Genomic DNA, 57,671 nt, shown 5'->3' with positions numbered 1-57,671 from the left:
GTATCCCATCCTGGTACATAAGGTGAATAGAAACCCTTCATTGTTTTATATCTAACTATTATATCCTTTAAAACCTTATTTAGAGTATGACCTAAATGGATGTCGCCATTTGCATATGGAGGTCCATCGTGTAAAATAAAAGACTTATTGTTTTTGTTTTTTTCAAGAGCCTTTTTATAAATATTTTTACTATCCCATTCCTCAAGCATTAATGGTTCTTTTTGTGGTAGATTTGCACGCATTGCAAACTCTGTTTGTGGCAAATTAAGAGTTTTACTATAATCCATTTATAATACCTCCCTTTCTAATTTTATCCAATAAAAAACAGACCTATGCCCCTGGGGCGAAGGTCTGTCCGCGGTACCACCCAAATTTATAACTCATTAAGATAACGGCATTCACCGGCTCAGCCTACTTAATTCAGCCTGCAACTCAAGGGTGATTTTCAACAAAGTTAGTTTATGGGCTCTCACCAACCCCCACTCTCTGTAAAACATCCTTTGCCTACTCGTCCCTGTCATCGTTTTTTATATTTACCCATAAATATACAATAAACTAAAAATTATGTCAAGTAATTATTTTTCATTTGTTATGTATTCCTTGTCAAGATTCTCAAGTTCAGATTGAAGAAGTGCTCTAAATCTGCTCTTAAACATATTGTACTCATTTTTTAATATTTCATATTCTTTATTGATTTCAAGTACCCTTTCTTCTGCCTTCTTCACAAGCTCATTTGCAGCCTCCTGTGCATTCTTTATGATTAGTTCTGCCTCCTTTTTAGAGCTTTCCTTCGCTTGATCTGCTGCAGATTGTGCAAGTAAAAGTGTATTTTGAAGTGTACTTTCTAAGTTTACATAGTGACTCAATTTTTCATTTAATGCTTCTATCTTTTCCTTCAAATTCAAATTCTCCTTATATAACTTTTCATAATCCTCACTTAGCTGTTCTAAAAACTCATCAACTTCATCAATATCGTATCCTCTAAAAGTTTTCTTAAACTCTTTATTTATTATCTCATTTGGTGTTATTGTCATCTTTATTCCTCCTCTATACATATTTTTTTATTGATACAACAAGCCTTTGACTTTTTGTATTTCTAATAACAGAGTTAAAAACGAATCTTCCAAATCCCTTAACCGAAACAATATCTCCAATATCTAATTTGTAACTTTGATCATCATTTGATATATAATTGACCTTTACATTTCCCTGTTTTATTAGGGAAGAAGCTTCACTTCTTGAAAGATTGTAAACTTCAGAAATTACAGCATCCATTCTTAAGGATGCAACATTTATCATAATTTCCTTTAAGGATTGAGCTTTTTCTCTTGATATTTCATAAGGAATCCTTTCAAGCTTAACACCTGTGTGTTTTATCTTATTTAGATTAAATATAATATAATCGCTTAACTCTCGTGCTACATATATTTCTGCTCCATCATCAAAAACATTAATGTCTCCTATTTTCTCCCTTTTTATGCCTAAAGATAATAACGCACCAAGATAATCCCTGTGACTTAGTTTCTCAAACTTAAAATTACCACTCACTTTAATTATATCTACCGGAAAATCCGTATCTACATCAACTCTACTTATAAGAGCAACCGCCCTTTCATAATTACCTTTACCACCGAAATATTTAATATAGATATCCCTTCCATTTGATAATAAATTCAAAAAATACTGTTCATCAGGTGTTAAAAAATCTGTAAATTCCTCCTGCCAAGTTCTTTCTACTCTATTTACCATATCGATTAGTTTAACATATACTTCCTTTTTTTCTTCATTCCTTCTTAAAAAAACATCTATATTCATTTAATCACCATATTATAAAATTATAGTTTTAATAAATTCTAAAAATAATATTGCCAGCATTGGTGAAAAATCAATAGGAGTATTGGGCAAGAGTTTAAATTGAAGCCTATAGAAGGGTTCTTTTATAGGATCTATTATAATTCCTATTATTCTTAAAACTTGATTGTTGTGCCTATTTGGAACAACCCAAGACAAAAGAGCATCTAAAAATATTAGAAACTCTAAAAGATTTACAAACTTAAAAAAGGCATACCTTAATGCATCAGTCATTTTTTACCTCCTGTTACTCCATTGAAAATATATCACTTTTGCTAAATATATTCTTAAGTTCATTTTCTATTTCAACGCCCTTAGGTGTAATGAGATATATACCTCTCTCATTATCAACCTTCTGCAATGAGCATTCTAAAGCATAAACTGCCCCCGATACTGCATCTAAAAGTCTTCGTGCTATATTTTTTTCTGCATCAGCTATGTTCATAATAACAATATTTTTAACCTTAAGTTCATCTATCAAATCTTGAATATCCTCACCTAATGTTTGGGGATTTTTAACAACAATCCTTGGAGTTATTGTTTTGCTTTTTATGCTAACAATTTTACCCTTTGTTTCTCTAATATCCTCAAAATTAAGCTCTTCTTCCATCTCCTCAACTTGTTTTTCTACCTTTTCAGCCTGTTCTTCCTCATCAACAATTCCAATTGTACCAAGTATCTTATTTAACACATTACTCATTGTTAATATCCTCCTTTTTATAATATCTTTCTCCAAATATACCAGTTCCTACACGTATTATATTTGCTCCTTCCTCTATTGCAATATCAAAATCATCTGTCATTCCCATTGAAAGATATTGAATATCGAAGTTATCATATTTTAATTTTTTTACTTCTTCATATAAGAACTTCATTCTTTTAAAATAATACCTTGTTTTATCTATATCTTCATTAGGTGGTATACACATAAGGCCCTTTATTCTTATGTTTTTAAGCCCAGATATTCTTTTACAAAAATCAAATAATTCCTCTTCATACACACCATATTTTGTTTCTTCTTTGCCTATGTTTACTTGTATAAGTACATCCATTATTTTATTAATCTTCTCTGCCCTTTTGTTAACTTCTAATGCAAGTTCATAGTCATCTAATGAATGAATAAGTTCAACTTTATCTATTATATATTTAACCTTGTTTTTTTGTAAATGTCCTATAAAATGCCATCTTACATCCTTTACTTCTTCATATTTTTTTATAAATTCCTGAACCTTACTCTCACCAAAAACATAAAGTCCTGCATTTTTAGCTTCAATTAACTTCTCTACAGGATGTGTTTTAGATACCCCCACCAATATTATGTCGCTACTATCCCTTCCACATAATTCACAGACACTCTTAATTTTTTCATTTATATAACTAATATTATCGGCAATCCCCATAAAATCACCTCTTTATTCTTTGCTTATCCTTTAAATTTTTAGGATTTATAACCACTTCATCGTTATCCTTTAGAGTAGAATCAGAAGTAACACATACTTTATAATCCATATGACTTATTTTAATTGGCTTAAAATATACATATTCACCCTTTTTAATAAAAACTCCCTTTTCACCGTTGTACTCAACAACAGAGTCACGTGGCAAAATATATCCATAATACCTAGATTTTATTATATACCCATCAAAATACCTTTGTAAATTGAATTCTACTAAATCAAACTGAGTAGACAATACTATAAATATATTTTCGTTTTTTATAAAATAATCTTTAATGGTACAACTATATTGTTCTCCATTAACTTCTAATATCATTTCTTTATTCTTCTTTAAAGTTTTAAGCTCATCCTTATTAGTAACAATACACATATACCAAAGAGTGTTATCAACCATTTTAATTCCTTCATTTTTTTTAGAATCCTTAAGAGATAGTATATCTTCTTTGGTAATATTTTTTATATTATTTAATGTGTATTTATTTTCAGCACCATCTATATATAAAAATACTCTTCCCTGTATTGGACTTTTTATATTTTCATACAAAACCTTATCTTTTTTTACGACATCTCCATTTTGAATCTTTAAAGCCTTATTATTTAACTCTCCATTTTTTAAAATTACTTCATTCATTACATATATTCCCTCAAAATAGGATTTATCTTCATACCATTCCTGTTGTATTTTTACTGTTTTATATTCAGTATTTAATGCTACTATACAAAGAACAATTGCTAAAATAATAGATATTATTGCTGTGTATTTTATCAAAAATTGTTTTTTAACCACAATAAAATACCTCCTCTTTTTATATTATTTCTTCAAAAAAGAACAAAATCCTTCACGATTTTTTAATTTTTATATAGATGAACATAATTTAATATAAAACATATAATAATAAAATTCAGACACACTAAAACATAGGAGGAGATTGAAGGAGTATTGAGGAAAAAGGAGGCTATCTAATTTAATACTGGATAAACAAATTTTAAGAATATTTATACCTATATTTCAAATTTGTATTTATTTTTCCCTTATGTTATTATATAATCAAACAAATAATAAACTCAATAATTTGTTGGGAGGTTTTATAATGATTTCCGTAAAGGTGGTAACCTTTGCAAAAGAGGTTTTCCACAAACACGATGAGTCCTTTAACTAGGCCATCCATAATAGCTCATCCAAAATATTAAAGAAAGGAGTGTATATTATGGACATCGGCAACATTAAGATGGTTAAAGAGACTATAATAGACACAAAAAAGACTACTACTAATAGTGATAAGGCAACTTCTAATAAACCAGGTTGCATAAAGATGAACGATTACTTTGCATTTTAATATAATATAAAAAATTAAAGGGACCTTAGGTCCCTTTAATTTTTTATATTATTATACACAAAACTCCACTATTTCCTTCATTTATTATCTTCTGTAGAACTCTCTGTAGTTTTTCCTGTACATCCTCAGGCATCATATAAACCTTGTTTTGTAATCCTTCCTTAACAAGTTCCTCTAAGGATTTTCCAAACATATTAGACTGCCATATTCTTTGAGGATCATTTTCAAACTCTTCCATCATAGACTTAACAAGTTCTTCACTCTGCTTTTCTGTTCCAACAATTGGAGATACCTCTGTTTCAACATTTGCCCTAATAATGTGAAGTGATGGTGCACTTGCTCTTAATTTAACTCCAAATTTGTTACCCTGTCTTACTATTTCAGGTTCTTCAAGCTTTAATTCTTCAAGCTGAGGTGGAACTAAACCATATCCAACATCCCTTGCATCCTTTAGAGCATCCGAAATTTTATCATATTCCTTCTTTGCAAAGGATAGATCCCTCATTATTTCAAGCAAATGATGTTCTCCATTAATATCATATCCAGCTATTTCACCAAGAACTCTAAAGAACAAACCATCCTTAACCTTCATTGAAACTACAGCTGTTCCCTCTCCGAGTCTAATATCATCAAGATTTACATCCCCAACAAATTCATATTGTCTATAATCAAGAACAGTAGGTTTTATATCCTTTATTTTATCCAAACCTGCAATTGAATTCTTAACAGCATTAACAAAATTTCTCTTTAACCAGTGATCATAGGATAGCTTTTCAACCCACTCTGGTATTCTAATGCCTATTTCCTTTATTGGGAATTCATATAAAACTCTTTCTAATATATTCTTAACGTCTTCTATCTTCATATTAAGTGCATCAACTGTATAAACAGGCACCTTATATTTATCCTCTAAATTCTTTCTTAAATTAATTGTATCTGGATTATATGGATGTGTTGTATTTAAAACTACAACAAAGGGTTTGTTTATCTTTTTAAGTTCATTTATAACCTTCTCCTCGGCGTATATATAATTTTCCCTTGGTATATCGGCAATAGAACCATCTGTTGTTACAACAATTCCTATTGTTGAATGTTCATTTATAACTTTTCTTGTTCCTAATTCTGCAGCTTCAACAAAAGGAATTTCCTCTTCGAACCAAGGAGTCTTAACCATTCTTGATTCACCATTTTCAATATGTCCAGAAACCCCATCAATAATGTATCCTACACAGTCTACCATTCTAACACGCATCTTAGCATTATCATTTAACTCAATTTCAACTGCTCCATCACTTGGTATAAACTTTGGTTCAAATGTTGATATAGTTTTTCCTGAACCACTTTGTGGAAGTGTATCCTTTGCCCTATCCCTTACAGATTGATTAGGAATGTTTGGTAAAACTAAAAGCTCCATTACTCTTCTTATGAATGTTGATTTTCCTGTTCTAACAGGACCAACTACACCTAAATAAATATCCCCCTGTGTTCTTTCGGCTATCTCCTTGTATATATCCAATCCTTCCACAATGTTACCTCCTTCTACAAACCTTCTATGTAATAATATTATTTTTAAAATAATTTTAGAACAAAAAAATAATAAAAACTGAAGTGTTTGCAGAAAAAACAACCACTTGCCTTAATATAACTATTAAGGCAAGTGGTTCAGGATGTTGAAAAAGTTATATATTGATTAGCCCCATGAAGGATTTCTTTGGCATCGGTTCATTTCCCTAATCAATTCTAAGCTTTTCTTTGTTTGAAAAAGTCCTACCCTCGCGATGCCATCGTCCTGATGGCCGCTCGGCTCGGCACGTCCTGTGCCGAATTTAGGACTTTTTCAAAGTCGAAAAGCTAAGAATTGCTAAAGCTCATGAAAGAGCCTATTAAAATCCTTTCATGGGGCTTTTTCAGTTCTTAACTAACAATTAGATTTTCTAACAATCTAAAAAGCTCTTATTTAAATTATTATTTCTAATTCGCTCTTTTTATCCCTTGTCATAAGCTCATTAACTGCTTCTCGTGGATTTCTGTTATTAAATAATACATCATAAAGGGCATTTACAATTGGCATCTCTACACCTACATTCTTTGCTAAATTATATACTGCCTCTGTTGCGTGAACACCCTCAACAACCATACCAATACTATCCATAGCAGACTTTAAATCCATACCTTGACCAAGCAGAATTCCACATCTTCTATTTCTTGAATGCATACTTGTACAAGTTACTATTAAATCCCCAATTCCGGCAAGACCTGCAAAGGTCATTGGATTTGCACCAAGCTTTACACCAAGTCTTGTTATTTCTGCAATACCACGTGTCATTAAAGCAGCCTTAGTATTGTCTCCATAGCCTAAACCATCTGATATACCTGCAGCAAGTGCAACTATATTCTTTACAGCTGCACCAATCTCAACTCCAACAACATCAGTGTTTGTATATACTCTAAAATTTGAATCCATAAAAACATCCTGTATGTATAAAGCTGACTCTATATTTTCAGATGCTGCTACAATAGTTGTTGGAATTCCAACCGAAACCTCTTCAGCGTGGGTTGGACCGGATAAAACAACTACTTCATTGTTTGGACATTCTTCCTTTATTATCTCAGACATCCTTTTATATGTGGTATTTTCAAGTCCCTTAACTAAACTTACTATAATCTGTCCCTCTGTTAAAAAGCTACTTGCCTGCTTACATACAATTCTAAGAGCATGCGAAGGAACTGCAAATACAATTATTTCTTTATCATTAATGCATTCACTAAGCTCTAAAACTCCCTTTACACCATCTGGAATTTCTACATTTTTTAAATATTTTGTATTAGTATGATTATTATTTATCTCCTTTAATAAATCCTCATTTTTATCCCAAACTTCAACACTATATCCTTTTTTAGCTAAATGTATAGCTATTGCACTTCCCCAGCTTCCCGCACCTAAAATACCTATCTTCATATTAATCCTCCTGTTTTGATCTATATATAAATCTAATTGGTGTTCCCTCTAATCCAAAATGCTGTCTTAACTGATTTTCAAGATATCTTGCATATGAAAAATGAACTATCTCTGGATCATTAACAAAGAAAACAAATGTAGGAGGTTTTGTTGATACCTGTGTAGCATAATAAATCTTTAATGCCTTACCCTTTTCAATCGGTGGCTGCTTCATCATCACAGCCTCGCTAATTACTTCATTTAAGGCACCTGTTTTTATTCTCATAGCATGCTGGTCTGCAACATATTTTATAAGTTCTATAAGCTTATTTATTCTTTGACCTGTTTTAGCAGATATAAATATTATTGGTGCATAGTCTAAGAAGGCTAAATCCCTTCTAATATTTTTAGTAAATTCATTTATTGTTTTATCATCCTTTTCAATAGTATCCCATTTATTTACAACAATTACTACACCTTTCCCCGCCTCGTGGGCATATCCTGCTATTCTCTCATCCTGTTCTGTTACTCCATCATTGGCATCGATCATAACAAGACAGACATCTGCTCTTTCTATTGCAGTTATTGATCTTAAAACACTATACTTTTCAACATCTTCCTTAACTTTGCTCTTTCTTCTTATACCTGCTGTATCTATAAATAAAAATTTATCCTCACCAATTTCAACATAGCTGTCTATAGCATCTCTTGTTGTTCCTGGTATATCACTTACAATTGATCTTTCTTCTCCAACTATCTTATTTAAAAGGGTTGATTTTCCTGCATTAGGACGTCCAATAATAGCAACCTTAATTTCAGGAGACTCCTCTTCATCATCCCCAGTCTTTTTAAAGTGCTTCACTATTTCATCCAGCATATCCCCAAGTCCTAATCCAAGGGCTGCAGAAATTGAAATAGGTTCTCCTAATCCAAGGTTATAAAAATCGTATTTGTTATTTTCCATTTCTATATTATCTATCTTGTTAACTGCAAGCACTATAGGTTTATTAGTTCTTCTTAGCATATTTGCAACTTCATAGTCATCTGCTGTTATTCCTGTTTTGCCATCAACAATAAAAAGAATAACATCTGCTGTTTCTATTGCAATTTCTGCCTGCTTCCTCATCTGTTTTAATATGATATCTTCACTATCCATCTCAATTCCACCAGTATCTATTAATGTGAATTTATTATTTAACCACTCTACTTCACAATATAATCTATCTCTTGTAACTCCTGGTGTATCCTCAACTATTGCAATTCTTCTACCTGCCAGTCTATTAAACAAGGTAGATTTACCAACATTAGGTCTTCCTATAATTGCTACTATCGGCTTTGACATTCTATCACCTCACGCTCTATATTTTCTATTAAGTCTTCTCCTGTAAACTTGCATTTTATAATTTTAGTATTTAATATTCTACTAAGCTCATCTATACTTATATCATCTAATAATACATCTTCATAGGCCTTAAACATATTAGATGATAATAAAAGCACTGTGCCATCAACTTTACCCTTTAGCTGTTCAATTAAATCCTTTCCTGTTAAAAGACCTGTTACTGTTATTTTTTCTCCAAAGAAATTATTTATAATAGGATAAACCTTTATATATATATTAAATTTGCTATTAATCTTTTCTGAAATGCTTTTTATAAAATTATAGCTTGACACACCTGTTGCTATTGAGAACTTTTTGCCCTTACCGTCAAATTCAAAATATTCAATATCATCCTCAACACATCCTTCAAAAAATCTAATCATACCTATTCCATCCTCAAGCTGCTCAAAATCATCATAGTGTTCATAATTTGGTAATTCTTTGTTAGCCATAATATAGAACTCATCCGCCAATCTAACAAAGGGTATACCAATCTCTCCTTCAATCTCATTTTGTATTTTTTCAACCTGTTCTATTACTTGTTTTGCAGACTCCTCATCGAAGGATTGTAATGGATATAATCCCTCTCTAAACTTTGTTATACCAACAGGTACCACTGCCACATTTGATATATTAGGGTACATAGTATATAAATCCCTTATTGTGCGTTCAAGTTCCTCTCCGTCATTTATACCTTTGCATAAAACTATCTGGCAGTTTACCTTTATACCTGCATTCGTCAGCTTCTTTAAATATTCTAATACCCTTCCAGCCCTTTTGTTATTCAACATTTTAACCCTAAGTTCTGGGTTCGTTGTATGCACTGAAACATTTATTGGACTGATTTTAAACCTAATTATTCTATCTATATCCTCATCCTTCATATTTGTAAGGGTTATAAAATTACCCTGTAAAAAGGAGAGTCTTGAATCATCATCTTTAAAATACAATGTATCCCTCATACCCTTAGGAAGCTGATCTATAAAGCAAAAAATACATTTATTTGAACATCTTCTTGGGTTATTGATATAAGGATCATCAAACTCAATACCTAAATCTTCATAGGGGTCTTTTTTAATTGATACTTCTTTAATATCTCCATTTTTTTTCTTTAGTTTTATATTAATGTTACTATCTGTGGTTATATATCTGTATTCAATAGTATCTAATACATCAACACCATTAATTGAAATAATCTCATCAAAGGGTTCTATACCATATTTTTGTGCTATGCTATTTCTTGCAACGTCTGTAACTACTATATTCTTTCTTTGGTATTCCATACACTTCACTCCATTTGTAATTTCATTATGTAATGATAACATTTATAATAAAAATATGCAATATTAAGGATAAATAAAGCCATGAATAAAATTATTTAAATTTATCCATAAAAATTATTAACAAACCTAATTGTTAGCTAAAGTAAGAAAAAGCCCCATGAAAGGAATGCTTAGGCCGTAGAACGGAGGCCCAAGAAATCCTTCATGGGGCTAATCAATATATAACTTTATCACCAATCTGCTGAATAAAATTGTTTAAATTTATTCATGGCTTTATTTGTAAATTATTTATTCTCGAATAAAGGAAGTATAATAGTAAAGGTTGTGCCTTTGTTTACTTCACTATCAACATATATGTCTCCTTTAAACATTAACACAATATGCTTCACAATAGCAAGCCCAAGTCCAGTACCTCCCATTGACCTTGATCTTGCCTTATCAACTCTATAGAACCTTTCAAAAAGTCTGGGCAGATGTTTTTTGGAAATTCCAATACCTGTATCTCTAACCTCAATCCTTGCATTGTTATTATATTTTTCAAGTTTTAGATAGACTTCACCATTTTGTGGAGTATATTTAATAGCATTATCTACTAAATTTATTATCATCTGCTTAAACTTATCCCTATCTCCATAAATATATAACTGTTCTTCACAACTATCAATAGATAACCTAATATTCTTCTCAAGAGATATTCTTTCCATAATATAATAAACTTCAGTTATACATTCATTCAAACACACCTTTTGAAAGTTAATTGCATAATCCTTGTTTTCAAGCTCTGATAGAGTTAATATATCATTTATCAATCTTGATAGCCTCTCTGATTCAACATATATAATATCTAAGAATTTATCTCTTGTCTCTTTATCCTCAACATATTTTAGAGTCTCAGCAAATCCTTTAATGGATGTAAGAGGTGTTTTTAACTCGTGGGACACGTTTGCCACAAACTCTGACCTCATATTCTCAAGGGCCTTTATTTTTGTCACATCGTGAATAACAAGTAGCACACCAATTATATTTCCTGTTCCATAATCCGATACTGAAATAGACTTAACCTGAAGTATCCTTTCCTTTTCCCCATGCATTATTATTTCAACAGGTGTTTCATCAGGATTATTTATAAGTTCATCTATCCTGCTATCTCTTATTACCTCTAAAATATATCTATTTTTTGTTTCACCCTTAACATTAAATATTTCCTTTGCTGCAGGATTAATTAATACAATATTTTTTTCAGTATCAACAAATATAACTCCATCATCCATACTATTTAAAATAGAATAAAGTTTATTTTTCTTATCATTTAAATCCTTAATTGTTTCTTCTAATCTACTTGCCATTAAATTAAAGGAATGACTTAATTGTCCTATTTCGTCTGCCTCATAAAATTCTATTCTCTTTTCATACTGTCCTAATGCAATCTTTGTTGCTGTATTGGTCAATTTTTTTATTGGATTAATTATAAAATTTAGCTTAAATATAACCATAATACAGGTAAAAATAAATGTAAAAAATATACCTGCAATAGCATATTGAATAAAATCAAATCTAAATTGAAGAGTATCTGAAACATAGGTATATAAATTGTACTTATTTAAAATTATATAGAAGAGATAAAAGTTTAAAATCACACAGAACAATATTATAGGCATTATAAAAAATATCAATTTTTTTCTCATAAAATCACCATTAATCCTTAAACTTATATCCGATTCCCCTTACAGTTTCAATATATCTTGGATTTTTATCATCATCCTCAATCTTTTGTCTTAGGTGCCTAACATGGACATCAACTGTTCTTGTTTCACCATAATATTCATAACCCCATATTCTGTCTAATAGGAAATCACGTGTCATAACCTTTCCCTTATTTAAGACAAGAAGTTTAAGTAGTTCAAACTCCTTTAATGTCAACTCTATTTTCTTTCCATCCTTTATAACTTCGTGTCTTTCTAAATCTATTGTTAAGCTACCTATGTTGATTACATTCTGCTGCTTTTCATCCTTTGAATTTCTTCTTAAAACAACCTTTATTCTCGCTACAAGTTCACGTACAGAAAAGGGCTTAGTTATATAATCATCTGCACCAAGTTCTAATCCTAATATCTTGTCAAATTCCTCTCCCTTTGCAGTCAACATAATTATAGGAATGTTGGACAGTTCATCATCCCTTTTAATTTTTTTACAAACCTCAAATCCATCCATTTCAGGAAGCATTATATCAAGCAATATCAAATCTGGTTTCTTTTCATAGGCAATATTTATTCCTTCAGTTCCATTTAAGGCATAATAAACCTTATATCCATTCATTTCAAGGTTGTACTTTATAAGTTCTACTATATGAAGTTCATCATCAATTATTAGTATCTTTTCTGATGCCATAGGTTTACCTCCTTAGAGTGAAATAAAGGTACCAATTCTACCTGTATTGTTGTTTACTCTATATGAATAGAATAAATCATTATTGCATTTTGTGCAAATATTGGATAAAAAAATATTTTTATCTAATATACCTAAATCTAATGCCTGCTTTTTATTTTCCATAAATAAATCTACGTAATATTTTCCATCTCTTTTTTCTCTATAATGAAATTTATTAAATACATCCTCTCCTACTTCAAAGCAACAAGAAGCAATAGCAGGCCCAAGTATAACATACATATTTCCTGTATCAGAATTAAATTCCTTTACCATTTTTTCTATTGTTTTTCCTAATATTCTTTTATCTGTACCCTTCCATCCTGCGTGTACAACAGCAATAATTTCTTTAATATAATCAACTACAATTATTGGAACACAGTCAGCAGTAAAAATACCTATTGGTATTTCCTTTTCATTGGTAATTAACGCATCTCCAAACTTACCCTTTACCTCTCCATAATTTTCACTATTTACAATGTAGATTTCATCACCGTGAACTTGTCTTAAATAAACAGCTTTATCAATATTCATATTATTGTCAGTTAGAGCCTTAAATAAATTTTTTTGGGCACACTTATCTTCAGTATATATACCTAAATTATGTTGACTAAAGTCTCCTTCACTATATCCTCCGATTCTTGTTGAAAAAAAATGTTTTATTCCTAACGCATCTATTTTATTATTTTTTAAATACAAACTACCATTTATATTAAAATACTTAAATTCCATAAAATCACCACTTTATTTCTACTATTTTATTATTTTCCAATGATTTCTTAACATCTATTATTCTTTGATTAGTTGAGCCTACAAAGGATTTTTTTAAAGTCCTCTGCTCCTGTATAAATGGTCCATCAATTAATATATCTATATTTTTTAAAAGTTCTAATTTATCCTTTTCATTTATAATGTCTTCAAATATATACCCTGTATAGCATATAATATGGATATTTTTCTCCTTTAACATTTTTGCTAAAATTGAAAACTTATCTGCCTGAATTAAAGGATCACCGCCTGAAAAGGTAACACCATCAATAAATTTATTTTTTAGTATATCGTTATATATATATTCTAATTCTACCTCATACCCTCCATCTAATGGGTGAGTATCTTTATTATGACACCCCTTACAATTATGTATACATCCCTGAGAAAATATCACATACCTTATCCCAGGCCCATCTACTAAACTTTCTCTATTAATACCTGCTATTCTTAATTTCACAATATCACCACTTCCATTATAATATAATACTAAAAATTTAGCATGCCCTTATATTAAAAGCATGCTAAATTTATGTTAAATTTTATTTGTATAAAAATTAATTATAATGTCTAACTATAATTTTCAAATATGTTTAACTCTCATCTCAAGTTCCTTTAACTTTGCATCGTTAAATCTATCGGTTGTTGATAAATAACCTGTTATTCTTCTTATTCTTCTAATGTCACTTCCTTGGCATACAGGACATTCATCTTCATTTATTACTCCCCTATATCCACAAATCCTACACTCGTCAATTGGGAAGTTCACTCCTGCATATCCTATGTCACATTCCTTCATCCACTTAATTATCTTTTCAAAGGCATCTAAGTTATGCTCAAATGTGGATGGAAGTTCTACATATGATATGTGTCCCCCGTTACATAGACTGTGGAACTTACCTTCAATTCTTATCTTTTCAAACATACTTATTTCATAATAAACAGGTATATGGTAGGAATTTGTGTAGTAATCCTTATCTGTAACACCCTTTATTAATCCATACTTCTCTCTATCCTTAGGAACAAAACGTCCTGAAGTTCCCTCTGCTGGTGTTGCATATGCAACAAAATTTAGTCCTGTTTCCTCACTTGTTCTGTCACAATAGTCTCTTAGATGTTTAATTATTCTTAATCCTAACTCTAATGCCTCTTCATCTTCTCCATGATGTTTTCCAATAAGTGCTATTAGAGTTTCAGCAAGACCTATAAATCCAATTCCCAATGTACCATTTTTAATTGCTTCCAATATTTCATCATCATCCTTTAGGTTTTCTGAACCCATATAAAGCTTTTGTCCCATTAAGAATGGTAAATCCTTTACTCTAAGCTTTGCTAAAATATTAAATCTATGAAGAAGCTGTTCCTTGCAAAGTTCAAGAATATTATCAAATTCTTCAAAGAAGCCATCTATATTACCATAACCTGCCTTTAGAGCTAATCTTGGAAGATTTATTGTTACAGGTGCAATATTACCTCTACCCGCCGATATTTCAAGACCATTTCTATTTTGAATAGTTCTTGTTCTACATCCCATATAGGATATTTCATCACCATATTTTTTATTAAAGCTTGAATCCATAAAGCTAAAGGTTGGATTCATCCTGTGGGAAGCAACCTTTATTGCCAATTTAAATAAATCATAGTTAGGATCACCTTCATTTAGGTTAACTCCTTCTTTAACTCTAAACACTAAATTAGGAAATATTGGGCTTTCTCCTTTTCCTAATCCTTTATCAAACACCTCTAAAACTGCTCTAATAACCAATCTTCCCTCTTCAGTTGTATCAGTTCCAAGGTTTATTGAGCTAAATGGAACTTGAGCCCCTGCTCTTGAATGCATACTATTTAGGTTATAAATCAGAGCCTCCATAGCCTGAAATATTTCTTCATAGGATGGCTTTTCCTTGAGATTTCTTATAACCTCAGCCATTGATTTGTCAAAATGTGGGAAACTTTGTCCTCCATACATATCATTTTGATTACTTTGAAGAATTATTGCTGCCTGTGCAGTTGCAGATGAAATTCTCTTTGGAGGTCTGATATAGCCGTAACCTGTATTAAATCCATTTAATAAAAGCTTAGTTAAATCTATTTGAAGGCAATTTAAAGTTTTTCCATAGAAGTCTAAATCGTGAATATGTATGTCACAATTCACATGAGCCTTTGCAATGTGGGCCGGAATTACATTGGATAAATAATATTGTTTACTTGCTGCTGATGCTATTTGAAGCATTTTTGCTGATGGCGAATTGCCTATATTTGCATTTTCTCTGCTTGTTTCTACTAATATTTCTCTAACAATATCCATAAGTTCAGTCTTTGCTTCTCTATACCTTGTTCTTTTTGCTCTATATAAAATATATGCCTTTGCGGTCTTGGCATGTCCATCTTCAATTAATACCTTTTCAACACAGTCCTGTACAAATTCAACTGTAGGAATTTCGTCCTGTGGTAAAACAGAAGCCATATAATTTATTACTTTATCTGCAATGCTGTCTGCCATTGCAAAATCTGAACCACCAACCTCTCTTGCAGCCATAAAAATAGCCCTTGAAATCTTTTCTTTACTGAAGTTTACTATTCTTCCGTCTCTTTTTTTAATTTGGCTAAACATTGTAACACCCCTTCTATTTTTCCTGAAGTAATTTTTGAAGCTCTTGTAAAAAAGTATTTATATCTTTAAACTGTCTATAGACAGACGCAAACCTTACATAGGCAACATCATCTAAATTCTTTAATCTCTCCATAACAAGTTCCCCAATAAAGCTACTTTCTATTTCTTGTTCCATTGAATTAAATACTATTCTCTCAATGTCATCAGCAATGGCCTCAATACTTGTTATGGAAACTGGTCTTTTTTCACATGATTTTAATATACCATTTAATATTTTTCTCTTATCAAAGGGTTCTCGTGTTCCATCTCTTTTTACAACATAGATTGGCATATCCTCAATTATTTCATATGTAGTGAATCTTTTTTGACAACTAAGACACTCTCTACGTCTTCTTATAGAGGAATGGTCTTCATTATGTCTTGAATCTAAAACCTTTGTTTCGATATGATTACAGAAGGGACACCTCATCTAATCACTCCAGACATCAATATTTAGTATACCTTGAATATTATATTTACTATATATAGTTTTGTCTACTAGTAAAAAAATTATTATGTTAGATAAGATATATATAAATGCATGTAGCTTATGATATCTTATTTTTTCTCCCTTTCATATAATCACTTATCTATTGAAATTTCATCCTGTCTTTCTATTAGTATAACATCTATGCCTAATGTCTTTATAGAGCTCCAAGGAATGATTATTTCTTCTCTTTTTTTAAATATTGAAAAAATACCTCCTTCAGGCGGAAGTACAATGCTTTCTATTCTGTTAAAGGCATCATCAAATATAATATCACTAATAAAGCCAAGTTTTTTGCCGCTTACTACATCAATAACCTCCATTTGCCTCAATTGTGATAAAGTTATAAACTTATCATCTTTATTTTTCATTAATATCAACCCCCTAAAAAATTATATTCTTTTAATAGATTAATAATTCATTTTAAATTTTTTAGGAATCAAAATAAAAGCTCTATATAGTAAAAAACTATATAGAGCTCAGGCTGTTGAAAAAGTTATATATTGATTAGCCCCATGAAGGATTTCTTAGGCATTCGTTCTACGGCCTAAGCATTCCTTTCATGGGGCTTTTTCATACTTTAGCTAATAATTAGGTTTGTCAATAATTTATCTATATAGTATAAAAACTATATATATTTTCTCATATGGGAAAGTGCTGATTTTTCAAGCCTTGAAACTTGTGCCTGTGATATACCTATTTCATCAGCTACCTCCATTTGTGTCTTGCCTTCAAAAAACCTTAAGGTTAAAATAAGCTTTTCTCTACTTGATAGTTTTTGAAGAGCTTGTTTTATAGATATATTCTCAATCCAACTATCATCTGTATTTTTATTATCACTTATTTGGTCCATAACATATATAGCATCTCCACCATCATGATAAATAGGCTCAAATAAAGAGATTGGATCTTGTATAGCATCCAGTGCAAATACAACTTCTTCCCTTGGAACATCAAGTTCCTTTGCTATTTCTGATACAGTTGGTTCTTTATTATTTTTTGATATAAGGCTATCTCTAACCTGCAGTGCTCTATACGCTATATCCCTTAAGGACCTGCTGACCCTTATTGAATTATTGTCTCTAAGGTACCTTCGTATCTCACCTATCACCATAGGAACTGCATATGTAGAAAACTTAACATTTTGACTCAAATCAAAATTATCTATAGCCTTTATAAGACCAATACAGCCAACTTGAAACAAATCGTCAACATTTTCCCCTCTATTATTAAATCTTTGAATCACACTAAGAACAAGCCTTAAATTACCCTTTATAAACTTTTCCCTTGCCTCTTTATCACCATTTTTCATCTTTATTAAAAGCTCCTGCATTTCTTCATTTGATAGTATTGGCAACTTTGATGTATTTACTCCACATATTTCAACTTTGTTTGTCTGCATAAAACCAACCCCTTCAGAAGTTTGTATTAAAATTATTTCCGAAGGGATTATTATTTATTCATATTATTTTATGTCATTTTTGTTATTTCTTTCCTTAGTCTCTTTATAATTCTTTTTTCCAATCTTGATATATATGATTGAGATATGCCTAAAATATCGGCAACCTCCTTCTGTGTTTTCTCCCCACCACCTGAAAGTCCAAATCTTAGGCTAACAATTTGTTGTTCTCTTTTTGTAAGTTTTCCCATAGCATTTCTTAAAAGCTGTTTTTCAACATCATCTTCTATATAGTTAAAAATCATATCAGAATCGGTTCCAAGTATATCAGACAATAAAAGTTCATTGCCATCCCAATCAACATTTAAAGGCTCATCAAAGGATACTTCAGCTTTAATTCTACTGTTTCGTCTTAAATACATTAATATTTCATTTTCAATGCATCTTGATGCATAGGTTGCAAGCTTAATCTTTTTAACTGGATCAAAGGTATTTACAGCCTTAATTAAACCAATTGTTCCTATTGACACTAAATCCTCAACACCAACTCCTGTATTTTCAAATTTTCTTGCGATATAGACAACAAGTCTAAGGTTTCTTTCTATTAATACGTTTTTTACGCTTTCGTCACCTGCTCTTAATTTATCCACAAGTTCCTTTTCTTCTTCATTTGAAAGTGGAGGCGGAAGAACATCATTTCCACCAACATAATATACCTCATCTAAACCTAATATGCTGCTGTATATTTCCCTTAATTTTTTCAAAATAGTATCGATGACAAGTCGCAGCATTTTCATATTATTTAACCTCCCAACTAATAATATCCGGATATGCAATAGCTTGGTAATCTTCCTTTTTTGAAAGATGCTCCTTTGATAGGGCTATTATTGGATTTTTTATAATACCTATCTTATCCTTTGTGAAAACATAAATATAATCTACCCTAAAGCCTATAAGTATTCCATTTTGCACACCTATTGTTGTATAAGGTATTACCCTTAATCTTTTGTTTATTTCATAATCTTCTATCTGAGTTATTTGTTTTTCATCCTTCAATATTTCTATTATTTCATTTGGTAAAATTCCAGAGATATAATTCAAATCCGCAATAACTATTGGGCAACCCGATAATGGATCCTTAAGGCAATTCCCAGTATCAAGTAGTGCAGTAACCCTAATCTGTTTATCTTCATTAACTATGCTAAGCTCAACTGTTTTACTCTTTAAATAATAATGTCTATCCACTACATCAAATACAATCTTTACTATAAATATAGAAACCGCAACTCCTAATAACAAATACTTTGAAGACATCTTATTCAACACCATTACACCGTTTACAGATGAAAAATCTCCATTGCTTAAATAAAATATAGATAATATTGCACCACCTATAAAAAACGAAACCCCATAAAACAACAAAAGCTGTTTTATAAATGCCTTTAAACTTCTTGGCCAAAAGGCTATAATAATCATTAAAATTGACATACATATTTTCATAATTGAAGAATAAAATATACTTAGTGAAGGGAAAAAAACTATAAATACATAAAGTGCACCAATAACTGAAGATAACAAAATATTATATATTTTTCTATTTAACCTACAAAACCTGTTGACAGTGTATAACAGTAGAAAATTAAGTAAAACATTCTCTGCCAATAGTACATCTAAATAGATTACCTGCATCAATGCCCACCTCCACGTGGACAACTTTTTACTATAATTATACAACCTTCTGACTATAAATTTTGTCATATCATATTCTATTTATATAAAAAATAAATACATATTATGATTTTTTTATACAAATAAAAAAGTTAAAATTTAAATTTTTGCATAATATGTAAAAAAAGATAGGTATTTATCCATACCTATCTCTTCTATCCTCTTATCTTCTTGCTCTTTGATTGCGTATAAATGGTGGTATATCTAAATCAGAATCTGGCTCAAAATTAATCACCTTTGGTGACTTTTCTTCATCATGGGATTCCTTTTCCTTCTCTTCTACTTTTACTTCTCTTACCTTATCAAAACCAGTTGCTATAACAGTAATACTGATCTCATCACCCAAGCTTTCATCTACTGCAGTACCAAAAATTACATTTGCATCTGGGTCTGCAACTTGTCTTACTTGTTCTGCAGCTTCATCTACTTCAAACAATGTTAAACTTGGTCCGCCTGTAACATTTATTAAAACTCCTGTTGCTCCATCAATAGTTGTCTCAAGCAATGGGCTTGATATAGCCATCTTAACAGCTTCAATTGCTCTATTTTCGCCTGAAGCTCTACCAATACCCATATGAGCTAAACCTCTATTTAACATAATAGTTTTTATGTCCGCAAAGTCAAGGTTTATAACTCCAGGTTTTACTATAAGGTCTGAAATACCTTGAACACCTTGTCTTAATACATCGTCTGCAATTCTAAAGGCTTCTGTTATTGGTGTCTTTTTGTCTATAATATGCTTTAACCTATCATTTGGAATAGTAACTAAAGTATCCACCTTTTCCTTTAATTTTGCTATTCCTTTTTCAGCATTGATTCTTCTTGTTCCTCTTTCAAAGTCAAAGGGCTTTGTAACAACACCAACTGTTAATATTCCCATTTCCTTTGCAATTTCTGCAATAACAGGTGCTGCACCAGTTCCGGTACCACCACCCATACCAGCTGTTATAAACACTAAATCTGCATCCTTTAGTGCTTGTACAATAATTTCTCTACTCTCTTCAGCTGATTTTTCACCAATTTCAGGATTTGCACCTGCACCAAGTCCCTTTGTAAGCTTTTCTCCTATTTGTATCTTTACTGGTGCCTTTGAGTGGTGTAATGCTTGCCTATCTGTATTAACTGATATAAACTCAACTCCTTGTAATCCTGATTCAATCATTCTATTAACAGCGTTATTACCGCCTCCACCTACTCCTACAACCTTTATTTTAGCTCCTGCCTCAATTTCAAAATCAAAATCTAGCACATTTATACCCCCTTTTGTATTTTAGAAAAAATCTGCGAAAAAATCTTTAATTTTGTCAAGTATATTTCTTTTACTTGAAGAATCGTCTTCAACATAATCTTCAAAATGACTATCCTCTTCCTTCTTAGGAACTGAATGTGATAGCTCCACTGTGCTTGTCCTTTTTTCCTTTAAAGCATAAAAAGCAGTCCCAGCTGAAGCTGAATATATTGGATTTGCAACTCCAATATAATTTGGATAGCCAAATCTAACAGGTAATTCAAAACTTGATTGTGCAACATCCTGAATACCCTTGATATTAAAGAGCCCTCCTCCTGTTATAACAACACCAGCGGAAATTGAATTGTATAGATTCCTATCCTCCAATTCCTTTCTTACAAGATATAACATTTCTGAAATTCTTGCCTCCATTATTTCAGCTATATCCTTAAGGTAAACTTCCTTTTCAGATTTACCACCAATACTGTTTATCTTTATTATATCATTATTTCTTATTAAATTTGAAGTAGCTACTCCATATTGTCTCTTAATTTTTTCAGCATCAGTTGATGTTATTTTACATATAATAGAAATATCATTTGTAATATGATTTCCACCTACTGGTATAACCTTGGTAAATATTAGTGATCCCTTTCTAAATACAGAGATATCAGTTGTCTCAGCACCAACATCGATTAAAGCTACACCAAGTTCCTTCTCATCATCACTTAAAACCACACTTGATGTTGCAAGTGGTTCTAAAATTATTCCATCACAGGCTAATCCTGCCTTTTGTATGCTTCTTATTATATTTTGAACAGTTGTACAGGATGCAACAATTAAATTAGCATCCACCTCAAGTCTAACCCCTACCATACCAATAGGGTCTCTTATTTCATCATATCCATCTACTATATATTGTTCTGGTATAATATCTATTATCTCTTTATCCTGCGGAATTGCTACAACCTTTGCTGCCTCAAGTACCCTATTTACATCCTCCTTTGTAATTTCCTTATCATCCCTTGAAACAGCTATAACTCCCTTTGTTTTATATAGGTTAGTATATCCTCCAGGAATATTAACAAATACCGATTTTATTTTTTTATTTGACATATGTTCTGCTTGTTTTAGTGCACTATTTATTGCTTCAACAGTTGAATCTATATCAACTATAATTCCCTTCTTAACACCCTTACACTCGGAGGTTCCAACACCTAAAACATTAAACTGCTTATTTTTCATCTCAGCAATAATTATACACACTTTAGATGAACCTATATCTAAGGCTGCAACTACATTGCTCATTTAAATTTTAACCTCCCAACATTAGTATATTATTAATATAATTCAACAAAAATTTCAGATTCCCTTTTTACAAAATAAAATTTATTTTACTTTTTTATTATCGTAACATTTTAAAAAAAAATTAGTCTAAACTAAAATAATTTTTATCTTTTTATTTTTAAGTATTTAGGTTCAATATCTTCATTAACACCCTTTATTGTAATTTCATCCTGCTTTATTAAATTCAATTTCAATCCTCTCAATTCCATTGTTTTATACCAGCTATCAGGATTATACATAGCATAGTAAAGTGCGTCTTTATCACCTATTGCTTTAATTGTAAAGGGTGGTGTTATATAATTCCCATTTATCATAATTATAGGACCTTCACAGGTTATTGATGTATTAGCAACTACTCTATACCCATTAACTTCAATTGCTTCTGCATTTGCATTTTTTAAATCAACAATAAGTTGTCTTAAATCAAAATCGTGAACTATACTATTCCATAATTCAAAGTCATTTAAGTAAGTACTTCTTCGTGCATCATCAACCTTTACTTCTATTCCTGGTCCCTTAACCTGCTCCATTCCTGATAACATTTTGGCCTCTTCATATTCCTTTTTTAAAGATTCGAGGATTGTTTTTGTCCTTTTTTCACTTGTAGTATATTGATTATATTTTACCTGAAGTTCAACTAAATTTTTAGATAGTGCTGCCACTTCTCTATTTAATGTGAAATTTTCGTGTTTAAGTTTTTGATAATCCTTATAAGTCAAAAAGATTGTTTTAGTAGGAGTAGATTTGACTAAAAAAGATGTAATTACAATACCAGTGAATATACCTGACATCATAAGGAGAAGTTTTGATTCATTAAATTTCATTTCACTACTCCTCCCTTTCCTTCATCTTACTCCTTAGCTTCTCTAATATTATTCTTCTTATAATTGCAAAGTTATTAAAAAGCCTGCTACCAAATACTACTACAGCTGCTAAATATATAGGTACATTTAATGTATCCCCAAGATAAGTTAGCCCTATAGCAAGTACAATATTACTAAAAAAACCTGATATGAATATATCAGAATCAAACTTTTTTTCAAGGGATGCCCTTGCTCCTCCAAAAACAGAATCGAGGGCTGCAAGTATCGCTACGGGAATATACGCTGTAAACGATGTTGGAATATCTATTTTTAAAAATATACCCAATAACACACCTATCAATAATCCTATTAAAGGTACCATCTCATCACCTTCCTGGTTTAGCATATTTAAAATCTATCTTTTTGTTGTACTTTAATATTTTAATATTATCTGATTTTTCAATTGTATAAGCTATTCTATCTGCATTCTGTTCTAAAATATTTCCTGGCATTTTAAATGCACCTTCTAATATACTTGGATCTCCAATAGCCTTTATAACAAACTTATCCTGTGGACTAAACTTTGTTTCATTTATTTTTATATAGGCACCTGCCTCTCTTATTTGAGTTCTTGCTATATACCTTTCTTCATTTATTGATATTGCCTCTGCACCAGATGAGTTTAATTCATTTATAATATCTAAAATATCAGTAGCATAAACTTGGTTTATATAATTATTTTTAACATTATCTACTGGAGAAATTGTAATAACAATACCTTGGCCTTCAACATCATTAAGTCCCGATAGAACTCTTAAATTATCAAGCTCGTTTTTTAACTTTTCAACAGCCTCATTACCTATTGTAACTGATTTTTCAATTTCATCAATTTTTGATTGATACTCTCTAACCTTCAAATCCAATTCTTCCTTCTGCTTTTTCAAAATTTCATTTTGCTTAACTAAGTCACTTATTTGTCTTGTATCTACAATTTTTGTTTTAGAATAGGAAATTCTATACTGATAAGTTATCATAAAACCTAATATAAGACAAATAAAGGCTAAGCTTAACTGTGATTTTAATTTTTTCATCTAATCACCTCTTTTCGTTAAATACAGCTGTTCCATCAGAACTTATATCTATAGTCCCCTTCTTACCACTTAATTCAGGGCTTTTTAAAAGAGTCATTGCAAAGGAAAGTTTATATTCTAAATTAGAACAATCTCCTACACATATATTAATTCCACTTTTTGTTATAATATTAACATTATAAGGGTCCTTAACATCTACCTTCTCAATTTGGGATTTTATATCTATATACGAGAAAATCTTTAATATCTCAACAATACTTTTTAATTTTACAGAATCACTGGTAACATATTCATTAAACACATATTCCTTTGCATCTATTCCTTCTAAATATATAAGCTTACCATTAGGAAATTTGTTTATAGTATGAACCATTCTTCCTTCACTATCGATATCTACAAAATAATTTTTTACTCTTATAATTCCCTTTATATCCTTTTCTTCAATTGTCAATAAAATCTTTGAAGGAAGTTTTTTATTTATTTTTACGTCTTTAACGTAGGGATTATTTAGAATGTTTGTTTTTACTTTATTTTTATCTAAAAAAAATATATTTTCTCCTATTACATTTGCTAAAATGATAGCCTCATCCCTTGATATCAAATTATTATTTTTAACTTCAACTTCCTTTATTTTAAAATAATCTGATTTTAATGAAATTACAACTGTAATTGAAAGAATTATAAAAATGATTAAAAATGATAAGAACCTTTTTTGTTTTTGTCTTTTAATAAGTTTTTCCTCCATAACACCATCCCTTGTATTTCAATAAATTTGTTGCAGGAAGATTCCTGCAACATTATTTTTTAATCTCTTCTATAAGATTTACTATATTATCTGCAGCATCTAATTTTGAAAGTTTTTTAGATGCATTTGCCATATTCAATAATATCTCTTTATTTTTAACTATATTTAATACCTGTTCCTTTAATATATCATTTTTAAGTTCTGATTCTTTTATTACAATGCAGGCACCTTTTTCCTCTAATGCCCTTGCATTATATTCTTGATGATTATTTGCAACATAGGGTGAAGGTATTAAAATAGATGGTTTTCCTAATGCAGTTATCTCAGATATAATAGTAGCACCTGCTCTACTTATAATCAAATCAGAGGCTGCTAATGCATCGTGCATATTATACACATATGGTAAAATTTTAATTCCCTTCATATTGTTTATTTGATATTTAGACTTTACTTTTTCAATTACCTCATTATAATTGTTTTCACCTGTGATAAATATAAGCTGTATACCATTTTTATATAGTTCATTTATAATATCAACAACTGCAATATTTATATTTTTTGCTCCTCTACTTCCTCCAACCACTAACACAATTGGCTTATTTTTCTCAAGCCCCATTGATGAAATTGCCTGTTCTTTATTAGCCATAAGTATCTGCTTCCTTATTGGATTTCCTGTATACACAACCTTATTCTTAGGAAAATATTTTTCAGATTCCCTAAATGTAATAGCAATTCTATCAACAAAGTGTGAAAGAATTTTATTAGTAACGCCTGGAAAAGCATTCTGTTCGTGAATTATTGTTGGTATCCCCTTTAGTGCTGCCTGCATTACCACAGGACCACATACATAACCTCCAGTTCCAATAACAACATCTGGCTTAAATTCATTTATAATTTTGCCAGCCTTACCAAATCCCTTTAATACCTTTATCACTGACTTGAAGGTACCAAAAGAAATTCTTTTATTAAGTCCCTCAACAGGTATAAGTTTTATTTTAAATCCTTCCTTTGGAACTAATTTACCTTCAAGCCCATTTTCGCTTCCAACAAAAATTATCTCTGCTCCCTTATACTTTTCCTGAATTTTTTTTGCTATTGCTACACCTGGATATATATGTCCTCCTGTACCCCCACCAGTAATTATTACCTTCATATTAATCAACTCCATCCTTTGTTATATATCTGGATATATTTAACAGTATCCCAAGTCCTGCCATTGTAAAAAGTAACGATGAACCGCCATAGCTAATTAGTGGTAGTGTAACACCAGTAACTGGCATAAATGATGATACAACTAAAAAGTTGACAGATGATTGAACTGCTATTATTGATGTAATTCCTAAGGCTACAAGGCTTCCGTATTTATCTTTACACTTAATTGAAATTCTAATTCCTCTCCATATAAGTACAGAGAAGCATAGAATTATAATAAAGGTAGCAATAAAACCTAATTCCTCACCAATTATAGCAAATATAAAGTCATTTTGTGCTTCTGGTATATAATAAAACTTCTGCTTTGAAAGACCAAGTCCTCTACCAAATAGCCCTCCAGCACCCAATGCATAAAGGGACTGAATTGCTTGATATCCAGATTCTAATTTATCAGCCCAAGGGTTTAAAAAACCTGTAAATCTTCTCATTCTATAGGGTTCTCTAATAATTGCAATAATTGCTAAAACTACACCTGATAAAAATAAAAGGAGCATATGCCTTATCTTTGCACCACCTGCAAATAACAAAATAAGTGATACTGTAGCTATAATAACCGATGTACTCATATTAGGTTCCTTAATAATTAGACCAACAAAAATCCCCATAATAACAAGTCCTGGAAATAATCCTCTAAAAAAGCTTTTCATTGTATCTTGGCCCTTTTTTTCAATCATATTAGCCAAAAATAAAACTATAAAAATCTTTGCTATCTCAGATGGCTGAATTTTTGCAAATCCAAACCCCAGCCATCTTCTGGCCCCTTTAACAGGTGGAAAAAAGAAAACTCCAATTAACATAAGTACAACAGTAAAAAATCCAAAAACTAAAATGTTTTTATTTCTCCAAAACCTATAATCTATATTTGATGTAAACAACATAACAATAATTCCTAATACTGCCCATATACTTTGTCTAATTAAGAAATAGTGTGGATTACCATAATATATTTCTCCTTCAGGCATACTGGCACTGAAAACCATAGAAATACCTATGGAAAGTAATATTAGTATATCTGCAAAGAGGACAAAGTCAATAGGCCCTTTTTTTCCCTTCATGCTAAACCCCCTAAAAACTAATTGCTAAAAAACCAATTAAACAAAATATGGCAGTAAATATACTAAACCAAGCAACAATCTTAGTTTCATGCCAACCTAACTGTTCATAGTGATGATGAAGTGGTGCCATTTTAAATACTCTTTTCTTTGTTAATTTAAAGCTAATCACCTGAATAATTACCGAAAGTGTCTCAACAACATATATTACCCCAACTATTACTATTATGAAGGGCATCTTTAGTAAAATTGCAAGTGCTGATATAGCACCACCTAAAGCAAGGGATCCTGTATCTCCCATAAAAACCTGTGCTGGATATGCATTATATTTTAAAAATCCTAAAAGACCTCCTGCAAGAGCACCACAAAACAATGATAGATCCTGCCTTTTTAATCCATAGGTAACAATAGCAAAGAAAACACAGATAATTAAAGTAACACTGGCTGCTAAACCGTCTAATCCATCAGTTAAATTAACTGCATTAGTAGTTCCCACAACAACAAAAACCATAAATGGTATATAGAAACTACCTAAATCAATAAATTTAGTTGTATATGGTATGTGCACCATACTGCCAATATCTGGATTGTTATAGGCGTAAATTGAAAGAATTAATGCAAAGGTTATTTGACCTATTAATTTTTGATAGGCTCTTAATCCTAAGTTCTGCTTTCGAATTATCTTCAAGCTATCATCAAGAAGTCCTATAAAACCATATCCAACAGTTGTAATCAACGCAATCCATAGTGCACTGCTCATTTTTGAAGAAAGAGCCAATACTGATATTATTAAACTTATTATAAACATCAGTCCACCCATCGTTGGTGTTCCAGCCTTTTTAAGATGGCTTTTTGGTCCTTCCTCTCTAATATTTTGTCCAAACTTAAATATCTTAAGAAGAGGAATAACTATTGGTCCTATCAAAAGTACAATTATGAAAGAAAGTATTGTAGCAAATATCGTAAGCTCCATGTTTACAACCTCACTTCCTATGCTCTTTTAAATTGTCAGATATATACTCAAGCTCCATACCTCTTGAAGCCTTTATTAAAATAACATCATTTCCTTTAACATTACTTTTAATAAAATTTAGTGCTTCCTCTTTAGTTTTAAAATAGTAGGATTCAATTTTATTTTTTGCCTCTTCAAAGTAATATTTTGAAAAATCACCAATTGCAACTAACATATCACACTTATTCGCAGCATATCCTCCAACTTCCTTATGTAACTCAACTGAATACTCTCCAAGTTCAAACATATCTCCTAAGACTGCAATTCTTCTCCCTTTAAACTTACTTAAGACATCTAATGCGGCCTTCATTGAATCTGGATTTGCATTATAGCAGTCAATTATTAGTTTAATATCCTCATCTAATTCAACAATGTTCATCCTCATATTACCAGGATTAAATACCAATATCCCATTGTATATTTCTTCATAATTTAAACCTATAATATCTCCTACAGCTATTGCAGATAAGGCATTATATATGTTGTGTGTTCCTGGTAGTGCAACTTTAAATTTTCTTTCAATACCTGATAATAAGCATTTAAATTCCATTCCCTCAGAACCTAAATCTATTATATCATAAGCTTTATATTCAGCATCATTATTAATTGCAAATTTAACAACTTTATATTTATCTGTCACTACTTTATTTAACATATCATTATCAGCATTTATTATCAATATGTTATCCTCTTTAAAAAATGTAGTTATTTCCATTTTAGCCTTTAGTATATTTTCCCTACTTCCTAACTTTTCAATATGTGCTGTTCCTATATTACTAATAACAGCAATATTAGGATTTGCTACATATGCTGAACTTTCAATCTCTCCAAAGCGATCCATTCCCATTTCTAAAACAGCTGCCCTATGTTTTGAATTTAGATTTAAAACTGTCATTGGTATTCCTATCTCATTATTAAAATTCTTTTCAGTCTTTAATACATTTAACCTTTGGGATAAAACTGAAGCTATCATCTCCTTAGTTGTTGTTTTACCACTACTGCCAGTAACCGCCACAACAGGAATGTCATATCTTAACCTATAGTATCTTGCTATTTCTTTATAGGCCATTAATGTGTCATCTACTAAAATTTGAGGTATATCCACATTTAAATCTAACTTTGAAACTACAGCACATAAAGCACCTTTTTCTTTAACTTCCTTTATAAAATTATGCCCATCAAATTTTTCTCCAATAAGTGCAACAAAAACATCACCCTCTTCAATTTTTCTACTGTCTGTTTGTATTTTATTTACTTTTATTTTTGCATCCTTTATATTATACGCCTTCCCCTTTGTAGCTGTAATAATATCCTCCAGAGTTACTACTTCCTTCAAAATATCCTCTACAATTTTTCTTTCATCAAATTCTACAACTTTGTCCTTAAGTATTTGATATTTTTCATGTCCCTTTCCAGCAATCACTATTACATCACCCTTTACTGAATTTTTTATGGCATATTCTATTGCCTTTCTTCTATCTTCAATTATAACATATTTACAATTAGTAGTAACAATACCAGGTATAATATCTTTTATTATATCCTGTGGTTCTTCACTTCTTGGGTTATCAGATGTTATAATACAAAAATCAGAAAGTAGCCCTGCAGCCTTGCCCATAAGTGGTCTTTTTCCTCTATCTCTATCGCCTCCACATCCAAATACAGTAATTAACCTTCCTCTTGTATATTCCCTTGCAGCTTTTAATATATTTTCTATTCCATCAGGAGTATGTGCATAATCAATTACAATTGTGGAGCCTATATTACAACTAATTTTTTCACTTCTTCCAGGTACTGATTTTAATTTTTCAACTCCCTTTACTGCAACCTCAATAGGTATATTTATTGAAAGTGCTGCAGCAATACTTCCTAATGCATTATAAACATTAAATTTACCTGGCAGATGTAGTTTTACTCTTCTAATATAATTATCTAATATTAAATCAAATTCTGTCCCATCTGAATCTATTATTAAATTCTTTGCCATAATATCTGCTCTATTATCTATTCCAAATGTTATTATCTTTTTATTTTTCAATAGGCCATAAGCTTTTTTCCCATATTCATCATCTATATTTATAACACAATATTCACTACAATTAAATAATTTCATTTTTGCATTAAAATAATTTTCCATAGTCCTATGAAAATCTAAGTGATCCTGTGTTAAGTTTGTAAAAATACCTACTTTAAAATTAATTCCATAAACTCTTTTAAGCTCAAGGGAATGGGATGAAACCTCCATAATGCAATGGGTAATATTATTTTGTTTCATTTCATAAAAATACCTTTGTAAATCTAAAGATTCAGGGGTGGTTCTTTTAGCTTCTTCTATTTTATCTCCTATAATTTCATATATTGTACCTAATAGGGCTGTTTTTTTATTGAACTCGTCTAAAATTGATTTAATCATAAATGTAGTTGTAGTCTTTCCATTTGTACCAGTAACACCAATAACCTCTAAAGAATTTAAAGGTGTGCCATAAAATTTAGCAGAGATAGCTGCCATTGCTTCTCTGGTATCCTTGACCTTTACAACCGTAATATCGTTACCAACAAAAACATCCTTTGAGACAACTACAGCCCTTGCACCCTTTTCTACAGCTTCCTTTACAAATAAGTGTCCGTCTGTTTTAAACCCCTCAATGCAGAAAAAAAGGCTTTCGTTTCTAATATCACTACTTGAATAAGACAGGTGTCTTATCTCTACATCATCGCCCTGTAACAACTCAAAATCCAACCCATTAAGCAGAGAAAAAAGATTCATAAATACACCCCCTTTAATTTTTTAGCACAATATGGAATACCATATTGTGCTAAATATATTAATCCTCCGGCTGTTCTAATAGTACATTAATTGTAGTGTTTTTATCAACCTCTTGTCCTGGTAAAATATCCTGTGTTGCTCCGATACCTTCACCAGAAATATTAACTTTTATTCCCAGAGCCTTAGCAAGTTCCGTAATTTCCTTTTTAGTCATATTTTTAAAATCAGGAACAACCACCTTTAAATCTTTGTTTTGTTCGTATCCCATATATAAAGTTATCTTTGTATTTTGTTTGACAGAAACTCCAGGTTTTGGACTCATATCATACACTATATCTCCATTCCCTTGCTTCTCATAGTCAATCTTATTTTGTTTCAAAATATTAACAGCCTCATTCAATTTTAAACCTCTAATTTCTGGTAAAACTATTTCAGGTGTTATCACCTCAACACTATCTGGTTCAATATTTAAGTATTTTACAATGTCTTCAATTATAACCCTTGCAAGAGGTGCAGCGGTACTACCTGCATAATAGTTGGATGGATCTGGTTCATCTATTGATACTAATATAGTAAACCTTGGATTATTAGCAGGAACGATAGCACCAAAGGACGAAATATACTTACCGGGCTCATAACCAGATTTAGGGTTTTGGGCAACCTTTTGTGCAGTACCAGTTTTTCCTCCAACGTGATAACCTTCTAAGTATGCCTTTTTCGCTCCTCCCTTTGATACAACAAGTTCTAACAAACTCCTCAACTCCGCAGCTGTATCCTTTGATATTACTTGTTTTACACTCTGAGGTTGGTATTCTCTTATAACAGATGTATTTCCATCCTCATCTGTATATAATACCTTCTTTAAAAAGTGGGGTTTCATCATTACACCATCATTTGCAATTGCAGACAATGCAGTAATATATTGAATTCCAGTTACCGCAACACCTTGACCAAAGGCTTGGTTTGCTGTTTCCACAGGTCCCATACTTGATACCGGAATCAATATACCTTTTTCTTCACCTGGAAAATCTATACCAGTTTTTTGACCAAATCCAAATTGCGCAAAATACTTACGAAGTCTTTGTGCACCAAGCTCAAGACCTACCTCCATAAAACCTACGTTACAGGAATTTTGTAGAATTTCGGCAAAGGTTTGTGTACCGTGACCTGAAGTCTTCCAACATTTTATTCTTCTTCCTGCAACCACCTTGCCTCCAGTACATACATATTTACTATTTTCATTTACTATATTTTCCTCAAGTGCTGCTGCAGCAGTATATACCTTCAAAATTGAACCAGGCTCAAAATTCTCTTGAACCATTCTATTTCTCCAGCTATTTAGTGCCTCCTCAGTAGTTTTACCAGCAAAAGGATTATTAGGATCATAATCTGGTTTGTTTGCCATTGCCAGAATTTCTCCTGTCTTTGGATCCATAACTATTGCACTTATTCTCTTTGCTTTATATTCCTCAAGTCCTTGTTCTAATGCCCTTTCAACAAAAAATTGAATTGACTGATCTATTGTTAAAACTAAATCATATCCATTTTTAGGAGGAATATAGGTAGGTGCATCATAGGGTAATTCTCTGTGATACGCATCTCCTTGGATAATTAATCTACCAGTTTTACCCTTTAACTCTTTATTATAATACATTTCAAGCCCTGCTCTTCCATTACCATCTGCATCTGTAGTTCCTAAAACATGTGCTAAAAAATTGCCATTAGGATAGTATCGTTTTGTATCCTCAGACACTATTACCCCTGGCAACTTTAGTTCTCTAATTTTATTTCCTATGTCTTTATCAATTCTTCTTTTTAATATGACAGCATTATAATTCATATTTAACTTTTTCAAAATACTATCCTTACTCAAATCAAGTAGTGGAGCTAACTTACTTGCCATCTCCTCTTTAGTAATCTTATTCTTTTTTACTGCATCATTTACATCTTTTAAAACCACATCGACTCTATTTACATTTCCACTTAAAGCCAGAGCATTTCCATTTCTATCTAAAATCTTTCCCCTATTTGCTTCTATAATAATTTCATAAGTCCACTGTTCCTTTGCCATTCTCTGTAGTTGGGGAGACCATACAAGTTGAACCCAAGCATATCTTCCTACTATTACTGTTTGAACTATAATCATTATAATGTATACAACTACTATTCTTCTTTTCATTGACAGCGTTGTCCTTGACAAATACATCCCCCCTATGTTTATTACTAAATCAATGGATGAAACCTACGAACTTTTGAAATAATTTATATGCTGTAACCTTTTTATCTTCAACAGAACATAACATCTTGACATCAACGTATTTTACCTCTTCCGCCTTAGGATTTACCATATTATATTTTTTTACAGCTTCACCTTCAATCTTTTTTATATTATTTTTAACAGCAAGTGACACCTGAAGATTTTGATTTTCCTTTTGCACCTGTGCAACCTGACTCTTTAATTCTCTAAGTTCAGTATTCATATTATATATAAGTACAAACCTTGATAATGTAAATATTGAAAGTGCAAATGTAAATAATATAAATCTTAAGACTTTAAGTTTAACCTTTATATTTTTATTAGTACTTTTTTTGGGTTTTTCTACTTTTTTAACCTTATTTTTCTCGTTAACTTCAACCTTATAGGCAACATTACCCTGCGTTTTATATCTATTCTTATTACTTGCCATTACCATAATTATTCACCCCCGCACACCTTTAGAACCTATATTTTTTGTGCTATTCTAAGTTTTGCACTTCTTGATCTTGGATTATATTCTATTTCTTCATCCGATGGTACTATTGGCTTTTTTGTAATTATTTCAATATCTCCCCTTTTTCCACAAACACAAACAGGAAAGCTTGGTGGACAAGTACAAGGATTTTGTCTCTCCTTAAAGACATTTTTTACAATTCTATCCTCTAAGGAATGAAATGTTATAATGCAGAGTCTACCTCCACTTTTTAAAACATCTAAACAGTCATTAACAGCCTTTTCTAATATTTCAATCTCCTTATTAACCTCTATACGAATTGCTTGAAATGTTCTCTTTGCAGGATGTGGTCCTTCACGCCTTGCAGATGCTGGTATTGCAGCCTTTATGACATCCACAAGTTCATATGTTGTTTCAATAGGTTTTACATTTCTTTGTTTAACTATAAATTCTGCAATTCTTGAGGCCCATTTTTCTTCTCCATATTCCTTTAGAATATATATTAATTGTTCTTTAGTATATCCATTTACAACATCATAGGCTGTTATATCAACATCTCTATTCATTCTCATATCAAGCTTTGCATTATGCATATAGCTAAATCCCCTATCAGGAGTATCAAGCTGATATGAAGAAACACCTAAATCAAGCAAAATACCATCAACACCATCTACATTCAATTCATTTAATACATACTTAATATTTGCAAAATTATTATGTACAAACTTAACATTATTAAAATCTTTAAGCCTTTCCATAGATGCCCTTAATGCATCTTTGTCCTGATCTATTCCAATTAACAATCCTCCACTTAGCCTTTTTACTATTTCACTTGAGTGGCCCGCACCACCTAAAGTACCATCAACATATATACCATCAGGTTTTATATTTAAACCCTCAATACATTCCTGTAGCATAATAGAAATATGTTTAAATTCCATATACATTACCACCTCATTACTATATTCCAAGCTGTGACATCTTCTCTGCTATTTCATCGTAGTCTATATTTTGTTCATTATATTCAAGCCACTTATCTTTACTCCAAATTTCAATTCTATTTGAAACCCCTATACTTACTATTTCCTTTTCTATATTTGCATATTCGATAAGATTTTGGGGAATTAAAGCTCTACCTTGCTTATCTATCTCAACCTCTGATGCTCCAGAAAAGAAAAATCTAACAAAGGCACGGGCGTCCTTATTTGTTAAAGGAAGTTGCTTCAATTTATCCTCAAGCTTCTTCCACTCATCGATAGGATAAACATATAGACAACCATCGAGCCCCTTTGTTATTATAAATTTTCCACCTAAACCTTCTCTAAACTTTGCTGGAACAATCATTCTGTTCTTGGCATCAAGTGCGTGACTATACTCCCCAATAAACATCTTATCCTCCACTTTTAAACCACTTTGCTCCACTTTTCACCACTACAATTATAATTCTATAACAAAAATAAAAATCCTTCCATAGTATTTTTATTTTTTCAAAAAAAATTTTTAGCCAAGGATAATTCCTTGGCTAAAATGGTGATTAAGATGGAAGATAAGCATTTTGAGTTGTCATATTATAATACTCAACTATAAGCTTATCTAATTCTTGGCTTAAATATAATACTTTATCTAATTTATTTGTTAAAATTGCATTATACAACTCAATTCTTAAATTTTCGATTTTTTCCTTTAGCATTTTGAACCCCTCCCCCTTTTTATTGTGGTGAAAAGTGGAGGTTCGCTTATATTTTACATCTTTTTCGAATATTTTGTCAATGATTAACTTATTTTTACGAAAAAATTATTTGAAATAGAATGGAACTCTACAATCTTTTTAAAATGTGTTCTGATTCGACTCTTTTCCCCAAACCATTTAGTGCAATACCTATTGCTCCTAAGCTTGTAAACCTATCTAATTCTTCTGGGAGTCTTTGCAACGGCAATTCATCATAATTATAGTTGATAAACTCCTGCTCCTCTAAAATTGAAATAGGTTGAGAAAAATCAGGATTATTAAAATTAAAAATGTCCTTGTGCTGCACAATATCACCCCTTTAAATTATTGTTTGCACAAGGACTCATATTATTCTATTTATTTTTCAATGTTTTTATAATTTTTGCTGCATCATCCTTTGTCCAATCCTTTGATTTTTCCTTACCTGTTACTTTTTTTGTAAAATCCATAAGTTGTGTTTCCGACATTCCTTTATCCTTTGCAAGTTTTGCAATAAAGGCCTTCTGGCTGGCTGTAGCTAAATTCACCTTTATATTTGTATTTATTATCTCATCTAATTCCTCTATATCTTGAGTAAACATACCCGATGTCCTCGTTGCAGTTAATATAGCATCAACAAGTGCTCTCTTCTTCGACAGCTTTAATACAGTATTTGCTACTCCATATGGATTTTGATTTAAAAACTTACTTTCTCTGCTATTGCAGGACCCTAATCCTTCTGAAACAGTGCGTCCTAAACTATTTTTAAGAGTACACTTACAAACATAATGAAATATACCTTCTTTAAAATCTTCTACCTTTTCTAATATCTCAACCTGAACGGAAAAATTAAGAAGTGAGCATAGTTTTTCAGCTCCAGATTTTAATAAACTTGGTTTTGGGTATTCTGCTATCTTACCATAATCCTCTCCATCTTTAAAATTTTCCTTTATGTAGTTTACAATTAATTGATAGGAGTTTATCTCATTTTTTACATCCTCTTCTGTTAAAAAATTAAACATCTCCTTTTCCACCTATACCACCTCATTCATCTTTAAAAATATCTAAATTATTATATGCAAGCTCTAAATAATCAACAGCTCTACTACAGGATGTCTTTACACTCAAATCCTTTGACTTTAAAATATTTAATACAGATGTTTTTATTCTACACATACAAAGTAGTCTATTTAACTCTTCACTATCCTTAAGCATCAGTGCATAGGAAATATACTTTTCACAATCTGAATAATTGCCCTTTAGAAAACATATTTTTGCATTTATTGTTAATACATTGAAATCAAATTTGTAATCTCTATATTTATCATCTATTATCTGTAAGCATAAATCATAATATTTATTTTCATAACAACTTTTTAAAACATCATAAAACTTTATATCAATTTTATCGGATATAAGCCTTTTTACATAGCCTTCAACTTTGCTGTTTCTGCTTCTTAAAAGTAACTTTATTATAGCTTCTAAGTAAATAGTGTTCCCTTTGTATTCGGTATTAAAATAAAAGTAATTGTGGGCATCTATTAACTCAGACAAATTTTCCCTTTTGATTATTTCCACAAAGTCCTTAAATTTTGTCAAATACAGATTGCTATCAAGTAAAATACAGCAAACACCCAATGTTAGAAAGAATTCTTTATCTAAATATTTAAAATAAGTATATATGAGGTCAAAACACCTACTAAATTCACCTATATGATAATAGGCAATAATTCTTGATTCTACTGATTCTAAATCATCTTCAAATATGCTATATTTAATTACCTCCTCCCATCTTGCAGTATCCCTAAGTCCCCTCATCATATTAATATACAAATCTCTTCCCTGTATATTTAAATTGTCCCTTAAGTATCCTTCTATCACATTTATTTTAAATTTAAGCACCTTAAATATCCTAAACATTTTGTTTAAAAATATATATTCCTTTTTTGCCATATAAGCATAACTATAGTATTTTAAAGAGGTAGAATAATCCTCTAAAAAATAATAGACCTCTCCTAACTCATAATAGCACAAAAAGCTATTACATCCCCATACACTAATGTCAAAATCTTTACTTTTTAGACAACTAAAAAAATCCTCAATAGCTTCATTATAATTTCCAAGCCTTTTATTTATCAATCCTGAAAAATAGGATGAATCACCATATTTTTTTTGTTTTAATTCTTCAAAGAACATTTTAGCTTCTATATACCTATTTTTATAAAAATAAGATAAACCAACTAATCTTTTAGTATATTCATCTACTCCCATATGATGTATTACATTATATAGCTTTATTACTTCATCAAATTCACAGGACAAATAATATAACTCCATACTATAGACAACAAAATCATAATTAGATAGATTATCTGTATACTTATTTAAAGCTTTATATATATTAATATTTTCTTCCTTAGAAGTCTTTGTATTAATAAATATATCTAATGCCTCCAAATCAAAAGAAGCCACACTTTTTCCATTATGACCTATGTATGTAATATTTCTTTTATGGAGCCTTATTTGTTTTTCAACTACAATTCCCTCTGCCCTATTTTGAATTACATTAAAGGAGTATGCATCATGCTCAAGTTTTAATTTTTTTATATATTCTATATCTGAGATTCTCTCATTTGACATAATAAATAAAACATATTCTCCAGTGACTTGAGATAGAACCATATTTTTAAGTTTAGATAAATTCCCATCGAAATTTATGTTTGAAATCTTAATATCACTTCTTTTAGTTCCCTTAATAACAATAGGAACATATATTATATCCTTTGATATAAATTTTAACTGATCAATTAATTCCTCCTCCAAGTTACAAACCCCTAAAATAACACACGTGATTGACATATATCCCCCTTTATCCCACCCTCCCACCCACAAATTTAATATCTTGCTTGAAAATAAACATCCAATGTAGTTGATTGTCCACTTAATGTTGATTTGTATCCAAGCCTTACATATTGTAAAAATTTACTTGGTATTATGAGTTCTTTGGCGCCCGAAGTTACAATAATGTCAATTATATGGTCTATTGCATCATTTGCATTATTTGTAGGACTAATCTGCACTATTAGGCTTGCACTGTTACTTCCCTTATTTTTTATATAAAATACATAATCGGAATACATTGATACATCTTTAAAGGAAAGATAAGTGAAACTATCTGTGGTATTCAAATCACCAAACAGTTGACTTTCAAAACTCCTCTTTGCATTTACTACTTTAATTAAGCCATCGCTATCTGTTGTGATAACCTTGTTGTTTTCACCATCATACCCATAGATTAAAATTGAATCCTGTGAATTAGATAAATTTCTTATATCTACTTCGTTTGCAATCGATGCAACCTCAATTCGTCCACTACTATCTGTTTTTATCTGTCTTTTATCTGTTCCATCGGTACCATAGATTGAAACACTATCATCAGTTGTTAAATTCCTTATATCAAGATCAGTAGCCTGCACTGTCAAAGTCTCATCAGATGTAATAAATAGTTCTCCATCAGTATTCGTTTTTAATATTTTCATAGTAGTTCCGCCATCATTACTACCGTAGACTGCTACACCATCTTGACTACTTGAGAGATTTCTAATATCCAAATCTGTCGCAGTTACATTTATTGGATTTTCAGTTAAAATTTGTAGCTTACCGTTCGAATCTACCTGTATAGGCGTAGTAACACTTGATCCAAAAATCTGAACCTTAAGATCACTTGCACTATTTGAAAAAACAGCATTATTAGGCATATATCTCCCCCCTATTTATACACCTGATAAATAAATTTAATATTCACTCTTCCTTCACCATTTGTATATGTAGATATTCTATAGTATTTTCCATAGTACTTTGGTACAAGAATTTCACATTGGCTTATACAAACCCTCTTTTCAATATCTCTAACCCAAGTAAAACCATCTGCACTTACATCAACGCACACATCAATGTCTTTATATCCTGTATTTTTTATAAAAAAACTTCCTATAATCATTCTACTTACATCATAAACACTACTATAACCGGTATTTATAAAATTTAAATCCATAACCTCCTCTTTAACTTCTATAAACTTACCCTCATCATATACCCTTGGTTTTATAAAATTTATATATAGTTTTGGAATTGTAGAATACTGGCTACTTTTTGATGAACCGAAGGCTACAAGAGATTTTTTATTCTCTTCACATCTTAATAAAATACCCTTATTTATAACTTCCCCACTCATCCACCGTTGTGCAAAACTTGTTATATTTATATTAATTAATCCATACTTTTTATAGGATATATTTGTTCTAATATAGTCATTATAAAACTTTGGCTGATGATTATATGTTGTGAAGTCACCAAAATCCTCCTGTAACATATAAGCATATAAATTTTTACTTAAACACTTAAAATAATCCTCAATCAAAAATAGCTGAAGTATTGCTGATGTTATAAAAGCATTATAGGGAAGAGAAGATATATCAAATTTCAAAAAACTTCTATATATAAAATTTCCATTGAAACCACAGCAGATTATATCTGTATTTATATTTTCCTCTGGTTTTTCATTTGTTATAGTTAATGATTTGTCAGCTAAAAAAATTGCTTCACCCATACCACCACTCCTAATGCATTATATGCATAATATGCGTAAAAATTTAAAAAATGCCTATATTTTTTTATTTTTAGGTTTATAGTATTTGAAAATAATCAGAGGGTGGTTTAAAACCACCCTCTGATTGTTCTTATGCATTTAATAGGAATGCCTTATACGCCCTATATGTTTCATAAATATCTGCCTTACTTGCTATTTCCCATGGTGCATGCATACTAAGTAGTGCAACACCACAGTCAACAACCTCCATACCATATTCTGCTAAAATATACGCTATTGTTCCGCCGCCACCTTGATCTACCTTACCTAATTCAGCAGTTTGCCATACTATACCGTTGTCATTGAATATATCTCTAACCTTGCCCATAAATTCAGCATTTGCATCATTGCAGGAATATTTTCCTCTTGAACCAGTATACTTTGTTAAAACTATTCCTTTTCCAAGATATGCAGCATTCTTCTTTTCAACAACACCAGGATAATTTGGATCAACGCCGCAAGTTACATCTGATGAAAGCATACAAGAATTTGCAAGAGCTCTTCTTAATTTTAGTTCTGAATATTCTCCCTTAAGCTCCATAACTTCAGCTACTACATTTTCAAAAAATCTTGAGTGCATTCCAGTTGCACCGTTGCTTCCTATCTCCTCTTTATCTACAAATAGTGCACAGCAAGTCTTTTGTGGATTTTCAACATCAAACATAGCTTCAAGTGAAGTAAATGCACAAATTCTATCATCGTGTCCATAAGCCATAACCATACTTCTATCAAGACCAACGTCCCTTGATTTACCAGCTGGAACTATTTCAAGCTCTGCTGTAACAAAATCCTCTTCAGTCATTCCATACTTTTCATTTAAAAGTCTTAAAATGTTTAATTTAACTCTATCCTTTGCTTCTTTATCTTGTATTGGCATACTTCCTATTAATACATTTAAATCTTCGCCTTCAATTCCATTGGCAAGTTTCTTTTCCATTTGATTTGCTGATAAATGTATTAGTAGGTCACTTATGTATACAACTGGATCATTTTCATCTTCACCAATAACAACATTTATAACTTCTCCACCCTTTTTAACTACAACACCATGTATTGCAAGTGGAATTGTAACCCATTGATACTTCTTAATTCCACCATAGTAGTGTGTTTCAAGCATTGCAAAGGCTTCATCTTCGTATAGTGCATTTGGCTTTAAATCTATTCTTGGTGAGTCTATATGTGAACCAACAATGTTAAATCCCTTTTCCATTGGTTCATTACCAACTACAAAAAGTGCAACTGCCTTATCCTTATTTACAGCATAGATCTTATCGCCAGCATTTATTTTTTTACCCTGTGATATTAATTCGTTAATATCAACGAATCCCTTCTCCTTTGCTCTTCTAACAATTTCATTGCAAGCTTCACGTTCAGTCTTTGAAGCATCCATAAACTTCTTATAATCTTCACTGAAATCCATTACTTCCTTAAGTTCAGCTTCTGTTAACTTATCCCAAACATATTCATATTTTTTAGTTAAGTTTTGTAATCCCTTTGTATCCATTTTTATGTACCCCCTTTTGGTAAACATTACAACACTATTCTATATTATTTTTAAAATTTTTTCAAATTTTTTTACTTATAATTTTAATATTCCCTCTTCACAGATTAAATAATCCATTTTTATATCGTGTTCATCCTTATATACATCATCAACTATTTGAAAATCGTAGCAAATTCCAACCTTTATACCTTTAAAATCCTCTAAAAATCTATCATAATAGCCTGCACCATATCCTAATCTATACCCATTTTTATCAAAGGCAACACCCGGGATAAAAATCAAATCAATTTGCTTTTTATCTATCACTTCAAATTGCTTAGGCTCTAATATTCCATATTCTCCCTTAGTTAATTCATCTATCTTATTTACTATACAAGGTATTAATTTAAATTGGCTTTTTATTGTCTTTGGATATATTAATACTTTACCTTCTTTTAGAATCTCCTCTGCCAAAAATGAAGTCTCTACTTCATTTCTAAAGGCAGAATATATCATTATTGAATTTGAATTTAAAAATTTATCCCAATTTATTATATGTTTTGTAATTACTATACTTCTTTTTATAACTTCCTCTTTTGAAAGCTCATTTCTAATATTTATATATTTTTTTCTCAAAATATTTTTCATAAAACCACTACCTAATTAATGCTTATGACCACAACCACAACTTCCATGTTCATGTCCACAAGAACATCCTTTATTTTTCATAATTTCATCATATTCATCCTTATCCACTACTTTTATATTTTCAAGTTGTGCTCTTAAACTTTCCTTGACAGAATCAATATAAAGTCTTCTTAAATAGGCCTGTTCCTTCTTTTCCTCTTCTGTAAGTCCCTCCTGCTGTGATTTTCTGTAAAGTTCATTTATTCTCTGTATTTGCTCCTTTGTTATCATACAATCATCCTTTCTTTAAAACGTATTTATATATAATTGGTGTTATAGACGATATTATAACAAGAAACAATGCTAATTTAAATTTTGGTCCTCTTATATCCATAATTGAATTTCCTAAAAAGGTATATATAAATGCACCCGGAAGGCTACCTAAAAAAGTACCAAATACAAAGTCTTTAAAATTTACGTCCATAAGCCCTGAAGCATAACTTACTGCATCAAAGGGAAATATGGGTATAAGTCTCAATGAAATTATGTAAAAAAGACCTTCCTTTTTTATCAAGCTATTAATATCTATTTTCCTTCTTTTTAAAATACACTCTACAAACTCTCTGCCAAAGTATTTAGCAATAAAATATGCTAATATACCACTTAAGGTAACACCGACACATGTAAGTAGTGTGCCAATTAAATTGCCAAATGTCAAGCCTGAAATTACTGCAAAAGTTCCAGCAGGAAGCAGAAAAACCGACCTAATAGTTGATAAAAGCAAAAAAATTGCTACTGCGTATCCCTTATAGGATAATAAAAAATTTCTAATATCCTCTGGATTTTTTATCATATTCAAAAGTTGTTTTCTATATAAAAGCACAACCACTGTTATCAAAAGTAATGTTATAAAAGAAAAGGCCCTTTTTAACCGCATATACTTCATCTCCATTATTTAAGATGGATTTCATAAATAGGCGTATAAATTCTCTTACCATCCCTCTGTTCACTCTTCATTATTGTCACTCTGTCAAATACTATGTTATCTATTAAATACTCTTCAAATTTTTTCTGCAGATCCTCAAATTTGCTCTTTAAGATAACCTCCTGTGCAATGGTCACGTGAGGTGTGAATCTATTTTCCACCTTAAATCCATAGTTTGAAGTTATTTTATCCACCTCATTATATATATCCTTAATCTTATCTAAATCACCGTGGCATTTTAAATAAATTGTCTTAATAACATCTCCTCTTCCAAAACATCCTAATCCCTTTAAATATATATTAATCTTCTCTTTTCCCTTTATTTTTCTTAACAGATCCTGATATATCAATTCAATTTTATTCTCTTCAACTTCTCCTAAAAACTTAATTGTCAAATGAAAATTATCTATGTATTTAAACCTACCCTTTATACTTTCACTTCTTATTTTATTTTGTAATTCTGCTATTTTTTCCTTAGTATCTCTGTTAAATTCAAAGGTTATAAAGGTACGCAATCTATCTACCTCCCTTAATATTATACTTTTTAGTATAATACATATTCCAAAAATAGTTAAGCCCAATAAACAAAAGTGTCGTAGATGGTTTAAAATAGCCTCTACGACACTTTTAATTATTCCTGTACCTTTATAAGACTCGTATCAAGCTTATGAATTGCATCAACAAACCTTAAAACTCCATTTGAGGACCTCATTACCACTGAATGAGTTGTGGCATAGTTTTCTTTATAGATTATTCCCCTTAACAAATCAGAATCAGTAATTGCTGTTGCAGAAAAATATACATCATCGGATGTAATTAAATCATCCTGTGATAGAATTTTTTCAACATCCAAAAGCCCTGCCCTTTTACACATATCAATCTGTCTTTGATTCTCTGGCATAAGCCTTACCAATATTTCTCCTCCTAAGCATTTTAATGCAGCTGCAGCAAGTACTCCCTCAGGTGCACCACCTATACCAACAAGCATATCAACCCCTGTTTCTTCAAAGGCTGTAGCAAGTGCTGCTGCAATATCTCCTTCACCAAATATCTTAACCCTTGCACCTACACTTCTTGCCTCTTCAATTAAATCCTTATGCCTTGGTCTATCCTGTATCATAACAGTTACTTCCTCAACATCTTTATTTAAAGCTTCAGCTACACATTTTATATTTTCAACTAAGCTTTTATTTAAATCTATACATCCCTTTGCTTTTGGGCCTACAGCCATCTTTTTCATATATATTTGAGGTGCTCTAAAAATCCTACCCTTCTCGCTTACAGCTACTGCTGAAATAGCATTAGGTCTTCCCTTTGCAACAAGTATAGAACCATCTAAAGGATCGATTGCAACATCATATTCCTTAAGTCCATCTTCCCACGTCCCAACCTTTTCTCCTATGTACATTATAGGTTTTTTATCTAAATCACATTCTCCTATAACAACTCTACCCTTAATAGGCAGTAAATCAAAGGCATGTCTTACTCCATCAACTGCTGCCTTCTCTATTAAATCAACATCTCCCCTACCTAAAAGGTTTGAACAGGCAAGTGCTGCAGCCTCAGTAACTCTAACAATCCCCATAGCAATATCGTGATTTACCATAGTGTTACCTCCATATATAAAATTCACCATTATTATATCATTAATATAGTTTATTTTCTATATTGTATAACTTATTTTTATAATTAAATTATTTGTATTAACACATTTATATATTTATAATGCATAAAAGAACCGTTTAGGTATACCCTAAACGGTTCTTTTAAAACACATCTGTTGGAATCAAGGCATCAAATAATCCAATTACAAGTGCTCCTATTAATGCACCAGCTATACTAACATATACACCTGCCACAAAAAATTGTGTAAGGTAAATTATAACTGCTGCAATAATAAAACCACTCAATCCCCTACCAAAGGGTGAAGCATCAATTTTAAACACTGTACCCGCTAAATAATCAAGCAGTGTAATCACAATTGATGCTAAAAATGCAGTCCAAAATCCAACTACTACAAACCCAGGTACTAAAAAACTCACTGCTAAAAGTACAACTGCATTTACAACAAACTTTAATAATGTACTTAAAATTCCAGCATTTTCTCCTCGTCTTATTTCTCTTGCCATTATAAAACCTCCCTTCAAGAATATTTTTTCACCAAAAGGGAGATTTATTCATAAAAAAAGAACCCTAAATTAGGTTCTTTTGGTGACCCTATGGGGATTTGAACCCCAGCTACCGCCGTGAGAGGGCGGCGTCCTAACCACTAGACCATAGGGCCATCTTCTTTACATATATTATTTTAGCATATTTTTAAAATTTGTCAATATATTCTACAAATTCAATTTATTTATTTGTAAACATCTACAAGTAATCCCTTTATTTCCTCAATCTTATCTGCAAGCTCTATTGTCTCCCTCTGCTGTTCAAGAAGTTCCCTTGTTATAGCATCAACCTTTTCATTGATAATCTCAATTTTAATATGAAGCCCATAGCTGTATGGCCCAACTTCTCTTTTTAATATATATGCATTTTTTACCACATAATTCAAATACTCCTGTACCTTTTTTCTATACTCCCTTGCATCCTCTACACTTCTTGTTGCTATAAGCCTTTTACCTAATTTATCTATTTCATTTAACATATTTTGAAGGTTTTGCTCTGTTTGATCTTTGTTTGCTAAATCTAATGCAGCTGAAAAGCTTGATGAAACAGCTGTTTTTGCTACTTGTTTAGTTTCTGCAGAATTTGTTCTATTTATACGATTAACTCTCATATCATCACCCCAAATTTTGTTTCTACAACATTATACAACAAATAATATAATAGTTGAAGAACATTCTTAAATAAAGGATGCCATAGGATTGTAAATTCCTATCAAATTTTTATAAACCCAATTGTTAGCTAAAGTATGAAAAAGCCCCATGAAAGGATTTTATAAGGCTATTTCATGAGCTTTAGCAATTCTTAGCTTTTCGACTTTGAAAAAGTCCGTAATTCGGCACAGGACGTGCCGAGCCGAGCGGCCATCAGGACGATGGCATCGCGAGGGTAGGACTTTTCAAACAAAGAAAAGCTTAGAATTTCTTAGCGAAATGAAGGAAGCCCAAAAAATCCTTCATGGGGCTAATCAATATATGACTTTTTAATAAACTAATAGAATTGTAAAATCCTATGGCACCTTTTGCTAATAAATACTCTATGCCCAAAGTTCCTTTTCTACTTTATCTTCCTCTTCCCTTTGGAATCTCTTAAAGTTTTCTCTAAATCTTTCTTCCAATTCTTTTGCATATCTAATATATTCATCCTTATCCTTCCAAGTGTTTATAGGATTTAAAATCTCCTCAGGCACACCATCTATATATGATGGCATATTAAGTTTGAAAATTGGATGAACAACATATTCAACATTATCAAGCTCTCCATTTATAGCTGCCTCAACCATTCTTCTTGTGTATTTTAAATTGATTCTATTACCAACCCCATAGGGACCACCGCTCCAACCAGTATTTACCAAAAACACCCTAACATCGTACTTTTCTATTTTTTCACCAAGCATTTTTGCATATTTCAATGGGGATAGCGGCATAAACGGTTCTCCAAAACAGGCTGAAAAGGTAGCCTTAGGCTCCTTTATTCCTCTTTCTGTTCCCGCCAATTTGCTTGTATATCCTGACATAAAGTGATACATAGCCTGCTCTTTAGTAAGTTTAGATATAGGCGGAAGAACACCAAAGGCATCTGCTGTTAAAAATATTATTGTCTTTGGATGTCCACCTTTCCCAGACTTCAAAGCATTATCTATGTAGTCAATTGGATATCCTGCTCTTGTATTTTCTGTTAGTGATGAATCATTGTAATCTGGTACTCTATTTTCGTTTAAAACAACATTTTCAAGTACAGTACCAAACTTTATTGCATTATAAATCTGTGGTTCCTTATCCTTATCTAATCCAATACATTTTGCATAACATCCACCCTCAAAATTAAACACACCCTCTGTTGACCAGCCGTGCTCATCATCTCCTATTAAATATCTATTTCCGTCTGCAGAAAGAGTTGTTTTACCAGTTCCTGAAAGTCCAAAGAATAGAGCTACATCACCATCTTTACCAACATTTGCAGAACAATGCATAGGTAAGACATTTCTTTGAGGCAATAGATAATTCATAACAGAGAATACAGACTTTTTAATTTCACCACAATACATAGTTCCACCTATAATTACAACCCTTTTTTCAAAATTTATAATAACAAAGGCCTCTGAATTTGTACCATCAACCTCTGGTATCGCCTTAAAATGTGGAGCTGCAATTACAGTAAAATCCGGTTCAAAATCTTTTAAATCATCTTTTCTTATAAATAACTGATGAACAAATAAATTTTGAACAGCCATTTCATTTATAAATCTTACCTTTATTCCAAATCTCTCATCCGCACCGGCATAACCATCAAAAACATATAAATCTCTGTTTTCTAAATATGCCATAAGCCTTCCATATACTCTATTGAAAACATCTACTGAAATTGGTTTATTCACCTTACCCCAATAGATTAAATCGTGAACATCCTCAGTATCAACTATAAAACGATCCTCAGGAGACCTTCCTGTATATACTCCTGTAGTTATAGAAATTGCACCTGTATCCGAAAGAACTCCTTCATTTTTTGATACAGAATGTTCAACTAAATCGCCAACAGAAAGATTATAAAATACATTTTTAGGATTGATTATACCTATTTTCTTTAAATAATCTAATAACTCCATATTCCTGCCCCCTAAATCATTATTCATTTTTATTTTACGCTTTTGCAGTAAAAATTGCAATATGGAGTTTGTAAATATTTTTTTCTTTCATTGTACGACATATATGTTATTATTTGTGTATCATAATTCCTCTTATTTCGACATTTAGCAAACCATAATTGGTTATTTATTTAACATATTTGCTTCAATTTCGTCCATAGCTAAATTTGCAAGTTCATCACATCTGTTATTATAGAAATCATCACTATGCCCCTTAACCTTAATAAACTCAACTTCGTGAATTTTAGTAAGCTCAATAAGTTTTTCCCACAGTTCCTTATTTTTCACTGGTTCCTTATTGCTGTTTTTCCATCCGTTCTTCTGCCATTTATCTATCCACCCTTGATTAAAGGCATTCACAACATATGCTGAATCGCTATGAAGTTTAACCCTACAGGGCTCCTTTAACATACTTAATGCATCTATAACCGCAGTAAGCTCCATTATATTATTTGTAGTCCTTTCAAAACCTTTTTTTATTTCTTTTATCTTATCCTTATATATTAAAACACATCCATAGCCTCCTACCGCCTGTTCGTTTCCGTTACCTCTACATCCACCATCTGTATATATTGTTACTTCCTTCATTTTAAAACCTCCATTCCTCAAATTAACAAGGTAATTCTCTACCATTTTATTTTACAAGATTAAAAATTGTGTGTATATTTATGTTATGTAAACTTATTTGAGAGGGGGATATAATGAATAAGCTCAAAAAAAAGAATATCATAATTCCAATAATTTTAGTATTATTTTTAATAACTATATCATTTTTATCATCTAAGAATACTAAGCCCCAAACACAGATGATGTATAAGGACTTTATATCCGAAGTACAGAAGGGAAACGTTGCTGAAGTCTATATCACAAATAAAGAAACTATGCAATTTAAATTAAAGGACGGAAGAATTCTAACAACTGAAAATCCAAGAACACTAACCCTAAAGGAAAATCTACTAATAAGTGGTGTTAAGGTTTATGAAAAAAGCATAAATCAAAGTTTAGAAACAATAATACTCGCAACCATCGTAGTATCTCTAATTTCTGCTTTTATTTATTTAACAACAAAAAATTCAAAAAGTAAAGGGGGAGCCTTTAGGCTATCCAAGATAGAAACAGAGGCAGTAACAGAAACAGGGATTACCTTTGAAAATATTGCAGGAAACGAAGAAGCAAAGGAGAGCATAAAAGAATTAGTTGACTTCATAAAAGCTCCAGAAAAATATGCAAAATTCAAAGCAAGAATGCCTCGTGGAGTAATCCTATATGGTCCTCCTGGAACAGGTAAGACATTAATTGCTAAAGCACTTGCATCGGAAGCGAATGTTCCCTTCTTTGCTGTAAATGGTTCTGATTTTGTGCAAATTTATGTTGGTGTTGGTGCAGGAAGAATTAGAGACCTATTTAAGAAGGCAAAGGAAAAGGGAAAGGCAGTAATATTTATTGATGAAATTGATGCAATAGGTAAAAAGCGTTCAATGCGGGCAGATAGCGGTTCCGATGAAAGAGACCAAACTTTAAATGCACTTCTATCTGAAATGTCAGGTTTTAACAGCAGCGATGGCATTGTTGTTATAGCTGCCACTAACAGACTTGATACTTTAGATGAAGCTCTTTTAAGACCTGGAAGATTTGATAGACATATCGAGGTAAACCTACCTGATGTTAAGGATAGGGAAAAGATATTGAATCTATATTTAAAGGACAAGCCACTTGCTGAAGATGTAGATATAAGTAAAATCGCCAAAACTACAGTATATTTTTCAGGTGCTAAACTTGAAAATCTTGTTAATGAAGCTGCTATAATTGCTGCAAAGGAAAACTCACCAAATATTACAATGGAACACCTTGATCGTGCACTTTCCATAGTAATTGCAGGTGCAGAAAAGAAGAATAAAGATGTAATTTCAGAGCTTGATAGAAAAATAACAGCATATCACGAAGCAGGACATGCTCTTATTTCAAAAATTACAGGAAACTCAAGTGTAAGAAAAATAACGATTATACCAAGCACAAAGGGTGCAGGTGGATATACTTTAACAGTGCCAAAGGACACAAATTATCAAACTAAAAAAATGCTCCTTGACACTATAAAAATATATCTTGCGGGAAGAGCTGCTGAAGAAATCATATTTGGAAAGGATAATATAACAACAGGTGCTTCAAACGACATAAAGAAGGTAACAGAAATAATAATAAGTATGATTAAGGACTTTGGTATGTTTGAAAACTCCGGACTTCTGAGCTATTCTGTTATACAAGAAAATTCATATATTGATATGAAACAGATAGTAGATGCAGCAAATGATATTGTTAAAAAGCTGTATAATGAAGTTTTAGATATGTTAAATGAAAACATTGAAAAACTTCATAGGCTGTCAAATGAATTGTTAGAAAAAGAGACCATCTATGAAGAAGAGATTGATTATATTCTTCAATAAATTTAAGTGATGTTAATTATGCCCCTTAATTTTATATTAAGGGCAGGCTGTTGAAAAAGTTAAATATTGATTAGCCCCATAAAGGATTTCTTTGGCATTCCTTCGTTTCGCTAAGCAATTCTAAGCTTTTCTTTGTTTGAAAAAGTCCTACCCTCGCGATGCCATCGTCCTGATGGCCGCTCGGCTCGGCACATCCTGTGCCGAATTACGGACTTTTTCAAAGTCTAAAGCTAAGAATTGCTAAAGCTCATGAAAGAGCCAAATAAAATCCTTTTATGGGGCTTTCATACTTTAGATAACAAGTAGATTTATCAACAATCAGCTATTAACTTTATATTAAGTAAGGGGCATATTAAAACTAATTGTAAAAATAGAGCATTCCTCTATCATATTTTAAGAATCCTTTTCCCTCTGAAATAGAACTTGATTCTTGCAGACTGTATTTTTTCTTAAGTTCCTCCTTTATATAGTTTTTATTTAAAAGATGTCCAACAAAATGGACTTTAAAATTATCCTCCCTATCTACAACAATAGAAAAACTATCTTTACTATTCCATTTTCTTAAATTATCAACTATACGTATTAAATCCTCTAAAAGTTCAAAACCTGCCTCTACTTCAAATAAAATAGATTCTTTATTTGTTATATCCTCCTCAATTTTAGGATATGAGTAATCATCTAAGCACTTTAAGACATACTCAACTCTTTCTATTACCCTTTCATCTATAGGCATAGACGAAGAATAAAATTTTTGTAGTATTCCAGCCAATTCAACAACAAAATGAACATTTACAGAATTATTAAGGAACAAATACTTTAGGGCCAGTATGCTCATTTTGTCATTTAGGCTAAAAAGAAAATCAAAACCATCAAGCCCATCTACTATAAGTTCCATTATTGGGCCTTCTAAATCCATCTTAACATCCAATGATTTTTTATAATAAAGTATTTCCTTTATATCAACTATTTTATTAAGCTTTATTATAAAATTAACTTCACCATTTTCATCAACATATATTGTACTTCTTTTATTCTTTAATATTTTATATAAAGTTTCATAATATCTAAAGCTAAGTTGCTGCATATATGATTTGTTATCTATAGCCTTGTTGTTAACTGTATAATCTGCCCTATTTATTCTTTCAATAATTTGCATTAATTTCCCTCCCAATTATTTGCTATTTATATTTTACTAAATTCCACAATATTTTTCACTATAAATAATTTAAATATTAAATTTTTGTATTAACACTCAAGTTTTTGTATAAACTGTCGAAAATTTTAAAAATAAGTCGAGAGGTGTTTGATATGAAAAAAACTAAAAAGCTAAGTTTCAAACTTATCCCAATCATTCTACTTATGGCTATATTGCCTATAATTATAACCTCCTCCTTTACAATACTAAAATTTGGTGGTGTAATTGAGGGAAAGGTAAATGAGCTGACATAACAGATTGCAACAGAAAAGGCCGCATATGTTGACCAATTTATAGAAAAATATGAAAAACAGATTGAAGCTATAATTAAAAATCCCGCCACTTTAAATATTAATGAGGAAACTCTAAATGCAACACTGCAATCAACAAAGGAATCTGACTCAACTGTCCTTTATTCTTATATGGGAACACAGGATAAGCAGATGTTTATTTATCCAAAGGTTGAATTCCCTGCAGGTTATGACCCAACTTCTCGTCCTTGGTATAAAGAGGCAGAATCAAATTTTGGAAAAATCATTGTTACAGAACCCTATAAAGATGCGGCAAGTGGACAACTTGTTGTAACAGTTGCAAAGGCTTTAAAGCTAAATAATGGTAAAACTGCTGTTGTAGCAGAGGACATAAATATGACATCCCTTGCAGAGGTTGTCTCAAAAACAAAGGTTGGAGAAAAGGGATATGCTTCAATAATTCTCCCTAATGGTTCAGTACTTGTTCATCCAGACAATTCCCTTATCGGATTAAACCTTGCCGAAAAATATGACTGGGGTAAAAGGATAATTGAACAAAAGAAGGGAAATATAAAATATCACTTTAATGGGTTAGATAAAATAATGGGTATTGCAAACTCACAAAAAACTGGATGGATTCTTGTTGCAACTCTATCACAGGATGAATACGCAAGAGCATATAAGAGCACATTAATAACAACCCTTATATTAATAGCTTTAATTATAGTGGTAGCGATAGTTATCGGAATACTAATAGTAAGATATATTACAAACCCAATAAACATTTTAGTTGAAAATATAAAATCTATTTCAGACGGTGACTTAACTGTTGATATTAAAATAGATAGAGATGATGAAATAGGAATAATACAAAATAGCCTATCTCAACTTGTTAAAAACCAAAGACAAATAGTTACTGAAATTGTAGCAACAAGCTCACAACTTCTTGGTGCTTCAAGCGACATAAATAGTTCTACCGATAGCAGTGTAAAGGCAATTAATATAATTACAAAATCTATGGAAAACATTGCATCATCAACACAAACTAATGCTGCAAGTATAGAAGAAGCAAATGCTGGTATTGAAGAGATTGCATCTAATGCTCAACTTGTTGCAGAGTCTATATCAAAGGTTAAGGATAATAGCGAAGAGGCCGTTAATGCGGCAAATAGCAGCTATCAAACAGTAGAAAATACAACTTACGCAATGCAAAAGATTAAGCACTCTGCAACTGAGGTTATGGAGGTTGTAACAGAACTATATGAGGCTTCAAAGCAAATAGATATAATAGTAAATACCATTACAGATATAGCTTCACAAACAAATCTTCTTGCTCTAAATGCTGCAATAGAGGCTGCACGTGCTGGAGAAGCTGGACGTGGATTTGCAGTTGTTGCAGATGAAGTTAGAAAGCTTGCAGAAGGAAGTAGTAATGCAGCTAAAAACATCGGCAAACTTATAGAAAACATACAAATAAAGGTTGAAGCAGCCGTTACAACAACTAAAACTGAGATAGAACTTGTTGAGGAAGGAAGCAGAGCAACAGAGGAATTAAAGGCTGCACTATCAACTATACAAAAACAAATAAATACTTTAAACAAACATATAGAAGAAGTTGCGGCTGCTGCAGAAGAACAATCTGCATCTGCACAACAGATGTCTGCAGTTATAAATACTATAAGCCAATCAATAGAAGAAACAGTAAAGACGACAGATGAGGTAGCATCAACAACATTATCACAATCCGATGCTATAAATGTTATACACGAATATGCAAAGGAACTTGAAAAAATAGCTGATAAACTAAAAGAACAAATGAATAATTTTAGGATATAATTTATGGGCCAATAAACTAACAATATATTAGTTTATTGGCCCAACTATTGTCATATGTTTTATACCTTCAATTAATTCATCTAAGTTGTCTATTTCATAGGGGATTGTCTTTTTTAAGCTCTTAAAAATGCTAAGAGCTCTAAAATACTCATTCATATAGTAGTAGGATAATCCTAAATTATAGTATAGGGATATATAGAAATCTACCTCAAAATCTCCAAGGGAAGTTTTTTCATAAACATCTATTGCAAAATTAAACATATCCCTGGCCCTTTCAATATCCCCCATTTTAATGTATACACATCCTAAAACATTATAGGCTTCTGGTACAAAGGATAAAACTTTAATAATGCTCTTTGCAATATCAAAGGCCTGTTCAAAATTTCCTTTATCGTAATAATCCCAGCACTCATCTAAGAGCTTATCATATTGTTCAAGTAAATCCTTTGCCAAATATTCAAATATCCTCCTTCCAATGTCATTAGGGATAAAACTTTCATTTTCAACACTACCTAAGTTTAACCTTTCAAACACCTCTTCTGAAATCCTCTTAAAGGCTAAACTTGAATTTAGCTTATTTATAGAACCAAAATAGGAAATTTTGTAAATGCCGTTCTCCCTTAAGGTATCTGTTTCTTCTATTAATTTTTTTGTTGTCTGTGAAAGCAGTGCAAATATATACATTCTTGATTCTAAAGATAAATATATATCTTTAGATTTAAGATATGTATTCCAATCTACATTCAAGAGTAAAAATCTTATTATCTCCGCAGTTAAATAATATCTATCTATATTTCTTATTAAAAGTTCCTTTGGAGTAAGATTAAAATCTTCGCCATCATTTAATATACCCTGAATTTTTAAAAAATCTAATAAAAGTTTTATATATGCTGAACTTCTTTTAAAGTGTTTTGCTACCAAATCTATTATAAGCTTTTCATTTTTTACTATACTTTTGTTTTTAGATATCTCATCAATAATATCTAAGAGCATAATCAAATCATCAATAACTATATGTGAAATATAATTATTTTCCTTTAAAAAATTATACAAACCATCCCTCTTTGCTGATACATCAAGAACCTGTACTTTATTTAACATTTATCTCCTCCATCTAATTCTTTTTTATTTTGCATACAAAAAAACCCTCAAGTTCTTTAGAAGGCAATACTCTTATTGCCTTACTTATACTTTTATCATACCTATCAGTAAATGCCTCCACAACACCATTTATTTTAAGATCAATATTAAGTATTTCTATATCAAGATTGTTTAATGCCCAATCTAAAACCTCTTCATTCTCTTTTCTATTTAATGTACAGGTTGAATAGACCATTATTCCACCCTTTTTTAATGCCTTATATGCACTTAAAAAAAGCTTTCTTTGAAGATTAGACAGCCTATTTACCTCCCTATGTGACCAGAATCTATATGTCTTAACATCTTTTATATTAAATCTTCCTTCTCCACTACAGGGTGCATCAAGCAAAACCCTGTCAAACTCCTCAGGATACTTATCCCCAAGCTGCTCTCCCCTGCCATTTACAACCTCTACTATACTTGCCCCCTGAAGCTCTACATTATATTTTAACCTTTCACATCTTATCTTATCAAGTTCATTTGCTAAAATATATCCCTCATTATTCATCATTGCAGCCATCTGTGTTGTTTTACTTCCTGGTGCTGCAGTCATATCTAATATTTTTTCACCCCTTTGAGGATCTAATACAAGTGGAGGAATCATACTTGGGAGGCTCTGTATATAAATATATCCATTCTTATAAATATCAAGCTTTTCAAGGGACTTCTCATCTGCATTTTTTATTATAAGTGCATCCTTATACCACTGAACCCTATCAAATTTTATATTTATGCTTTTAAAATACTCCATTAGACTACTTATATCATACTTTAGAGTATTAACCCTAAGGGTTGTATACCTATCTCCCATAAAGGAATAGAGCATTTTATCTGCTGTTCCTACTGAAAACTCTTCGTATATGTAATCTATAAATTCCTCTGGAAGCCTTCTCTTTACATCTGAAATTGAAGCCAACAAAATCACCATCCTAAATATTAAATTTATTATACTTGTACTTATTTACTTAAAGTAATAAAATTATATTAGCGTAAAGATTTTACTACATTTTGTTGAAAGGAGCAAGGTAAATGTCCTTAACATTCGATTGGAAGGAAGATAGAAATCTATCTTTGTTGGTTGATTTTTATGAACTAACAATGGCAAACGGGTATTTTAAAAATGGTGTTGGTGAAAAAATAGCATATTTTGATATGTATTTTAGAAGGGTTCCTGATAACGGGGGATATTGTATCGTAGCAGGGCTACAACAGCTAATTGAGTATCTTAAGAATCTTAAATTTAGTGATGATGACATAGAATTCTTAAAAAGTAAAAATATATTCAACGAAGAATTTATAAATTACCTTAAGAACTTTAAATTTACCTGCGACGTATATGCTATAAAAGAGGGAACTCCGGTTTTTCCAAATGAACCTCTACTTGTTGTTAGAGGCCCTATTATGCAGGCTCAGTTTATTGAAACAATGGTTCTTTTAACTATAAACCATCAGACACTTATCGCAACAAAGGCTAACAGAATTGTGAGAGCTGCAGAGGGGAGAACTGTTTTAGAATTTGGTTCAAGAAGGGCACAAGGGTATGATGGTGCTATATTTGGTGCCCGTGCTGCCTATATTGGAGGATGTAATGCTACTGCCTGTACCATTGCAGAAAAACAATTTGGCATACCTGCCGTTGGAACAATGGCCCACAGCTGGGTTCAACTTTTTGATTCAGAACTTGAGGCCTTTAGAGCTTGGGCAAGAACATATCCTGAAAACTGTCTATTGTTAGTTGATACCTATAATGTATTAAAATCTGGTGTACCAAATGCCATAAAGGTATTTAACGAAGAACTACTACCTCGAGGAATAAGACCAAAGGGTATAAGAATAGACAGTGGAGATATAAAGTATTTAACTGAAAAGGCAAGGAAAATGCTTGATGAGGCTGGATATCCAGACTGCCAAATTATTGTTTCAAATTCCCTTGATGAATATATAATAAAGGATGTATTAAGACAAGGTGCAAAAATAGATGGATTTGGAGTTGGCGAAAGATTAATTACAGCAAAATCTGAACCTGTATTTGGAGGCGTTTATAAACTTGTTGCAGTAGAGGACAATGGCAAGATAGTTCCTAAGATTAAAATAAGTGAAAACGAAGAAAAAATAACAAACCCAGGGTTTAAACAAATCTATAGACTATTTGATAAGGAAACAAACAAAGCCATAGCAGACCTTATAACCTTCCACGACGAGGTAATTGATGAAGATAAACCACTTGAAATATTCGACCCTATTTTTACTTGGAAGCAAAAAACAGTAACTAACTTTTATGCAAGACCACTGTTAACTAAAATATTTGACAAGGGAGACCTTGTATACACTTCACCTTCAGTAAATGAAATAAGAAGCTATGCCCAAAGCGAGCTTAACACACTTTGGGAGGAAATTTTAAGATTTGAAAATCCTCATAGATACTATGTAGACCTTTCAACTAAGGTTTGGGGATTAAAACAGAGACTGTTAAATGAATATACCAAAAATTATAAATAAAAAACAATCAAATTTACCCCATAATGAATTTTGGTATGTATTGCTGTAAATGTCAATATATTTTTGCACAAAAAGTGGAATATATTTATGTACAAAAATTGTACTATGATGATGTATTAGAAGAACTGTTAAAATATTTCATTTTAGATTTTAATCTGTATGAAGGACCTTTTATAGATATAACATGTGAATGATGTAATAATCTATCCAATATTGCATTAGCAATTGTTGCTGAACCAAATACTTCTCCCCAACTTGAAAAAGGCATGTTAGTTGTAATAATGGTTGAGTGTTTTTCATATCGTTTAGATATTAGTTGAAAAAATATATTGGCTGTATCTACATCAATAGGTAAATATCCAACTTCATCAATT

The 57,671-nt window shown here is 31.2% G+C and carries 60 protein-coding genes, 1 tRNA gene, 1 pseudogene and 1 other annotated feature (1 of these 63 running past the window's edge); of the genes and pseudogenes, 5 read left to right on the top strand and 57 right to left on the bottom strand.

Features of this window, described 5'->3' with window-relative positions:
- From ileS to BUB63_RS03145, 7 genes are all read right to left on the bottom strand, one after another.
- Positions 1–287: the 5' portion of an isoleucine--tRNA ligase gene (gene ileS / locus BUB63_RS03175; protein WP_073247917.1), read on the bottom strand. It extends 2,503 nt beyond the left edge of the window; only the first 287 of its 2,790 coding nucleotides appear in the window; the start codon lies at positions 285–287; its stop codon lies off the left edge, out of view.
- Between the two features lie 49 nt (positions 288–336).
- Positions 337–530, bottom strand: a binding site (T-box leader).
- A 45-nt stretch (positions 531–575) separates the two neighbouring features.
- Positions 576–1,034: a DivIVA domain-containing protein gene (locus tag BUB63_RS03170; protein WP_073247916.1), complete on the bottom strand. Its 459-nt coding sequence runs from the start codon at positions 1,032–1,034 to the stop codon at positions 576–578.
- 13 nt (positions 1,035–1,047) lie between these two features.
- The gene (locus BUB63_RS03165) at positions 1,048–1,815 is read right to left on the bottom strand and encodes a YlmH family RNA-binding protein (RefSeq protein WP_073247915.1); all 768 of its coding nucleotides are present in this window, start codon (positions 1,813–1,815) and stop codon (positions 1,048–1,050) included.
- Between the two features lie 12 nt (positions 1,816–1,827).
- The gene (locus BUB63_RS03160; RefSeq protein WP_027307388.1) at positions 1,828–2,085 is read right to left on the bottom strand and encodes a YggT family protein; all 258 of its coding nucleotides are present in this window, start codon (positions 2,083–2,085) and stop codon (positions 1,828–1,830) included.
- A 13-nt stretch (positions 2,086–2,098) separates the two neighbouring features.
- Positions 2,099–2,551, bottom strand: coding sequence for a cell division protein SepF (locus tag BUB63_RS03155; RefSeq protein WP_027307387.1), 453 nt, complete (start codon positions 2,549–2,551; stop codon positions 2,099–2,101).
- Positions 2,544–3,251: a YggS family pyridoxal phosphate-dependent enzyme gene (locus BUB63_RS03150; RefSeq protein ID WP_073247914.1), complete on the bottom strand. Its 708-nt coding sequence runs from the start codon at positions 3,249–3,251 to the stop codon at positions 2,544–2,546. The genes BUB63_RS03155 and BUB63_RS03150 overlap by 8 nt, the downstream gene beginning before the upstream one ends.
- Positions 3,252–3,255: 4 nt before the next feature.
- Positions 3,256–4,095, bottom strand: a complete 840-nt coding sequence (locus BUB63_RS03145) for a biotin/lipoyl attachment domain-containing protein (protein WP_073247913.1) — start codon at positions 4,093–4,095, stop codon at positions 3,256–3,258.
- A 421-nt stretch (positions 4,096–4,516) separates the two neighbouring features.
- Between BUB63_RS03145 and BUB63_RS13965 the strand changes: the two genes are divergently transcribed.
- Positions 4,517–4,645 (top strand): hypothetical protein, encoded by a 129-nt coding sequence (locus BUB63_RS13965; RefSeq protein WP_278298182.1) that lies wholly within the window; start codon positions 4,517–4,519, stop codon positions 4,643–4,645.
- Positions 4,646–4,688: 43 nt separating this feature from the next.
- Here the strand turns inward: BUB63_RS13965 and spoIVA are convergent, their stop codons facing one another.
- From spoIVA to rnhA, 46 genes and pseudogenes are all read right to left on the bottom strand, one after another.
- Entirely contained in the window at positions 4,689–6,170 is a 1,482-nt protein-coding gene (spoIVA, locus tag BUB63_RS03140; RefSeq protein WP_027307384.1) for a stage IV sporulation protein A, read from the bottom strand.
- Positions 6,171–6,602: 432 nt separating this feature from the next.
- Positions 6,603–7,604 carry an NAD(P)H-dependent glycerol-3-phosphate dehydrogenase gene (locus BUB63_RS03135; RefSeq protein ID WP_084106468.1) on the bottom strand — a complete coding sequence of 334 codons (1,002 nt, stop codon included), beginning with the start codon at positions 7,602–7,604 and terminating at the stop codon, positions 6,603–6,605.
- Between the two features lies 1 nt (position 7,605).
- Positions 7,606–8,925 (bottom strand): ribosome biogenesis GTPase Der, encoded by a 1,320-nt coding sequence (gene der / locus BUB63_RS03130; protein ID WP_073247911.1) that lies wholly within the window; start codon positions 8,923–8,925, stop codon positions 7,606–7,608.
- Positions 8,910–10,247: a DUF512 domain-containing protein gene (locus BUB63_RS03125; RefSeq protein WP_073247910.1), complete on the bottom strand. Its 1,338-nt coding sequence runs from the start codon at positions 10,245–10,247 to the stop codon at positions 8,910–8,912. Before BUB63_RS03125 ends, der begins: the two co-directional genes overlap by 16 nt.
- 284 nt (positions 10,248–10,531) lie before the next feature.
- Positions 10,532–11,932 carry a two-component system histidine kinase PnpS gene (gene pnpS, locus BUB63_RS03120; protein ID WP_073247909.1) on the bottom strand — a complete coding sequence of 467 codons (1,401 nt, stop codon included), beginning with the start codon at positions 11,930–11,932 and terminating at the stop codon, positions 10,532–10,534.
- A 10-nt stretch (positions 11,933–11,942) separates the two neighbouring features.
- Positions 11,943–12,635, bottom strand: coding sequence for a response regulator (locus tag BUB63_RS03115; protein ID WP_027307379.1), 693 nt, complete (start codon positions 12,633–12,635; stop codon positions 11,943–11,945).
- A 12-nt stretch (positions 12,636–12,647) separates the two neighbouring features.
- The gene (gene pgeF / locus BUB63_RS03110) at positions 12,648–13,403 is read right to left on the bottom strand and encodes a peptidoglycan editing factor PgeF (protein ID WP_073247908.1); all 756 of its coding nucleotides are present in this window, start codon (positions 13,401–13,403) and stop codon (positions 12,648–12,650) included.
- 4 nt (positions 13,404–13,407) lie between these two features.
- Positions 13,408–13,899: an anaerobic ribonucleoside-triphosphate reductase activating protein gene (gene nrdG, locus BUB63_RS03105; RefSeq protein WP_370882838.1), complete on the bottom strand. Its 492-nt coding sequence runs from the start codon at positions 13,897–13,899 to the stop codon at positions 13,408–13,410.
- A 123-nt stretch (positions 13,900–14,022) separates the two neighbouring features.
- Positions 14,023–16,053 carry an anaerobic ribonucleoside-triphosphate reductase gene (nrdD, locus tag BUB63_RS03100; RefSeq protein WP_073247907.1) on the bottom strand — a complete coding sequence of 677 codons (2,031 nt, stop codon included), beginning with the start codon at positions 16,051–16,053 and terminating at the stop codon, positions 14,023–14,025.
- Positions 16,054–16,066: 13 nt separating this feature from the next.
- Entirely contained in the window at positions 16,067–16,522 is a 456-nt protein-coding gene (nrdR, locus tag BUB63_RS03095) for a transcriptional regulator NrdR (protein ID WP_027307376.1), read from the bottom strand.
- Between the two features lie 152 nt (positions 16,523–16,674).
- Positions 16,675–16,950, bottom strand: coding sequence for a YlmC/YmxH family sporulation protein (locus BUB63_RS03090; RefSeq protein ID WP_027307375.1), 276 nt, complete (start codon positions 16,948–16,950; stop codon positions 16,675–16,677).
- A gap of 257 nt (positions 16,951–17,207) precedes the next feature.
- Positions 17,208–17,981 carry an RNA polymerase sporulation sigma factor SigG gene (gene sigG / locus BUB63_RS03085; protein WP_027307374.1) on the bottom strand — a complete coding sequence of 258 codons (774 nt, stop codon included), beginning with the start codon at positions 17,979–17,981 and terminating at the stop codon, positions 17,208–17,210.
- A gap of 68 nt (positions 17,982–18,049) precedes the next feature.
- Positions 18,050–18,769 (bottom strand): RNA polymerase sporulation sigma factor SigE, encoded by a 720-nt coding sequence (gene sigE, locus BUB63_RS03080; RefSeq protein ID WP_370882839.1) that lies wholly within the window; start codon positions 18,767–18,769, stop codon positions 18,050–18,052.
- Positions 18,770–18,776: 7 nt separating this feature from the next.
- Positions 18,777–19,667 carry a sigma-E processing peptidase SpoIIGA gene (spoIIGA, locus tag BUB63_RS03075; protein ID WP_027307372.1) on the bottom strand — a complete coding sequence of 297 codons (891 nt, stop codon included), beginning with the start codon at positions 19,665–19,667 and terminating at the stop codon, positions 18,777–18,779.
- 202 nt (positions 19,668–19,869) lie between these two features.
- The gene (ftsZ, locus tag BUB63_RS03070; RefSeq protein ID WP_027308716.1) at positions 19,870–20,955 is read right to left on the bottom strand and encodes a cell division protein FtsZ; all 1,086 of its coding nucleotides are present in this window, start codon (positions 20,953–20,955) and stop codon (positions 19,870–19,872) included.
- A gap of 21 nt (positions 20,956–20,976) precedes the next feature.
- Entirely contained in the window at positions 20,977–22,242 is a 1,266-nt protein-coding gene (gene ftsA, locus BUB63_RS03065) for a cell division protein FtsA (protein ID WP_073247906.1), read from the bottom strand.
- 143 nt (positions 22,243–22,385) lie between these two features.
- Entirely contained in the window at positions 22,386–23,105 is a 720-nt protein-coding gene (locus BUB63_RS03060) for a DUF881 domain-containing protein (RefSeq protein ID WP_073247905.1), read from the bottom strand.
- A gap of 4 nt (positions 23,106–23,109) precedes the next feature.
- Positions 23,110–23,466, bottom strand: a complete 357-nt coding sequence (locus tag BUB63_RS03055; RefSeq protein ID WP_073247904.1) for a small basic family protein — start codon at positions 23,464–23,466, stop codon at positions 23,110–23,112.
- A 4-nt stretch (positions 23,467–23,470) separates the two neighbouring features.
- The gene (locus BUB63_RS03050) at positions 23,471–24,175 is read right to left on the bottom strand and encodes a DUF881 domain-containing protein (protein ID WP_073247903.1); all 705 of its coding nucleotides are present in this window, start codon (positions 24,173–24,175) and stop codon (positions 23,471–23,473) included.
- Positions 24,176–24,179: 4 nt separating this feature from the next.
- A complete protein-coding gene (locus BUB63_RS03045) occupies positions 24,180–24,920 on the bottom strand; it encodes a cell division protein FtsQ/DivIB (RefSeq protein WP_027308721.1) in 741 nt (246 codons plus the stop codon).
- A 52-nt stretch (positions 24,921–24,972) separates the two neighbouring features.
- Positions 24,973–26,073, bottom strand: coding sequence for an undecaprenyldiphospho-muramoylpentapeptide beta-N-acetylglucosaminyltransferase (murG, locus tag BUB63_RS03040; RefSeq protein ID WP_027308722.1), 1,101 nt, complete (start codon positions 26,071–26,073; stop codon positions 24,973–24,975).
- A gap of 1 nt (position 26,074) precedes the next feature.
- A complete protein-coding gene (ftsW, locus tag BUB63_RS03035) occupies positions 26,075–27,187 on the bottom strand; it encodes a putative lipid II flippase FtsW (protein ID WP_073247902.1) in 1,113 nt (370 codons plus the stop codon).
- Between the two features lie 10 nt (positions 27,188–27,197).
- Positions 27,198–28,157, bottom strand: coding sequence for a phospho-N-acetylmuramoyl-pentapeptide-transferase (gene mraY, locus BUB63_RS03030; protein ID WP_073247901.1), 960 nt, complete (start codon positions 28,155–28,157; stop codon positions 27,198–27,200).
- A gap of 10 nt (positions 28,158–28,167) precedes the next feature.
- On the bottom strand, positions 28,168–29,532 hold the full coding sequence (locus BUB63_RS13805; RefSeq protein WP_242947337.1) for a UDP-N-acetylmuramoyl-tripeptide--D-alanyl-D-alanine ligase: 1,365 nt from the start codon (positions 29,530–29,532) through the stop codon (positions 28,168–28,170).
- Positions 29,521–30,963 (bottom strand): annotated as a pseudogene (locus BUB63_RS13800) (UDP-N-acetylmuramoyl-L-alanyl-D-glutamate--2,6-diaminopimelate ligase); the annotation flags it as partial. The pseudogene BUB63_RS13800 and the gene BUB63_RS13805, both read right to left, overlap by 12 nt.
- Before the next feature lie 58 nt (positions 30,964–31,021).
- A complete protein-coding gene (locus tag BUB63_RS03020) occupies positions 31,022–33,163 on the bottom strand; it encodes a stage V sporulation protein D (protein ID WP_423230477.1) in 2,142 nt (713 codons plus the stop codon).
- Between the two features lie 28 nt (positions 33,164–33,191).
- Positions 33,192–33,656 carry a hypothetical protein gene (locus tag BUB63_RS03015; RefSeq protein ID WP_073247898.1) on the bottom strand — a complete coding sequence of 155 codons (465 nt, stop codon included), beginning with the start codon at positions 33,654–33,656 and terminating at the stop codon, positions 33,192–33,194.
- Between the two features lie 29 nt (positions 33,657–33,685).
- A complete protein-coding gene (rsmH, locus tag BUB63_RS03010) occupies positions 33,686–34,615 on the bottom strand; it encodes a 16S rRNA (cytosine(1402)-N(4))-methyltransferase RsmH (protein ID WP_027308727.1) in 930 nt (309 codons plus the stop codon).
- A gap of 19 nt (positions 34,616–34,634) precedes the next feature.
- Positions 34,635–35,063, bottom strand: a complete 429-nt coding sequence (gene mraZ / locus BUB63_RS03005) for a division/cell wall cluster transcriptional repressor MraZ (protein ID WP_027308728.1) — start codon at positions 35,061–35,063, stop codon at positions 34,635–34,637.
- A gap of 145 nt (positions 35,064–35,208) precedes the next feature.
- A complete protein-coding gene (locus tag BUB63_RS03000; RefSeq protein ID WP_084106464.1) occupies positions 35,209–35,364 on the bottom strand; it encodes an aspartyl-phosphate phosphatase Spo0E family protein in 156 nt (51 codons plus the stop codon).
- A gap of 127 nt (positions 35,365–35,491) precedes the next feature.
- Positions 35,492–35,710 (bottom strand): hypothetical protein, encoded by a 219-nt coding sequence (locus tag BUB63_RS02995; RefSeq protein ID WP_027308729.1) that lies wholly within the window; start codon positions 35,708–35,710, stop codon positions 35,492–35,494.
- 46 nt (positions 35,711–35,756) lie between these two features.
- Positions 35,757–36,416, bottom strand: a complete 660-nt coding sequence (locus BUB63_RS02990; protein WP_051350656.1) for a hypothetical protein — start codon at positions 36,414–36,416, stop codon at positions 35,757–35,759.
- A 10-nt stretch (positions 36,417–36,426) separates the two neighbouring features.
- Positions 36,427–38,241 carry a tetratricopeptide repeat protein gene (locus tag BUB63_RS02985; RefSeq protein ID WP_159431448.1) on the bottom strand — a complete coding sequence of 605 codons (1,815 nt, stop codon included), beginning with the start codon at positions 38,239–38,241 and terminating at the stop codon, positions 36,427–36,429.
- Positions 38,242–38,276: 35 nt separating this feature from the next.
- Positions 38,277–39,140 carry a DUF6385 domain-containing protein gene (locus tag BUB63_RS02980; protein ID WP_200790144.1) on the bottom strand — a complete coding sequence of 288 codons (864 nt, stop codon included), beginning with the start codon at positions 39,138–39,140 and terminating at the stop codon, positions 38,277–38,279.
- Positions 39,141–39,151: 11 nt separating this feature from the next.
- Positions 39,152–39,991, bottom strand: coding sequence for a DNRLRE domain-containing protein (locus BUB63_RS02975; protein WP_073247896.1), 840 nt, complete (start codon positions 39,989–39,991; stop codon positions 39,152–39,154).
- Between the two features lie 130 nt (positions 39,992–40,121).
- Positions 40,122–41,534, bottom strand: coding sequence for an aminopeptidase (locus tag BUB63_RS02970; protein WP_073247895.1), 1,413 nt, complete (start codon positions 41,532–41,534; stop codon positions 40,122–40,124).
- A 75-nt stretch (positions 41,535–41,609) separates the two neighbouring features.
- The gene (locus tag BUB63_RS02965; RefSeq protein ID WP_073247894.1) at positions 41,610–42,161 is read right to left on the bottom strand and encodes a 5-formyltetrahydrofolate cyclo-ligase; all 552 of its coding nucleotides are present in this window, start codon (positions 42,159–42,161) and stop codon (positions 41,610–41,612) included.
- 15 nt (positions 42,162–42,176) lie between these two features.
- Positions 42,177–42,431, bottom strand: coding sequence for a DUF896 domain-containing protein (locus tag BUB63_RS02960; protein WP_084106462.1), 255 nt, complete (start codon positions 42,429–42,431; stop codon positions 42,177–42,179).
- Positions 42,432–42,435: 4 nt separating this feature from the next.
- Positions 42,436–43,077 carry a TVP38/TMEM64 family protein gene (locus BUB63_RS02955; protein WP_073247893.1) on the bottom strand — a complete coding sequence of 214 codons (642 nt, stop codon included), beginning with the start codon at positions 43,075–43,077 and terminating at the stop codon, positions 42,436–42,438.
- A gap of 14 nt (positions 43,078–43,091) precedes the next feature.
- The gene (gene thpR, locus BUB63_RS02950; RefSeq protein ID WP_073247892.1) at positions 43,092–43,640 is read right to left on the bottom strand and encodes an RNA 2',3'-cyclic phosphodiesterase; all 549 of its coding nucleotides are present in this window, start codon (positions 43,638–43,640) and stop codon (positions 43,092–43,094) included.
- Positions 43,641–43,756: 116 nt separating this feature from the next.
- The gene (gene glpX / locus BUB63_RS02945) at positions 43,757–44,731 is read right to left on the bottom strand and encodes a class II fructose-bisphosphatase (protein ID WP_073247891.1); all 975 of its coding nucleotides are present in this window, start codon (positions 44,729–44,731) and stop codon (positions 43,757–43,759) included.
- Positions 44,732–44,891: 160 nt separating this feature from the next.
- Positions 44,892–45,254: a phage holin family protein gene (locus tag BUB63_RS02940; protein WP_073247890.1), complete on the bottom strand. Its 363-nt coding sequence runs from the start codon at positions 45,252–45,254 to the stop codon at positions 44,892–44,894.
- Positions 45,255–45,334: 80 nt separating this feature from the next.
- Positions 45,335–45,409 (bottom strand) — tRNA-Glu (locus tag BUB63_RS02935).
- A 69-nt stretch (positions 45,410–45,478) separates the two neighbouring features.
- On the bottom strand, positions 45,479–45,904 hold the full coding sequence (locus tag BUB63_RS02930) for a YaaR family protein (RefSeq protein WP_073247889.1): 426 nt from the start codon (positions 45,902–45,904) through the stop codon (positions 45,479–45,481).
- Between the two features lie 423 nt (positions 45,905–46,327).
- Positions 46,328–47,896 carry a phosphoenolpyruvate carboxykinase (ATP) gene (gene pckA / locus BUB63_RS02925; protein ID WP_073247888.1) on the bottom strand — a complete coding sequence of 523 codons (1,569 nt, stop codon included), beginning with the start codon at positions 47,894–47,896 and terminating at the stop codon, positions 46,328–46,330.
- Positions 47,897–48,058: 162 nt separating this feature from the next.
- On the bottom strand, positions 48,059–48,523 hold the full coding sequence (gene rnhA, locus BUB63_RS02920) for a ribonuclease HI (RefSeq protein WP_073247887.1): 465 nt from the start codon (positions 48,521–48,523) through the stop codon (positions 48,059–48,061).
- 113 nt (positions 48,524–48,636) lie between these two features.
- Here rnhA and ftsH point away from each other — a divergent pair, with 113 nt between their 5' ends.
- Positions 48,637–50,376 carry an ATP-dependent zinc metalloprotease FtsH gene (gene ftsH / locus BUB63_RS02915; protein WP_073247886.1) on the top strand — a complete coding sequence of 580 codons (1,740 nt, stop codon included), beginning with the start codon at positions 48,637–48,639 and terminating at the stop codon, positions 50,374–50,376.
- Between the two features lie 358 nt (positions 50,377–50,734).
- On the opposite strand, the gene BUB63_RS02910 is transcribed toward ftsH, so the two are convergent.
- Positions 50,735–51,532: a hypothetical protein gene (locus BUB63_RS02910; RefSeq protein ID WP_073247885.1), complete on the bottom strand. Its 798-nt coding sequence runs from the start codon at positions 51,530–51,532 to the stop codon at positions 50,735–50,737.
- A gap of 152 nt (positions 51,533–51,684) precedes the next feature.
- Between BUB63_RS02910 and BUB63_RS13550 the strand changes: the two genes are divergently transcribed.
- Positions 51,685–51,825, top strand: a complete 141-nt coding sequence (locus BUB63_RS13550) for a hypothetical protein (protein WP_159431447.1) — start codon at positions 51,685–51,687, stop codon at positions 51,823–51,825.
- A 3-nt stretch (positions 51,826–51,828) separates the two neighbouring features.
- A complete protein-coding gene (locus BUB63_RS02905) occupies positions 51,829–53,658 on the top strand; it encodes a methyl-accepting chemotaxis protein (RefSeq protein WP_278298201.1) in 1,830 nt (609 codons plus the stop codon).
- Positions 53,659–53,685: 27 nt separating this feature from the next.
- Here the strand turns inward: BUB63_RS02905 and BUB63_RS02900 are convergent, their stop codons facing one another.
- Together BUB63_RS02900 and BUB63_RS02895 are read right to left on the bottom strand one after the other, a co-directional pair.
- Complete coding sequence (locus BUB63_RS02900) at positions 53,686–54,759, bottom strand: tetratricopeptide repeat protein (RefSeq protein WP_073247883.1); 1,074 nt, start codon at positions 54,757–54,759, stop codon at positions 53,686–53,688.
- Positions 54,760–54,772: 13 nt separating this feature from the next.
- Positions 54,773–55,717: an RsmB/NOP family class I SAM-dependent RNA methyltransferase gene (locus BUB63_RS02895; RefSeq protein ID WP_159431446.1), complete on the bottom strand. Its 945-nt coding sequence runs from the start codon at positions 55,715–55,717 to the stop codon at positions 54,773–54,775.
- 110 nt (positions 55,718–55,827) lie between these two features.
- Between BUB63_RS02895 and BUB63_RS02890 the strand changes: the two genes are divergently transcribed.
- Complete coding sequence (locus BUB63_RS02890; RefSeq protein ID WP_073247882.1) at positions 55,828–57,297, top strand: nicotinate phosphoribosyltransferase; 1,470 nt, start codon at positions 55,828–55,830, stop codon at positions 57,295–57,297.
- Between the two features lie 103 nt (positions 57,298–57,400).
- Here the strand turns inward: BUB63_RS02890 and BUB63_RS02885 are convergent.
- The coding region (locus BUB63_RS02885) for an ATP-binding protein (RefSeq protein WP_159431445.1) at positions 57,401–57,671 on the bottom strand (271 nt) is incomplete at its 5' end.

Source organism: Caloramator proteoclasticus DSM 10124 (genome assembly GCF_900129265.1).
GTDB classification, from domain to species: Bacteria; Bacillota; Clostridia; order Clostridiales; family Caloramatoraceae; genus Thermobrachium; species Thermobrachium proteoclasticum.
Note: the sequence above shows the minus strand (reverse complement) of the source record. Positions and strands in the feature narration are given on the sequence as shown.

Coding starts and splice junctions, on each gene's coding strand:
- rsmH (WP_027308727.1), bottom strand. CDS start 34,615: ATGGAATTTAAACATATTTCTATTATGCTACAGGAATGTATTGAGGGT.
- BUB63_RS02890 (WP_073247882.1), top strand. CDS start 55,828: ATGTCCTTAACATTCGATTGGAAGGAAGATAGAAATCTATCTTTGTTG.
- BUB63_RS03125 (WP_073247910.1), bottom strand. CDS start 10,247: ATGGAATACCAAAGAAAGAATATAGTAGTTACAGACGTTGCAAGAAAT.
- BUB63_RS03090 (WP_027307375.1), bottom strand. CDS start 16,950: ATGAAAAATAAAGATGATAAGTTTATAACTTTATCACAATTGAGGCAA.
- BUB63_RS02940 (WP_073247890.1), bottom strand. CDS start 45,254: ATGGCAAGAGAAATAAGACGAGGAGAAAATGCTGGAATTTTAAGTACA.
- BUB63_RS03160 (WP_027307388.1), bottom strand. CDS start 2,085: ATGACTGATGCATTAAGGTATGCCTTTTTTAAGTTTGTAAATCTTTTA.
- BUB63_RS03055 (WP_073247904.1), bottom strand. CDS start 23,466: ATGGTACCTTTAATAGGATTATTGATAGGTGTGTTATTGGGTATATTT.
- pnpS (WP_073247909.1), bottom strand. CDS start 11,932: ATGAGAAAAAAATTGATATTTTTTATAATGCCTATAATATTGTTCTGT.
- BUB63_RS02975 (WP_073247896.1), bottom strand. CDS start 39,991: ATGGGTGAAGCAATTTTTTTAGCTGACAAATCATTAACTATAACAAAT.
- BUB63_RS03015 (WP_073247898.1), bottom strand. CDS start 33,656: ATGGTAATGGCAAGTAATAAGAATAGATATAAAACGCAGGGTAATGTT.
- der (WP_073247911.1), bottom strand. CDS start 8,925: ATGTCAAAGCCGATAGTAGCAATTATAGGAAGACCTAATGTTGGTAAA.
- BUB63_RS03050 (WP_073247903.1), bottom strand. CDS start 24,175: ATGAAAAAATTAAAATCACAGTTAAGCTTAGCCTTTATTTGTCTTATA.
- BUB63_RS03150 (WP_073247914.1), bottom strand. CDS start 3,251: ATGGGGATTGCCGATAATATTAGTTATATAAATGAAAAAATTAAGAGT.
- nrdD (WP_073247907.1), bottom strand. CDS start 16,053: ATGTTTAGCCAAATTAAAAAAAGAGACGGAAGAATAGTAAACTTCAGT.
- BUB63_RS03170 (WP_073247916.1), bottom strand. CDS start 1,034: ATGACAATAACACCAAATGAGATAATAAATAAAGAGTTTAAGAAAACT.
- BUB63_RS02985 (WP_159431448.1), bottom strand. CDS start 38,241: ATGTCAATCACGTGTGTTATTTTAGGGGTTTGTAACTTGGAGGAGGAA.
- sigG (WP_027307374.1), bottom strand. CDS start 17,981: ATGCAGACAAACAAAGTTGAAATATGTGGAGTAAATACATCAAAGTTG.
- glpX (WP_073247891.1), bottom strand. CDS start 44,731: ATGGTAAATCACGATATTGCTATGGGGATTGTTAGAGTTACTGAGGCT.
- BUB63_RS02965 (WP_073247894.1), bottom strand. CDS start 42,161: ATGAAAAATATTTTGAGAAAAAAATATATAAATATTAGAAATGAGCTT.
- sigE (WP_370882839.1), bottom strand. CDS start 18,769: ATGCTGCGACTTGTCATCGATACTATTTTGAAAAAATTAAGGGAAATA.
- BUB63_RS02970 (WP_073247895.1), bottom strand. CDS start 41,534: ATGGATACAAAGGGATTACAAAACTTAACTAAAAAATATGAATATGTT.
- pgeF (WP_073247908.1), bottom strand. CDS start 13,403: ATGGAATTTAAGTATTTTAATATAAATGGTAGTTTGTATTTAAAAAAT.
- rnhA (WP_073247887.1), bottom strand. CDS start 48,523: ATGAAGGAAGTAACAATATATACAGATGGTGGATGTAGAGGTAACGGA.
- nrdR (WP_027307376.1), bottom strand. CDS start 16,522: ATGAGGTGTCCCTTCTGTAATCATATCGAAACAAAGGTTTTAGATTCA.
- BUB63_RS02930 (WP_073247889.1), bottom strand. CDS start 45,904: ATGAGAGTTAATCGTATAAATAGAACAAATTCTGCAGAAACTAAACAA.
- BUB63_RS03060 (WP_073247905.1), bottom strand. CDS start 23,105: ATGAAATTTAATGAATCAAAACTTCTCCTTATGATGTCAGGTATATTC.
- BUB63_RS13965 (WP_278298182.1), top strand. CDS start 4,517: ATGGACATCGGCAACATTAAGATGGTTAAAGAGACTATAATAGACACA.
- ftsH (WP_073247886.1), top strand. CDS start 48,637: ATGAATAAGCTCAAAAAAAAGAATATCATAATTCCAATAATTTTAGTA.
- BUB63_RS03155 (WP_027307387.1), bottom strand. CDS start 2,551: ATGAGTAATGTGTTAAATAAGATACTTGGTACAATTGGAATTGTTGAT.
- BUB63_RS02980 (WP_200790144.1), bottom strand. CDS start 39,140: ATGCCTAATAATGCTGTTTTTTCAAATAGTGCAAGTGATCTTAAGGTT.
- murG (WP_027308722.1), bottom strand. CDS start 26,073: ATGAAGGTAATAATTACTGGTGGGGGTACAGGAGGACATATATATCCA.
- BUB63_RS02960 (WP_084106462.1), bottom strand. CDS start 42,431: ATGATAACAAAGGAGCAAATACAGAGAATAAATGAACTTTACAGAAAA.
- mraY (WP_073247901.1), bottom strand. CDS start 28,157: ATGGAGCTTACGATATTTGCTACAATACTTTCTTTCATAATTGTACTT.
- BUB63_RS03000 (WP_084106464.1), bottom strand. CDS start 35,364: ATGCTAAAGGAAAAAATCGAAAATTTAAGAATTGAGTTGTATAATGCA.
- BUB63_RS03115 (WP_027307379.1), bottom strand. CDS start 12,635: ATGGCATCAGAAAAGATACTAATAATTGATGATGAACTTCATATAGTA.
- mraZ (WP_027308728.1), bottom strand. CDS start 35,063: ATGTTTATTGGGGAGTATAGTCACGCACTTGATGCCAAGAACAGAATG.
- BUB63_RS03135 (WP_084106468.1), bottom strand. CDS start 7,604: ATGAAGATAGGTATTTTAGGTGCGGGAAGCTGGGGAAGTGCAATAGCT.
- BUB63_RS03165 (WP_073247915.1), bottom strand. CDS start 1,815: ATGAATATAGATGTTTTTTTAAGAAGGAATGAAGAAAAAAAGGAAGTA.
- ftsA (WP_073247906.1), bottom strand. CDS start 22,242: ATGAGCAATGTAGTTGCAGCCTTAGATATAGGTTCATCTAAAGTGTGT.
- pckA (WP_073247888.1), bottom strand. CDS start 47,896: ATGGAGTTATTAGATTATTTAAAGAAAATAGGTATAATCAATCCTAAA.
- BUB63_RS02910 (WP_073247885.1), bottom strand. CDS start 51,532: ATGCAAATTATTGAAAGAATAAATAGGGCAGATTATACAGTTAACAAC.
- ftsW (WP_073247902.1), bottom strand. CDS start 27,187: ATGAAGGGAAAAAAAGGGCCTATTGACTTTGTCCTCTTTGCAGATATA.
- BUB63_RS02955 (WP_073247893.1), bottom strand. CDS start 43,077: ATGCGGTTAAAAAGGGCCTTTTCTTTTATAACATTACTTTTGATAACA.
- BUB63_RS02900 (WP_073247883.1), bottom strand. CDS start 54,759: ATGTTAAATAAAGTACAGGTTCTTGATGTATCAGCAAAGAGGGATGGT.
- BUB63_RS03045 (WP_027308721.1), bottom strand. CDS start 24,920: ATGGAGGAAAAACTTATTAAAAGACAAAAACAAAAAAGGTTCTTATCA.
- BUB63_RS13550 (WP_159431447.1), top strand. CDS start 51,685: ATGAAAAAAACTAAAAAGCTAAGTTTCAAACTTATCCCAATCATTCTA.
- spoIIGA (WP_027307372.1), bottom strand. CDS start 19,667: ATGCAGGTAATCTATTTAGATGTACTATTGGCAGAGAATGTTTTACTT.